This is a genomic window from Thiohalophilus sp. (assembly GCF_046483665.1).
In the GTDB taxonomy this organism is placed as follows: domain Bacteria; phylum Pseudomonadota; class Gammaproteobacteria; order UBA6429; family Thiohalophilaceae; genus Thiohalophilus.
Genome location: NZ_JAWOCR010000005.1, coordinates 1 through 55,135, shown reverse-complemented (window position 1 = coordinate 55,135; position 55,135 = coordinate 1). Strand labels below are relative to the sequence as shown.

Below are 55,135 nucleotides of genomic sequence, written 5' to 3'. Positions count from 1 at the left end.
GGCGTAATACCCCGTGGCTCGTTTGATACAGTCGCCTATATGATTCTGTTTGTGATCAGCGCCTTGCTGGCCGTGGGCATGACCTGGTCGCATATCCGCCGGCGCCTGAGCGGCCAGTTCGATATCGATGATGTCGAAGACTGAACCATTGCGCCAGAACAGGGGCCGATAAGATGGCGAAAAAACCGGAAATTTATGTCAGCGTGGATATCGAGGCCGATGGCCCGATTCCCGGCCCCCATTCGATGCTCAGTATCGGCGCGGTCGCCTATGACGAGACCGGCGAAGAGATAGCGCACTACAGTGCCAATCTCGATACCCTGGAAGGCGCCACCGCCCACCCGCGTATGGAAGCCTGGTGGCAACACTTCCCCGAGGCCTGGGCCGCCTGCCGGGAAAACACTCGTCCGCCGCAGGAGGTCATGCACGAATTCGCTGACTGGCTCGAGGAGCTGCCGGGCAACCCCATCTTCACCGCCTGGCCCGCCACCTGGGACTTCATGTGGATCTACTGGTACCTGTTGCGCTTTACCGACCGCCGTGCCTTCGGCGAACACGGGATCGACATGCGCTCCTATGCCATGGGCATGCGCAAGCGGCCGTTTCGCGAATGCGGTAAACCCTATCTGCCCAATCGCTGGTTCTCCGAGCAGGAACACAATCATATCGCCCTGGACGACGCCCGCGAGCAGGGGGAACTGTTTATTAATATGATGCGGGAAAACCTCAACGGCAAACCCTCCGCTGATGGCAACGACAAACAATAATCCAATGACACATACGATTCATATCGGTATCAGCAGCTGCCTGCTGGGCCAGGAAGTACGGTACGACGGCGGGCACAAGCGCAATGTGTTTGTATTAAACAACCTGAGCGAATATTTTGAATTTGTCCCCTACTGTCCCGAGGTGGCGATCGGCATGGGCACCCCGCGCCCGCCGATTCGCCTGGTGCGCCGCGACGACGGCGTGCACGCGGTGGGCATCCAGGACCCCTCCATGGACAAGACGGACGCCCTGCGCGACTACGCCTTCGAAGTCTCAGGTCAGCTTTCGGAAATATCCGGCTATATATTAAAGAAAGACTCGCCCAGCTGCGGCATGGAGCGGGTGCGGGTCTTCGATCACAACAACGTCCCGGCTAAAACCGGCAGCGGCATCTATGCCGCCACCCTGATGGAGTGTCTGCCCAACCTGCCATTCGAGGAAGAAGGGCGATTGATGGACCCCGTGTTGCGCGAGAACTTCATCGAACGGGTGTTTGTCTATTACCGCTGGCAGCAGATGATCAAAGACGGCCTGAGCCCTTCCGCACTGGTGGACTTCCATTCCCGACATAAATTCAACGTGTTGGCCCACGATGAGCCGGCCTACCGGCGCCTGGGCCGCCTGGTCGCTGACGCCGGCAAGGAACACCTGCATGCGCTGGCCAGCAGCTACATCGACATCCTGATGCAGGCGCTGAAAATCCCCGCCACGCGCAAACGCCACACCAACGTACTGATGCATGTCATGGGCTACCTGAAAGACTCCCTCGACGGCGACGACAAACAGGAACTGCTCGAAGTTTTGGACAAATATCGCCTCGGCCAGGTCCCCCTGATCGTGCCCATCACCCTGCTCAAACACCACCTGCGCAAATACCCCCAGCCCTACATCGACCAGCAGTACTACATGAATCCCTATCCCGAAGAGCTCATGTTGCGCAACAGCCTTTAAGCGATTAACCACGAAGGCACGAAGGCACGAAGGCACGAAGGCACGAAGACACGAAGACACGAAGGCACGAAGACACGAAGACACGAAGACACGAAGACACGAAGACACGAAGACACGAAGGCACCAGGAGAAATAAACTTACAAGTCTTTACTTTACGGTACTGTATGCAACACTCTCTGAATAAATCCTTTTCGTCACCCCGGCGCAGGCCGGGGTCCAGTATGCCTGCCAGGTACAGCAATGCGTGTCCGGCAATGTCCTGAAACAGACGTATGGCGACAAATAACCGGTTTTGACAGAATAAATATTAACTTGGTGTCTTGGTGGTGAGATTTTGCTGTACGGCAAGGAGAAAAAGCACTGATGTACTACTTCGCCTACGGCTCCAACATGTCATCCCGGCGTATCCAGGCACGCGCCCCCACGGCTGCAAAGATGAACACGGCGGTACTGGCGGGCCACCGGCTGGCATTTCACAAGATCAGCGACAACGACGGCACGGCAAAATGCGATGCCTGCCAAACCGGCGACGCAACCGATTGCGTCCACGGCGTCGTATTTACCCTCGCGGAACAGGACAAACCCGCCCTGGATCGGGCCGAGGGACTGGGCCGGGGCTATGCCGAGAAAGTCGTGCAGGTGAGATTAACAGACGGAGAATTCGTCGAGGCCATCACCTACTACGCTATCCGTACCGACCCGACATTGAAGCCCCTGGACTGGTACAAATCACACGTGCTTCGCGGGGCCCGGGAACACGGACTGCCGGCGACGTATATCCATGCGATCGAGAGCGTCGAGCATATCGAGGATGCCGATAATGAGCGGCGGGAGTGGGAGTTGGCGATTTACAGCTGATCTGTACCAGGGTGGCGAAATATGCTTGAAGAACTAAAATATTAGAAATTGTGTGGTGGTTAAGAAGTGGCTGCTTTCGATTGAACCCACAACCCGAAACGGACACCCGAAAAATGGAGCGGGATAAATACCAATGCGAATGTTGTCGTTTGTCACCGCCCCCATTTGCTTTGCACGCATATTGTCTGTGGTCACATCTGGCGATAACAGCGATTATATGGAGAAAACCGGTGGCAGTATCTGAGGTGGGCTACCCCCGATACCATAGACAAGACGTAACCTCATTTTGAGGCATTTTCTAAGAAAATCTGGATCAGAGCATAGTTGTTTCTAATATTAGAGAATATCTGTGCTCTGCCCCCGGTTTGAAAGGCCGATCCAGCATAGACGACGACTATTTCGGCAGGCGATGGTTAAGGGGGTACATGTATCCGGGTAAGGGGTTTCCCTTATAAAGTAGTGACTTCAGGCATGATTGTCGGTAATGATAACTATAAATACTTAAAATATCAGCTAAATTTAAAATCTGAAAAAAACTGCCGATATGAATCCTGAGACTTAAAACGTATAAAAATAACTATATGCAAATGATCGCAAGATTTTAGTTACCAGAGGCCGTCGTTGTTTTAGAGGCAGTATTACCTTCTGTTATATGACGGTCTAATTTATAAAAAATAATCGTCAGAAAATATAAAGGCTATGTGTCGGTGAATTTGCTTCAGCCCCCTGTGTCAGGATATCGAAAAGAGGCGCGATAATGAATGTCGACGACATGATCAATGCGGGGGTGTGCAAGGCTGCTGATATCCCGCGGCGAGACAGTCAGTACCTGGAAGGCGAATTTCAAGGTTTATCAATTCACAGTGCCTATCAGCCAATTTACAGTTTTGCTCATCAGCTGCCTGTAGGCTATGAAGCGCTAATGCGAGCTACGGATCGAGATGGTTCGTCGATATCTCCTCTTGAGATATTTTCAAATATCAAAGAACAAGAAGCACTGATGCATCTTGAGGAGCTAACGCGTACATTGCATGCAATCAATTACTTTAGAAATGATACAACTGGTGCCTGGCTGTTCCTCAATGTTAATCCTGCTATGGTGAATAATTGTGGCGATTGCATGTATAACTTCTTCAGCACTCTTGATGAAAATGGTATACCACCCTCGCGTATAGTCATTGAGTTTGTCGAAGCATCTGTTAAGGAGTTTGGTAACCTGGTCAAAGTTACAAGGAAATTGAAGCAAAATGGTTGTCGAGTAGCAATTGATGATTTTGGTGCAGGCTTCTCCAACTTCAACAGAATCTGGGACCTGGAGCCAGATATTGTTAAGCTTGACAAATCCATGCTGGACAGGCTCAGAACCGATCCTGGTAAATTTCGCCCCTTTATAAGTCTGGTTGAATTGTTGCATGAAAGTGGATCATTGGTCGTCATGGAAGGAATTGAAAGTGAGGCTGATGCCGGGTTTGCGCATGATCTGGATATTGATTTACATCAAGGCTATTATTTTGGCCGACCTGAAAGAGAGTTGCAGGCCGTCTGGTCAAGGCTTAATCCATACTTGCAAATCAAACACGGGGCGCATGACGATAAATCCACTTTATTAATAACTGAGGATCTTCCCTCGGGTGTCGAGATGCTATTTCGTGAATCCACAAGTGGTGCACATCCGGATATGCAGATCGAAAGGACATGTGAGCCCTTGCTGAATCATCCCAGAGTCATGAGTTGTTATCTTCTGGATAATGATGGATACCAGCTAGGTAGCAATATATATGGAGAACATGCGAAAAGAAATGTAAGTACACCTTTCGAACAGCTGGGTGACGATGAGGCTGCAAATTGGGGGCGGCGCAAGTACTTTCGTCGTGCCATGGAAAACCCAAGGGAAATGCAGATCACAAAACCATATCGTTCGCTTACTGGGCTGGGTATGTGCAAGACGATATCCGTTGCATTGAATGATGGGGAAAAGTCATTCGTGCTGTGTTGTGATATTGGCATATAATTGATATTACGATATTTAGCGATATTTAGGATATTTAGGGTCAGAGTAAAAACTTAATGTCAGTCAGTCGCTATTTTTACTCCGATATTTAGGGTCAGAGTAAAAACTTAATGTCAGTCAGTCGCTATTTTTACTCTGACCCTAAATATCCAGAAGTGGCTGGGTGAACTGGTGCTTGAACTCAGAGAGGGAGTCTATCAACCGGCTCCGATACGACGGGTGTTTATTCCCAAACCCAATGGCAAGTCCAGACCCCTGGGCATCTCAACCCTGCGAGATCGAGTCTGCATGAAAGCAGCGATGCTGGTTTTGGAGCCGATCTTTGAAGCCGATCTTCCACCGGAGCTTTATGCATATCGCCCAAGGCGCAATGCACAACAGGCCGTTGTCGAGGTGGAAGAACTACTGTTTCACGGTCATCCGGACGTTGTCGATGCCGACCTGTCGGACTACTTCGGCAGCATTCCCCATAAAGAACTGCTTCAGTCGCTGGCGCGTCGTATCGTTGATCGACGTATGCTGCATCTACTGAAGCAATGGCTGGAATGTGCCGTCGAGGAAAGCGACAAGACAGGCCGGAAACGACGCACCACGGAGGCCAAGAACAACAGGTGCGGCATTCCACAGGGCTCGCCCATCTCACCACTGCTGGCTAACCTCTATATGCGCCGGTTTGTGTTGGCATGGAAGAGGCTCAACCTGGATCAACGCCTTGGGAGTCAGATCGTGACCTACGCGGATGATCTGGTTATTTTGTGCAAGCGCGGCAAAGCGGATGAAGCGAGCCAGCACATGCGCAGGATAATGAATCAGCTGAAGCTCACGGTCAACGAGGAAAAGACACATATCTGCCGTATACCGGAAGATAAATTCGACTTTCTGGGTTACACGTTTGGACGCATGTATTCAACGAGATCGGGTAAAGCGTACCTCGGCATGCGTCCTTCAAAGAAGAGCATCAAGCGCATGGTTGATAAAATTCATACCATGACGGCTCATTCTTATACGTGGGTAGATACCACAGAGATGGTGGAGCGGTTGAATCGTTCGTTGCGGGGTTGGGCCAACTACTTTCAAGTTGGCACCTACAACCGCGCTTATCGTGCGTTAGACAGCTACGCCGCGATGCGGTTGCGCCGGTGGTTACGTAACAAGTATAAAGTCAGGCGTCGCAGGGGCGGGGCTTTTCCCCCCTCGCACATCTACGGACACTTTGGTCTCGTTCGCTTGACGCAACTTGGACGTGGCGAGCCGTGGGTGAAGGCGTGACGTCTTGTCCGAGAGCCGGATGCGGGAAATCTGCATGTCCGGTTCGATGAGGAGGATGTGGAAACGGAGTGATGGTTTAGCTATTGAGGCACCGTCAGACGAAAGGGACGGAAAACAGATAGGCTGAACCTTAGGCCACCGCGCCACATCTTTACTCTACCGTAAGCAGCCACTAATATGTCGATTATATGACAGTATCTTCCCTCTCCGTGAAGCAGAGAAACTATAACCACCATAATCTTTTTCTTGTAAACTCTCGCGCCTCTTACCCTCACACTGGCGCTCACCGTCAACTATCCGCACGTCGGGTTGATCAGCGGTTTTTTCGCTCTAATTGCGTACAAAACCGACTCTGAAGAGTAAACTGTTGTCTCCATTCAAGGGAGACCAGGTATGATCCAATCCGTAAAAGGCAATGGCCACGGGCCGGCGGGCCCGCCCGACCTGTTTGAGATAATGAAAAAATTCAGCGGCGGCGGCTCGCCGCGCGGGCGGATCGGCGGCGTCATCGGCGTCGTGGTGCTTATCCTGCTGGTCTGGGGGGCACTGACCTCTTTCTACACTGTTCAGCCCGAGGAACGGGCCGTGGTGAAACGCTTCGGTTCCGTCACGGGAATTACCGACCCCGGCCTGCACTTCAAGCTTCCCTTTGGCATTGACCAGGTTCAGCTGGTAGCCACCGAGCGGGTGCTCAAGCAGGAATTCGGCTTCCGCACCCAGGGCACCCGCCAGGGGGGGCGCTCGACCTACAGCGCCGCTCAATTCGAAGACGAGTCGTTGATGCTCACCGGCGATCTCAACATGATCGACGTGGAGTGGGTGGTCCAGTACCGCATCGAGGATCCCATCAAGTTTCTGTACCGGATGCGTGAGCCCACCCGGACCCTGCGCGACATTGCCGAGTCGGTCATGCGCCGTATCGTCGGCAACATGCTGGGCTCCGAGGTGCTGACCATCGGCCGGGTGGAGATTCAGAAAAAGGCCGGCGAAGAAATTCAGGAAATACTCACCCAGTACGATGCCGGCATTCGCATCAGCACTGTGGAGATGCAGGACGTGGTCCCGCCCCCGGCCGTGCAACCGGCGTTCAACGAAGTCAACGAAGCGCGTCAGGAGCGGGAACGGATGATCAACGAAGCGCAAAAACGCGTTAACCAGGAGATTCCCAACGCCGAGGGTGCCGCCCTGCGTACCGTCGCCGAAGCCGAAGGTTACGCCACGGAACGGGTGAACCGGGCCGACGGCGAGAGCATACGCTTCAGTGCCGTTCTGCGCGAATACCAGCAGGCCCCCGGGGTCACGCGCTCACGCCTGTATCTGGAAACCCTGAACGAAATCCTGCCCAATATCGGACAGATACTGGTTGTACAGGACGGGCAGGTGGGGCCGCTGCCGTTGCTCGATGTCAACCGTCAAGCCGCGCGTGTCGCCGGAGGTGAACGATGAAAACCACACTGCTTGCCATCGTGGCTGCGATTGCCGTCGTCATCGGCTACGTTACCCTCTATACCGTGGATGAAGCCGAACAGGCCATCGTGGTCCAGTTCGGTGAACCGATTGGCGATGTCATTGACGAGCCCGGCCTGAAGTTCAAGCTGCCCTGGCAGAATGTGCGCTATTTCGACAAACGCCTGCTGGTCTGGGATGGGGACGTGACCCAGATTCCCACGCTGGGTCGTGAGTTCATTCTGGTGGACACCACGGCGCGCTGGCGCATCACCGATCCATTGCTGTTTTTGACCAGCGTCCGGGATGAAGCCGGCGCCCGTACCCGACTCGACGACATCATCGACTCGGTGGTGCGCGATATGGTCTCGTCCACCGAGCTGGAAGAAATCGTTCGCTCCAAGGATTGGGAAGTGAATGTCGAGGAACTGGATGATCCCGCGCTGGCCGAACGCAGTGACGTCAACCTGGAGAAACAGCCCAAACTGGGGCGTGAACTGCTGGAAGCCGGCATTCTGGAACGGGCGCGGGATTCCATGCCCGCGCTGGGAATCGAGCTGGACGATGTGCGCATCAAGCGGGTCAACTACATTCAATCCGTGCGCAAACAGGTGGAAAGCCGCATGATCGCCGAACGCCAGTCCATCGCCGAGCGCTTCCGCTCCGAAGGCCGGGGCCGCAGCCAGGAAATCCTCGGGAACATGGAACGCGATCTTCGGCGCATCCGTTCCGAGGCCGCGCGTGACGCCGAGAAGATCCGGGGCGAGGCCGATGCCGAAGCGACCCGAATCTACGGCAAGGCCTTCGGTGCCGACGCGGAGTTCTATTCCTTCTTCCGCACGCTGGAAAGTTACCGGGCCCTGGGCGAGAACAGCACGCTCATGCTCGGCGCTGACTCCGACTTCTTCCGCTACCTGGAAGAGGCTCAAGTCCAGTAACCCCCTGTCTGCCAGGGTGCCGCGCCCCATCGGGTGCGGTACTCTGACGACGGGCCTGGAGCCGGCGCCCGTTAATTCAAGAGATTCCATTAACAGAATTCAAGGGACAGTATACTCATTAACTATTTAATCCTGGGTTCCAGTGAAAGGTATCCGTGAACAGACGCAAATAAACGCCAAGTCTTTATTTGCCTGCATTTGCGAAATATTGACCGGGATTACATATAACTTTTGTATTCCTCACCCGGATTCGGTAGCCCTGCAAGCCGCCAGGCTTCGCGGTATTGGTTGTTGAACAGGTTTTCCAGACAGTATTTGTCGAGCTGTTGTAGCAGACAGACATGCCGTTCCTGTGGGGCATAGCCATGAGTGAAGTAGAAATTCCGCAGGCTCTCGATTAACTTCCAGTGGGTGTCGGTCAGTTCACTGATGCCGTCGATCCGGGCGAGATATTCGGCGACACCCGGCGACCACATGGCCGGGTTGATGAGAAAGCCGTCTTCGTCCAGTTCAAGGTGACCGGTGGGTATTGTGTTCTGGATCGGAGCCACGGCCTGATCCTCCTTATCCCAAGGGGATATTTTCCAGTCAAGAAAATTGATCTTTCATTCCGTATATAGGCGTATCAATGCACTCTTGCAAGATCTGACACTGGCAGTGAGATATCCCGGTAACGGTGCAGGAGAGAACCCGATTATTGGTCTATCGAGTAACTGGCTGTTAAATAAACGGTTTCACGATTTCCCGGTAATCCGTTGTTTATACGCTGCCAGGGCGGCTTCCCGGCTCGCCTTTAATTCCAGGATCGGTTCAGGATAATTTTTGCCGATAATACATCCTGCCTCTTTTTGAACTTCTTCCGGCGCTTTCCAGGGCTCGTGGATGTGTTTGTTCGGCAGGCTGGCCAGTTCCGGGACCCACTGGCGAATATATAACCCCTGCTTGTCGAAGCGCTGGCTCTGAGTGACCGGGTTGAAGATGCGAAACCAGGGTGCGGCGTCGACCCCGCAGCCGGCGACCCATTGCCAGTTCATGCTGTTGGCGGCGAGATCGGCGTCCACCAGGGTGTCCCAGAACCATTCGGCGCCCTGTTTCCAGTGTTGCATTCCGTTCTTGGTCAAAAACGAGGCGACGATCATGCGTACCCGGTTGTGCATGTAACCGGTGTGCCACAGTTCGCGCATGCCGGCGTCGATGATGGGATAGCCGGTGCGGCCCTGTTGCCAGGCCTGTAACAGCTTTTTCGATTGTTTCCATTTGAAGTTATTGAAGCGTTCATCAAACGGTTTGTCGGTGGTGTGCGGAAAGTGGAACAGCACGGAATGGGCGAAGTCGCGCCAGATCAGCTCGCGAATGAAACCTTCGCCCTGGCGACGCAGACCCTGGCGATCCAGCTCGGCCAGGATCGCCCGTACGCTGATCTCGCCGAAGTGCAGATGCGGCGACAGGCGAGACGTGCCTTGTAGGGAAGGAATATCCCGTGCCTGGTGATAATCGGCCAGATCGTTGCGCAGAAAACGACGCAGTTGCTTCCAGGCCCCGGCCTCGCCGGGTTGCCAGTGGTTGTAAAGTCCGCTGTCCCATTCAATGGTGGGCAGCAGCGCCAGATCCGCAATTTTTTCGGATTTGATCCGGGTGGTGACGCCGGGCAGTTGTCTGGGACTGTTGTATGTCAGGTTGTCCCACCCTTCGCGCAGGTAGCATTTATAAAACGGGGTGAAGACCCTGTAGGGTTGTCCGGATTGATTACGAACCGTATCCGGTTCGCGTAACAGGTTGCCCTGGTAAATGCTGAAAGTGATGTCGTGATCTTTTAACTGCCGGTGCAGTTGTTTATCCCGCTTCAGCTGGGCCGGTTCATAGATTCGGTTGCAATACACGGCATTGGCACCGGTCTCATCAATGATCTGTTGCAGTACCTGTGTGCTGTCGCCAGAACGAATAATCAAACGGCTACCGAGCTGTTTGAGTTTCTCCGCCAGCGCAGTGAGGCTGTGATGCAGCCACCAGCGGCTGGCGGCACCGGGTGCCCAGGCGGGACTGTCATCGTGTATATATATAGGAATGATCCGGTCGGCATCGGCCAGGGCCGCCTGCAGGGCGGGATTGTCATGCAGGCGCAGATCCTGTCGAAACCAGAGGATCAGGGTAAGGGACATACGAGCAGGCTGGGCTCAGCGCTTGTGCGCCAGTGTCAGGCCGTCGCCAATGGGCAGCAGGCTGATATCGACCCGGGAATCACTGTGCAGGGCGTCATTCAGATCCCGGATCGCCTGTGTGTCCGCGTCGTTAACAGCTGGGTCGGCGACATCGCCATTCCAGAGCGTATTGTCGATGGCAATCAAACCGCCGCGGCGAATCAGTTTGAGGCACTGTTCGTAATAGGTCAGATAATGGCTCTTGTCGGCATCGATGAAGGCAAAATCGAAACTGTTGGCATTGCCGGTGTCGATCAGCTTTTGCAGGGTTTTGTCCGCCGGTGCCAGCAGCAATTCGATTTGTTTGTGTACCCCGGCCTCATGCCAGTAGCGTCGCGCCATATCGGTCCATTCCTGGTTGATATCGCAGGCAACCAGGCGCCCGTCGGCGGGCAGGGCTTCTGCCATGCACAGGGCGCTGTAGCCGGTAAAGACGCCGATCTCGATGACCTGTCTGGCACCGAGCAATTTAACCAGCAAATTAAGCAGCTGACCCTGTTCCGGGGAGATCTGCATGCGGGCCATCTCCAGGGTGGCGGTCTCTTCGCGCAACTGTTTCAGCAGCGGACTCTCGCGCAGGGAATGGGCCAGCAGATACTCGTAAACAGTGTCATTCAGATTCAGGGTACGGTTTGACATGCGCTGCCTCGTGATTAGCCGGGAAGTCGCCGGCGCAAGCCGGCGGAATGTCTCGTTATGGTAAACTAGCCGCCGGCAAATGCAATTCATCCGGTAAAGGCGGCATACCGCAGTTATGGCCATTCTCTGGGAAAAGACCTGGCAAGGCGCGCATTATCAGGTGCGTACTGCGGGCCGGACCCGCCGCTTGTATACCGATGGGGTGTTTCACAGCCAGTATCATCCGCAACGTACCCTGGCGGGCGGCATCTGGGACCTGTTGTGGCTGCCGGCATTCTTTCGCCAGCCGCCCCGGTTTCGACGGGTATTGATGCTGGGCGTCGGGGGCGGCACGGTGTTTCATCAGTTACAGCGTTATGCCGATGTCGCCGAGATGGTGGGGGTGGAACTCAATCCGATCCATGTGCAGGTGGCACAGGATTATTTTGAGATAGGGCGCTGCGGCGCCGAGCTGCACCAGGCGGAGGCGGGACAATGGTTGCAGGATTACCAGGGACCGAAATTCGACCTGATTATCGAGGATCTGTTTACCGAAGAGCGGGGTGAACCGGTCAGGGCGATTAAAGCGGATCAAAAATGGTTCGAGCTGCTCAATCGTAACCTCTCCCGTGACGGCATACTGGTGATGAATTTTGTCTCGCGCAAAAGCCTGCGCGATTGTGCCTGGTATCAGCAGTCGAAACTGCGCAAGGCTTTACCGCAGGGGTACCAGTTTACCCTCCCGGCTTTTGAAAATTATATTGCCTGTTTTTTACGTCAGCCGTCATCCAGCCAGCTGTTGCGCGAACAACTGAACGGGATACCGGCATTGGCACAGGAGATCAGCCGGGGAAATTTCAATTTCACTGTACGGCGTTTACTGGCTGGCCGATAATGCGGCGGGCGAACAATTTCTGAGAAATCTCCGGGCTATGGCAGCGAAAAAGAAAGTCAGCAAAAAGAAGACTACGGCGAAAAAGAAGACCAAAAAGAAAGCCGTACGCAAGAAAAAAACCGGCAAGCTGGCGCCGCGCAAGGAACAGCGCGGCCTGAAGGCCGAGCAGGTCGTCCTGCCGCTGGATGACAAGGCTGTGGCACCGCTGATCGCCGAGATTCAGGCCGTCGGCGGGGCTGCCATCGGTGCCTATCGAGAACCGCTGTCCGGACGGCAGGTGGTTATGGCGGTGTTGCCTTTCAAGGCGGTACAGCCGACGCCGTTTCAGCGCGATCTTTCCCCGACGCACGTCAAGCGCCTGGCCGAGAAGATCGAGGAGAGTGGCTCGTTTCTGGATCCGCTGATCGTGGTACGCGGGGACGACGGCAGCCTGTGGACGCCCAATGGTCGCCATCGCCTGGCGGCGGCCAAAATGCTTGGCCTGCGCCAGATCACCGCGCTGGTCTCGCCCGACGAGGAGCTGGCTTTTCGGATACTGGCCCTGAATACCGAGAAGGCCCATAACCTCAAGGATCGCAGTCTGGAAGTGATCCGTATGGCGCGTGCGCTGGCCGAGAGCAAGCCGCGCGCCAAGGAAGTGGATTACAGCGCCGAGTTCGAGGCACCGGAGTTGCTGACCCTGGGGATGATCTACTCGCAGAACAAACGCTTTGCCGGCGGCGCCTACAGCCCGATGCTGAAAAAACTGGACCGTTTCAGCGAACGCACCCTGCGCGTCAGTCTGCGCGAACGGGAAGCGCAGGCGGCCCGCTTGCAGGAGATCGATGTGCAGGTAAAAAAGATCATCGAGAAGTTAAAAGCGCGCGGCTTCAAGTCGCCCTATCTACGCAATTACGTGGTCGCCCGGATCAACCCGGTACGCTTTCATCGCGTCAAAAAAGGCGATACCTCGCCACCAATGAGTGTCCCGGCGGCCCTGACGCGCATGGCGTCGGCAGCGAAGAAGTTCAATCTTGATTCGGTCAAGCCGGGCGAACTGGCCCTGGTGGCCGCCATGTCGGGTGGAGAAGGGTAGTGACAAATATCGCTCAGCTGCAACAAACCGACCGTATGGCGTGCCGCGCCGGTTGTGGCGCCTGTTGTATTGCGCCGTCTATCTCCTCACCGATTCCCGGCATGCCACAGGGCAAACCGGCCGGCGTGCGTTGCATCCAGCTGGATGAGAATCATCTGTGTCGCCTGTTCGGGCAACCTGAACGGCCCGCGGTTTGCGAGCAGTTCAGCGCGACGGCCTCGATCTGCGGCGAGACGTATGAGGATGCCGTGTATCAGCTGCAATGGCTTGAGCAACAGACCGGGTGAGGCATTAAATGGCAAGCTGGTTGTTATATTGCCGGGCCGGGTTTGAGAACGAATGTGCCGCCGAAATCCAGGGCGAGGCTTTGCAGCGGGGCATCAGCGGGTACTGCAAGGCCCGGGCAGACAGCGGCTATGTCACTTTCACCAGCCATGATCCCGGTGCCGATCTGTTTGATGTGCTGGCATTGGAGGATCTGATCTTTACCCGCCAATGGTTTGCTATCTATGAACTGCTCAATGATCTACCGCTGGCTGATCGGCTGACGCCTATTCTGAGGTTATTGCAGCAAGAGCCTCAGCGTTATGCCGGATTTTTTATCGAAACCCCGGATACCAATACCGGCAAGGAGCTGCAGAAACTCTGCCGGGCCCTGGCCCGCCCGCTGGAGTCACAACTGGACGCAGGCGGGCTTTACCAGGGAAAGGCCGATTACCGGTTGCATCTGTGTTTTCTCTCCACCCATGCCGCCTATGTCGGTTATGCGCCATTGAATAACAGTTCGATCTGGCTGATGGGGATTCCCCGTCTGCGCGCGCCGCGCCAGGCACCGAGCCGTTCGGCCCTGAAGCTAGAAGAAGGCATGTTGCGACTGCTGTTCGATGACGAACGCGAGCGCTTTCTTCGGTCAGGCATGAAAGCGGTGGATCTGGGCGCGGCCCCTGGGGGCTGGAGCTGGCAACTGATACAGCGGCATCTGTTTGTCATGGCGGTGGACAATGGTCCCATGCAGGAGGATTTGCTGGAATCGGGACAACTTGAACATATCCGCGAAGACGGTTTTCGTTATCAACCATCAAAGCAGGTTGACTGGATGGTGTGTGACATCGTCGACAAGCCGAAGAAAGTCACCGCCCTGATGGCACGCTGGCTGGTCAATGGCTGGTGCCGATATACGATCTTCAACCTCAAACTCCCGATGAAAAAACGCTATCAGGAAGTGCAGCAGTGCCTGACGTTCCTGCACGACGAACTGCTTCACGCAGGCATGGAGGCCACCATCCGCTGCAAGCAGCTCTATCACGACCGGGAGGAAGTCACCGTCTGTGTTCTTACCGCAGACGCTTCTGGAAAATAACGCAGAGGGCGTAAAGTCGCAAAGGGTGCAAAGATTTATTAAATACAGTAGATATTATGATGTATTAATCCTGGCCCTGGACTCATTGCTTGACTATGTGGTTTAAAACCAATTTTTCTTTGCGCTCTCCACGTCTTTGCGTTCATTCCACAGATATAGCCATAGGGGATAGTTATTCAGATCCATCGCTATCGTCGGAGGGGATCGGCAGGGGTTTCTGGCCGGGGTAGGCGAAGTATTGACGTGGCGCCGTGTCGGATTTCTGACCGGTGTTGATCTTGAACTTTTTGCGTTTGGGTTTCATCAGGATGATGTCACTTTTGCGGGTGATGTCGATATCGTGATCGAGCAATACCCGGCGATGGCGCTCGCACACTTCCTCGGATTCGCGTCTCAGCAGCACCTGAACATCACGCCCCCGCAGCCAGTTATAGGCGGTGCGCCGATAGGGGTAGGGGATTTCCATAATCCGGTTAATCAGCGCCTCGACTTCGGTCGGCATATCGTTTGGTTTTTTACTGCTACAGAACTGGATGATGTATTGATACTGGCCACGCTCGTCCAGGGTTTCAATATGCGAGGCGGCAAGCTCGGCGGTATCAAACCGCCGGGCATCCAGAGCGGGTACCAGCTGATCGTTCTCGCCAAGAAAAATATCCCGTTTGGACCGCCGGATATGTTCCGTGCTGAGCTGGCGTTCTACCCGGACGACAAAGTACTCATCCAGTCGGTTATTGCCCGGTATTTGATTCATGCCCCCAGAATAGCATGGAACGGCTGGAATCTGTCCGTGGACGGGCTTGCCGAAACCCTCACTATCACATACAGTTAGCGGTGATAATCACAGCCTGTGGCAATACCGTTGTTGAACCAGAAACCTCGATACATGTTGCCCGAACGGCTGGTCTGGCCAGGTTCCCTCAAGTATGCATTTGCCAGCCTGCTATTCGGGGTGGTCTATTTCCTGCTGGGACAAGCCGGTTTGTCGATCAATACCGGCTATTCCGGGATCACCCCCTTCTGGCCGGCCTCTGGTCTGGCGGTGGTTGTTTTTGTCCTGTACGGACCACGTATGTGGCCCGGCATCTTTATCGGTATTTCCCTGCTCGCCTACTTTAATGCACTCCCGTTAACCGCTGCTTTTCTGGCAGCCTGCGGTCATACTCTGGAGGCATCGGCGGCCTGGTATTTCCTGAATCGCTGTCGTTTAAAGTTGAACTTTCGCCGTGTTCGGGAAGTACTGCAGTTTGCCGCGATTGCCTTTGCTGCACCGATTGTTTCCAGTCTGGTTGGAGGTCTTGCAATGGCGGTCTCTAACGTTGTCAGCTGGTCTGATTTTACTTTTGTTGCGGGTATGTGGTGGCTCGGAGATGCTATAGGAATTCTTCTGGTTGCACCATTTATTCTGATCTGGCGAAACCTTTTTTTCTACTGCACGGATGGAGCGCAAAGCAGCCGGCTTGACACCGATGTCAGTGAAGATTGCCAATATCTGCTCAGAACGAATCGTCTGGGGCAACTTTCCCTGTACGTGCTGTTAATGATTTTCGTGGCGGTATACAGCTTTTCCGGACTGAACGAACAGTCGACAGCCAGTCTTGGTCTGTTCTACCTTATACTTCCTTTGACGGTATTTGTTGCCATCAGCTTCGAGCAGTTTGGCGCCACAATGGCCTCGATGCTGATTGGTATTGTGCTACTGTTTTCTTACCATCCGGAGTGGGGACCTTACGATGCATCGGATACGCTACTGAATCTGATGATGATCGTATTGTTTATCTGTATAACCACAATCACGGCGATGGTAGTGGCGGCGCTGTTCACAGAACGACGTGAGTCAGAAAAGGAATTGCGCGCCTCCCACCGGCGCCTGCAGGAAAGTGAGTTACGATTACGTCAGTTATCGGAGAATATCAACGAGGTCTTCTGGCTTGTTGATGTTAACGAGGAACGTATGGTTTATGTGAGTCCTTCCTGTCTTGATGTCTGGGGGCGTGAACCGGATGTTTTTTATGCCGAGCCGCATTTATGGCATGAATCGATCTACACTGAAGACCAATCGAAGGTGTTCAGTGAGTACGAGAACTTTAAGCGGGGTGGGAAATTTGAAATCCAGTACCGTATTGTCAGGCCAGACAATACATTTCGCTGGATTCAGGACAAAGGGTTTCCGGTTTATGACGAGTTTGGAAAAATATATCGGCTTGCCGGTATTGCCGAAGATATTACCGAGAAGAAGCAGGCAGATGAAGATAAGAATCAGCAGGAGGAGGAACGGGCTCGCCTGTCCCGGTATATTTCGGTAGGGGAGCTGGGCAACAGTCTGGCGCACGAGATCAATCAGCCATTGACGTCCATTATGTGTTATGCGAAGGGCGGACTGAACCGGGCAAGAGAAGGTCGGTTGACTGATAAGGATGTACAGGAGGTATTTGGCCGGCTGAGTGATGAAGCGGAGCGCGCTGGAAAAATTATCAACAAGTTGCGTGATTTCGTTAATCGCAAGGATATCAAGTTCTCTTCAGTGGATATTAATGAACTGGCGCAGGATTCGCTGCGTCTTGTGGAAAACAAGATTAAAAGCAGCCAGATACAGGTAGTATATGTGCTGGGGAAATCCCTGCCCCTTATCCTGGTTGACTCGATATTGACCCAGCAGGTAATTCTGAACCTGGTGATTAATGCTATCGAGTCAATGGAAGAGCTCGAATCAGAGCGAGTACTGACGATAATGACAGAACAAGAGGGGGAGTTTGTCAAAGTTTCATTCCGTGACACCGGGCCCGGTGTGCCAGAAGAAATGCGGGAAAACATCTTTACTCCGCTTGTGAGCACCAAACAGCAGGGCATCGGGCTGGGCTTGCCGATCGCCAACAGTATTATCGAAAGTATGGGCGGCGAATTGCGCGCCTATCCGGGCAACGGGCCCGGTTATGTCTTCGAGTTCAGTTTGCCAATAAAACAGCGTCACGACAGGAGTAACCATGCGGTATCGTATTGGAACTGATCCGGAGCAGGCCCGACAAGAAGTCGATGGTATGATTGTCGGATCAGCCGTGTTCGGTTTATTCACCGGAATTGTTTTCGTAGTTGCCGGACTGCGCGTCCGTGAATTCAGGCTGGCTTTCTGGGGGTACGGGCTGATTCTGGCCAGCAGCGCCTATCTGCTGTATACGTTTTTCAAGTAAAATCCATGCCACGCGATGTTGTTGTTTTGATCCACGGCATCTGGATGACCAGTCTGGAGCTGCGGTTGCTGGGTCGGCGTTTGCAAAAGTGTGGCTTCGATAGTCGTTATTTTCGATACCCCAGTTTACGTCGCACACCACAGCAAAATGCCGCCAGGTTACGGGACTATCTGCAATCAATCGAGGCCGGGCAGGTGCATCTGGTGGCACACAGCCTGGGCGGTATCGTACTGACACATTTATATACGCAGGGCGCACCACCGCATCCCGGTCGGGTCGTCATGTTGGGCACACCCTTGCAGGGTAGCGTGGTCGCTCGCCATCTTGCCGGACAGCGTTTTACTCGCTGGATTCTGGGACGCTCGACACAGTACGGGCTGTTGGGTGATGCACCGTCCTGGCAGGGCACCCAGGAGTCAGGCATGATTGCCGGCAGCCGTCCGAGGGGGATTGGTATGTTACTCGCTCCGGGAAAGCTGATCCGGCCACACGATGGCACGGTGGCTGTGAATGAGACCCGATCGGACGGACTGGCTCAGCATCTGAACCTCCCGCATACGCATCTGAGCATGCTGTTCGCCCGCGATGTTGCGACACAGGTCTGTGCTTTTTTACAACAGGGTCGCTTTTCCAACTGAAAAATCATTTCGAATGCCAGTCCTGTGATATTGCTTCGTTATGTTGTTTCTCGCAATCACATCACAATTTTCGGTCATGGCGAGCGAAGCGAAGCAATCTTTTGAACAAAGTAACCGGATATTGGAAACGCTTATTCAGGTACCCAGGGTGTTCGTGCCCGCCCGACGCTTGATATACTGTTTGTCGTTATGCCGTTGCGCACAATTTCTGCGATGTTTGGCGGAATGAATGTCACAAAATTAATCAGGACTCACGGATTATGTCATTACCGAAACTTAAATTAATAAGCTTTGCTCTGTGCCCCTATGTCCAGCGCTCTGTCATTACATTGCTGGAGAAAGAGGTTCCCTATGAGATCGAATATATCGATCTGGATAATCCGCCTGCCTGGTTTTATGACGTCTCGCCACTGGAAAAAGTACCGGTGTTGATGGTCGATGACGAATCGCTGTTTGAGTCGATGCCGATCTGTGAATATCTGGACGAAATCACGCCTGGCACTCTGTATCCCGAGGATCCGTTTGCACGGGCCAAAAACCGCGCCTGGGTCGAGTTCGGTAATGAGCTGCTGGGCGCGGCCTATACCTACTCGACGACCGGTGAAGAGATCGGTTACAAGCAGAACCTGATGACGGTCAAGGACCGGCTGGAAACCCTGGATGAATTTTTCGAAGGTGGCCCCTATTTCAATGGTGAGGCGTTTTCGCTGGTCGATGCTGTCTATGCACCGATCTTCCGCATGCTGGGTTGCCTGGAAGGAATGCAGGGGCAGGACATCTATGAAGACGCGCCACAGATTGCGCGCTGGTCAGAGACCCTGTTGCAGAGGTCTTCTGTCATCAAAGCCGTGCAGGCGAGTTTTAATGATGATTTCTGTGACTACATCAAACGCAGCGGCTCGATCTTTGCGCAAAAAGCCGGTGTTTAGTCCCGGTTTATGTCAGCATCGCGAATAGCACCGCTGGAAATCGCTCTGAACTGGGAGAGCCCGCATGCCCGCCATCGCGATCGCGGTTACTTTGAGCAGGTCGATCTGGCGCGGGATAGTTTTCTGCCCGGGCTCGGCGCGCGGCTGCAGGAACTCCCTGCTGGCGGGAACGTGCAGGGTGAGTTGCTGTTCGATGACTGGCAGCACAAATATCAGCCCGATCTGATCAAAACCCTGCCCCGGGAACAGTTCCGGCGCCGCAGCAAGCATCCACTGCCGCCGGTACTCCCCCGCACCGGACGGTTCTATCCACGGCGCTTTGTCAGCGAGGCGATCGAGATGGATCGCGATGCAAACTGGCCAGTGCGTTGCCTGCAGGCGGGCGAGCAGGAACTGCTTATCGATCTCAATCATCCGCTGGCCGGTCGACATCTACAATTAAAGGCCAGTTTGTTGGCTGAACCCCGGCCCGGCAGTGATCAGAACGAGCCGCCCCGGGATATTCTGGAGGCCTGTACGGCGAACGGCCCGGGGATGCAGGCAAGCTTGCCGGATGTCGATACCGATTTTTTCAGCGAAGATGCTTTTCGCCGCATCGATGAGGCCGGGGACGATGAATTCTATGCCAGCCCCCGTCTGGTACAGCATCTGGATGCCACCTGTCGCCGGCATATCCGCGATATCTATGCCCGTTTTCTGCAACCGGGTATGCGGGTGCTGGATCTGATGTCGAGCTGGGTCTCCCACTTGCCGGCCCGGACCGAGGATCAGATGGTCCACGGGCTGGGCATGAACGCCGGGGAAATGCAGGCCAATCCATACCTCCGGGACTATACCGTGCAAGACCTGAACCGGGACCCTCGCCTGCCATTTGAGGAGGCAATGTTCGATGCAGTGATCTGTACCGCCTCTATCGAATACCTGACTTCTCCCCTGACTGTGATTGGCGAGGTCGCGCGGGTATTAAAACCCGGTGCCCGACTGGTAATAACCTTTTCCGATCGCTGGTTCCCGACCAAGGCGATTCAATTATGGACCGAACTGCATGACTTCGAACGCATGCAACTGATTAGTGATTACCTGCGCCTCAGCGGCCAGTTCAAAGAACTGGAGACCGAATCCCTGCGCGGCTATCCCCGGCCGGCCGAGGATCCCTATATCGGCCAACTGGCTTATTCAGATCCTGTATTTGCTGTCTGGGGACAAAAAAAGTCCTGAGTGCTGAGTGCAGAAGGGAAAGTTGGCAGTCATCAGATAGCAGTTGACAGCAAAAAAACCGGTTTAGAATTTCTGCCAACTGCCAACTGCCAACTGCCAACTGCCAACTGCCAACTGCCAACTGCCAACTGCCAACTGCCAACTGCCAACTGCCAACTGCCAACTGCCAACTGCCAACTGCCAACTGCCAACTGTCTTTATTCTGTCATCGGGGTTTCGCTGTTTTGTCATACTGATTGTCTAGGCTTGGTAAAAACCAGCAGAGGCCAGGATGATGAATCCAGTTCACCCGCTCCGTCCACCCCGGTACCGCAGTGTCTGGTTGTCCGATATCCATCTGGGTTATCGTGGCTGCAAGGCCGAGTACCTGATCGATTTTCTCGACACCGTCCAGTGCGAGTATCTGTTTCTGGTTGGTGACATTTTCGACCTGTGGTACATGCGTCGCAAAGGACTCTATTGGCCGCAAAGCCATAATGATGTCATTCGCAAAATACTGGGTAAGGCCAAGCACGGTACCAGGGTAGTCTATATCCCCGGCAATCACGATGAGGATTTTCGGGAGCTGGATGGAATGGTGTTTGGCAATATTTCCATTCATAACCGTTATATCCATAAAACCGCTGACAATAAACGCCTTCTGATGTTGCACGGTGATGAATTCGACAATGCCATCCGCTGCAGCAAGCTGGTCGCATACCTGGGCGAACGGGCCTATGATGTCCTGCTGTATACCAATCGCTGGCTGAATGCGCTTCGCCGTCGGCTGGGCTTCCCTTACTGGTCCATTTCCACATTTCTTAAAAGCAAGGTCAAAAATGCCGTGAACGTGATTCATGACTTCGAGCAGGCCGTCGCCCACGAGGCCCGGCGCGCCGGTGTGGACGGCCTGGTCTGCGGTCACATTCATCATGCCGAGATTCGCCAGATTGGGGACGTGTTGTACTGCAATGACGGCGACTGGGTGGAGAACTGTACGGCAATGGTCGAGCATCGGGACGGCATGTTGGAGATATTGCACTGGTCCGACGTAGTCAAACCCCTCAAACAACATCCTGTCACGGATGCTGATAAGAAGATCGCATGAGAATAGCCATCGCGACTGATGCCTGGGCGCCACAAACCAACGGTGTGGTAAGAACACTCAATACGACCCGAAGTATACTGGAACAATCGGGTCATGACGTGTATATGGTTACCCCTGAACCTTTCAGGACCGTTCCTTTACCGACCTACCCGGATATACGACTGGCGCTGTTTCCCTATTGTCGGATCGCCGCTGATCTGGATGCATTTTCCCCCGAAGCGATTCATATTGCGACCGAAGGGCCGGTCGGTATGGCGGTGCGGCGTTATTGCCGTCGACATAAGCTCAAATTCACCACTTCTTATCATACGCAGTTTCCCGAGTATTTGCGTCTTCGGATGCCGATTCCCTTGCGGCTCAGTTATGCCTTTTTCAAGTGGTTTCATGGTCCGGCCGAGCGCACTCTGGTGCCGACTCCCTCCATGCAAGAGCGCTTGCTGGAGCGCGGCTTCGGAAATGTTGAGGTGTGGGGACGTGGGGTGGACGTTAACCTGTTTCGACCCTATGGCAAGGATTACCTGTCCGGTACGCGGCCGATTTTTGTTTATGTCGGCCGGGTGGCGGTGGAAAAGAATATTGAGGCGTTTCTCTCACTGGATCTGCCGGGCACGCAATACGTCGTAGGCGATGGGCCCGACCGTGCCATGCTGGAGAAAAAACATCCGCAGGTCATTTTCACCGGCTTTCGTTATGGCGAGGACCTGGCGCAAACCATTGCCGCAAGTGATGTGTTTGTGTTCCCCAGTCTGACCGACACGTTTGGTCTGGTAATGCTCGAAGCGATGGCTTGCGGCGTACCGGTGGCGGCCTACCCCGTGACCGGACCCAGGGATGTGGTGATAGACGGGGTTACCGGATGTCTGGATGAGGATCTGGGTCGGGCCGCCCGCCGGGCCCTGGACATCAATCCGCAAAACCCCCGCGATTACAGTTTGTCCCATTCCTGGCATCAGGCAACGGAACAGTTTTATGCCAACCTGGTGCCTAATACCAACATGGAGCCAGCGGCGGAAAAGGTGACTTCCGGCCTGGAGTGAACATTGAATACCTTTCAGACTCAGGAGGTTGAACGTTCGACAGGCGAATAATCTGCCGCTGATGTGGCAAAGGTGTCTGTCGTATGCTGGTATAGATCTGCCAGGAAAAGAGCCAGGGTACTATGGGACCACTCGTGCACGTAGTCCTGACCTTCGCGACTCAGGCGTCGTTGCAGCTCGGGCAACTCCAGTACCTGTTGAACTGTGCTGGCAAATTGATCCACATCTTCGTCGACGACCAGAGCACCGCGCTGCGGCAGGAGAATATCCCGGGTGCCCAGTTCGGCAGTCGATACCACAGGCACGCCACAGGCCATCGCCTCGAGCAATACCAGTCCCTGGGTTTCGGTGCGCGAGGAGAATACAAATACATTGCCGGCTCGATAACAGTCAAGCAGGGTGGTATTGCGATCCAGATAGCCGACAAAGCGAATGTTGTCCCGGGTACCCAGTTTGTCGCTCAATTGCTTCAGATGTTCAAGCGAGGGTCCTTCACCGGCAATCACAAACAGGGTCTGTGGTAACTGTTGCAATATCTGGTGATGTACCTGCAGTAGAAAATCGATGTTTTTCTCGTGGCCGATGCGCCCGATATGCACCATTACTGGCCGCTCCGGTTCGATATGATGCCGCTTGCGAAAGGCAGCTCCATCGCCCCGAGAGAAACGTTCGGGATCGATCCCCGTGGGCAGGATCCGGGTTGGCAGTTGTATGTGATAGTCACGAATGACCTTGAGCATGGCACTGGAGGGCACGATCAATCCCTGCAGATTACGGCACTGCCGGCGGGTGATCAAACGGATCAAGGGACGAAATACCCGGCGAGGAATAAACGGGACATAGTTATGCATGTATTCCTCGAAGTGGGTGTGATAGGTCTCGATACAGGGGATACACAGACGGCGGGCCATGCGTTTTCCGCTGCGATGGGCGGCAAACGGCGTCTGGATGTGGATCAAGTCAATCGGTTTTTCCTGGTGAAGCCGGGCAATTTCCCGATCCACGGCGGCGACGGACATCAGACGGTCTTCTGGATCAAATGGAACAGGGCGCGCCTTGATACGCGAAATTCCTTCTTGTTCCGGATCATCCACGTTATAACGTGGCGCAATCAGCAGGATATCGTGTCCCAGTGCCTGCAGGCTGTCACGAAAAGTCTGTATTGATGTTGAGACGCCATTGATGCGGGGAAAATACACATCGGAAACCATTACTATCCGCATACAAGCGCCCGATTAGCCACTGATGGTGAATGATAGCAGGGCAATACCCCCGCCGAGCAGGGCGCCGCACAACACATCGGTCGGATAGTGCAGGGCAAGTACCACCCGGGACAGGGCGACCAGCGCGGTAAACGGCAGCAGAATGACAGCCAGCTCGGGGTAATAATGCAGCGCCACCAGAGTAAAGGAGACTGCATGCATGGTATGTCCGGACGGGAAACTGTATTGATCCAGGGGTGCAGTGCCCAGCAACAGATCCTGTTTCACCACGCAGGGCCGGGGCCGTTCGGTGACGGACTTGATAGCCTTGTACAGGCCCAGCGCCAGTGCGCCGACGATGGCCATGTGCAGCGAAGCCCCCAGTGCCTCGCTGCCATAGATTAACGGCAATAGCGCTATCAGCGTGTACCAGAAAATCCCGTCACCGAGTCGGCTGATAAAGGCAAACAGTGATTTAATGAAGCGGATATGGCTGGCGCGGTTGAACAGGCCACACAGGGCGAGTTCAAATGCCACCATGCGTTTGATAAACAGACTCTGGCGTATGGCATTCATGGTCAGGACACTCTTTATATGATCCTGCCAGCAAGGATGGGCCCCGTAGATGACAAATCCCTGACAGTCTGATGAACGTTTTATGACCATTGTTAGCCGACAGAAACCTGTGTGAGTAGAGGGATTGGCCGAATCGGATGTTTGTTAGTTCTGAAAGGGAAGTTGGCAGTCGTAGTTTGCAGTCGTAAGCCAGCTGCCAACTGTGGGAGCCGGCTTCGACCGCGACGGTGCTAGATTCGGCAGTCGCGCCCGTGGGGCACTCCCACAGGCTCGCTATTGAGGGACGAAGATATTTGACTCTCGCAGAGACGCAGAATCCGCTGAGGATTAAACAGATGATATTTCTCGCTGTCCTGTTGCCTCTGCGAGAGATAACAGATACGCCGCCACCGGCATGTGGAATGCCAGGTAGCGCTGCGCACAACCTGGCCTACACTATTGCTGCCAACTGCCAACTGCCAACTGCCAACTGCCAACTGCCATTTGCTAACCGTGGGAGCGGGCTTCGACCGCGACGATGCCGGATTCGGCAGTCCCGCCCGTGGGGCGCGCCCACAGGCTCACTATTTAGCGATTCCTGCCAACAGTCACATACAGTGTTAGAATAATCCGATATATAAGAATCTGATCAATGAATCCGATTACCAAAGGCGGAGAGTACAATATGCGTATCGATCTTGATCCCGACAGCGATGTGGTACAGGAACAGTTTGCCGTGGTCTATTGTCCGAGACGCAAGCGGGATCGTTTCCCGGAAGGGAGTGTTGAGGTGGTAGCAAGTGCCGAGGCGGCGCTGGCCGGGGCCAATCCGGATAAAAACCTGTATTCGGCCATGGTGGTCGGGCCGTCCCGTTCTTCGGAAGGGGCTCGGCTGTACTATCTGGTTCAATGGCTGGAGACGGATAAGTCATGAGTCAGAGTGAGGATCGTAACTTCGATCCCCTGCATCAGCGATTCAAAAAAAATATCTATGCCTCGCTGAAGGGGCGCCTGCGGCTGGAGGTGCTGTGGCGGGATGTCCAGCAACATATCCCGCAACTTGGCGAGGATCGCAGCTGGCGGATTCTGGATGCCGGTTGTGGTATGGGCCATTTCAGCCAGCGACTGGCCAGGCAAGGACATGAATTATTGCTGTGCGACATTTCGCAACAGCAACTGGCCGCTGCCGAAGTAACGCTCAACCAGGCCGGGGCCATGGCGCGCTACATTTTCCGGCATATGCCGTTTCAGCAGCTGGCCGAAGGCGAGACGGAACCTTTTGATATGGTGCTGTGTCACGCCGTGCTGGAATGGTTGGCCGATCCCCGCCAGGGAGTGACGGCGTTGCAAAAACTGGTGCGCCCCGGTGGCTGGCTCTCGCTATTGTTTTTCAATCGCCATGCGTTGGAGTACCGGCACTTGCTGAACGGCAATTTCAAAAAATTACGCATCGGCGATCTGGCCGGGGAGGGGAAATACCTGACGCCGGATAATCCCCTGCAGCCTTCAGAAGTCATGAGTTGGCTGGAGTCGGCGGGTATGCAAGTTGTCGCCAGCAGCGGGGTGCGGACCTTCGTCGATTTCATGCACCGCCCCACGCGGGATAAAATGGCCTTTGAAGAACTGCTGGAGATGGAACTGTGTTACTCCACGCGGGAGCCGTACCGTTCCCTGGCTCGCTACATTCACATCATCGCCCGGCGCGAACCGACAGATTGAACTTCCTATGCAGACAATTCACATTCGCGGATTACGCCACTCCGCCTTTTACAGTCCCCTGCTGGCCACCATGACTGCCGGCTTTTTAAAAGCCGAAGGCCTCGAAGCCGAGTACAGCGTGGTCGACGCCGAACACCCGCTGGAAGGTGGTCTGCGTGACGGGACGGTGCATGTCGCCCAGGCTGCCCCGGCGGCCAGTTTTGCCTATCTGGAAAGAGGCGAATCACCACCTTATATTCATTTCGCCCGGATTAACGATCGCGATGGTTTCTTTCTGGCCGCCCGACAGCCTGAACCCGATTTTAACTGGTCACAGCTGTCGGGCAAGCGCGTGCTGGTGGATCATCTGTTCCAGCCCATTGCCATGTTCCGTTATGTGCTGCGCCGGGAAGGTATCGATCCGGCCAGTGTCGATATTGTCGATGCCGGCGATGTCACGGCTATGGACCAGGCATTTCGTAACGGCGAAGGGGATTATATTCACCAGCAGGGTCCGGCCCCGCAACAACTGGAACACGAGGGCATTGGCCATGTGGTTGCCTCGGTGGGCGAGCGAATCGGGCCGGTGGCCTTCAGCAGTCTGTGCGCGACGCCTGACTGGTTGCAAACGGATATGGCCCGCGCGTTCATGCGCGCCTATCGCCGCGCCCAGCAATATGTGATCGAGACGCCGGCCGAACAACTGGCCCGCGAAGAACAATCCTTTTTCCCCGCTATCGATCCCGAAGTACTGTCCCGCACCATCGCTGCTTATCAGGCCCTGGGTTGCTGGCAGAGTTCGCCCGACATTCCCCGTGCCAGCTACGAGACCCTGCTGGATGTGTTCGAAGCCGACGGGCAGATCAGCCGGCGTTATCCCTACGAGGATGTCATCACCGCACCGCCTGCGTAATGCCGGATTTAAAAAAGCTTCACCACGAAGACACGAAGGCTCGAAGATAAAATTCATGAGTTCTTAGTTCTTAGTTCTTAGTTCTTAGTTCTTAGTTCTTAGTTCTTAGTTCTTAGTTCTTAGTTCTTAGTTCTTAGTTCTTAGTCCTGAGTGGCGTAGCTCACGCTGGCGACAGCCTGCGTGACACCCGGTCGATAGGGGGTGAGTTTTATAAAATTTCACTACGAAGACACGAAGAGAAAATGAATACACTTCGAGACTTCGTGTCTTCGTGGTAAGAAAACTGCCAACTCAAAACTCAAAACTCAGAACTCAAAACTCAAAACTCAAAACTCAAAACTCAGAACTCAGAACTCAGAACTCAGAACTCAGAACTCAGAACTCAAGACTCAGCACTCAGCACTCAGCACTCAGCACTGATCTCCTTCCAGGCAGGATGCCGTTTGATTTCCTGCAGGGCCTTGTTGAGCAGGCTGATGCCCGGCTCGGTGCGGTGCCAGGTAGAAGCGCCGGAGGGGTGGGGCAGGGGGATGATATCCCGTACTTTGCCTTCCACTTCAATCCGGTGACGCTGGCCGATCACGTCGTTCAATTTGTTGACCGGCATGAATTGAGCGATCGCCAGTTTGCCGACCGGGAGCAACAGTTGTGGTTGCAACAGCTCGATTTCCTGCTGCCACCAGCTGCGGCAATTGGCGATTTCTTCTCTGGTCGGGACTCGATCACCGCCCTTATCGAGTTTGCCGGGAAAGCAACGACAGACCGCAGCCATGTAAACCTGTTGTCGAAAGTGATCTTCTTCCAGCCCGATGCGGGCAAACCAGCCAAACAATGTTTTGCCGGCAGTCCAGGCAAAAGGGCGATGCAGCTCGATCTCGCGATTGCCGGGAGCCTGGCCAATTAACATCACCGGCGAGACAACCGACTGGCCGGTAACCGGGGGGCCCTGCATGTCGGGGCAGCGCTGGCAGCGACGCAGGCGGCATTGATGTTGCTCTATTGTCTTGATATCGGTCATGAAGTTCACATCAGAGTGTCACAGGCCGGACATATTGCCGGATTACATTTTGCCTGTGATTGAAAAACACCGGCAAGGAGAAGGCTATGTCCAGGTATAAACTGGTTTCGATCGAAAAAAGCGCCCCACCGCAAGGGCAAAGTGGCGACAACTGGTACTGTTATGTGATTGCCAGTGCGACCAGCAACATCGTCAGTTACCGTCGCGGTACGCTGGCCGAGACGCGGGCCGTGGCGCGTGAATGCGTCATGCATCTCAACAGTCAGCTCGTTGGCGTACCTTCCCGTGAGTTTGTGCGCCGCGCCTATCCGGTAGCGGACGTGGATCCGTTGCCGGCGGCCTGAACAGGGCTGCTCAGACTCCGGGCTGCAATACAATTTTGCCGCGGGTGTGGCCCGCTTCGATAAGCTGATGGGCCTGCACCGCCTCGGCCAGCGGCAGGGTCTGGCTGACATGCAGTTTTAACTGCCCGCTATGCAGGTAACCCGCACAACGATCCAGAATATCACCCTGATGAGCGCGTGCCTGAGGGAGATTCTCCAGCATCGGGGTGAGCATTAATTCAAAGCTGATGCCGAGGTTACGCTGACGGGCAATCCCCCGGTCGACTCCCTCGCCCGGATCGAGCAGGGTCACCAGCTGGCCATAATGGGCAACCGCCGACAGGCTCTGGTTAAAGACGGCCGGGCCAACCGTATCCAAAGCCACGTCGACACCCCGGCCTTCGGTCAGATCCATAACGGCCTCGACGGGATCCGTTTCCCGGTAGTTAATCACCTCGTCGGCCCCCAGTTGACGCACAAAGGCGGCTTTGTCCTCGTCGCTGATAGTGGTGAGTACCCGTGCGCCAGCCAGCCTGGCCAGCTGAATGGCGACATGACCCACGCCGCCAGCACCGGCATGCACCAGGACACTCTGGCCGTTTCGCAAACGGGCGCGATCATACAGCGCTTCCCAGGCAGTTATAAGGACCAGTGGTCCGGCCGCTGCGGCCGTAAAATCAATTTCGTCCGGTAACGGCCGGGCGATGGTTTCAGGGACCACGTTATATTCAGCATAGTTACCCGGCTCACGGCCCAGGCCGCCATGACAGAACCAGACACGATCACCAACCTGATGGCGCCGTACCTGGTCGCCGGTTTCAACCACCACACCGGCTCCATCACAGCCAGGAATCGCCGGCAAGGCATCCTCGAAAAACACGCCACGCTGACGCAGTTTGGTGTCGATGGGATTAACGCCCGCCCCGTGCAATCGGACCTTGATATCGGTGGGCTGTTGCAGTTGGGGTTCGTCCTGCTCCACGACCTGTAATACGGAGGGATCGCCCGCTCCGGTCATAATGACAGCTTGCATGGTTGTGACTTCCTGTTCGTCGATATTGATGGTGATTTTCGGGATAAATTGGATAGTACTCTGGTCGGGCAAATAGTCGCAGTTGCCGTTGTGATGATCAAGTGAAGACGGCCATAATACCCCCTGCCACAGATTAGCATTGTCAAAGCTCACAATTAAGGGTAGCTGACAGCCGTCCAGGGGAAGTAGCCCCGACGATCGAACCCCGTGCCGGTCGCGACGAGCCAGAATCCCGGCACAAAGCTTGGCCCGGGCTGACATAGTGCTAGAATCCGGATAACCGGTAAGATAACCGGTCCGCCAATAAGAACAGGAGTCCTGTAATGAACCTCGAAAAGGTGATCTTTGCATTTTTTATTGTTCTTGCCCTGACAATTAATTTCGGCTTTTTCATCGGCGATATCGACAACCCTGTACACCACAATGTTTACGAGCTGTACGCGGCACTGGTAATCAGTCTGATTGCCACTGTATTGAAATTTGGCGACCGGACTCATATTGGCGCAGTCTTGCTGGCAACCAGTCTGGTCGCGGATGTTCAACTGATCATTGCCGCGGTGATCTGGGGAGTAGTCGAACATGTCACTCACACCGGTATGACCCCGCATGTAATGGCGGCCATCGTCTCCCTCTCCGGTGGCGCTTTGCTGGCGAATATTACTTCGGTCGTCCTGTTCGTGATTGAAACGGCGATGATGCGCCGCTGACGGTCCGGTCTGATGCAGAACATCCTGTTTGTTTTCCTGCGGCGTCTGCATGTTCCGCTGATCGTTCTGATCAGCGTTTATGCGGTTTCGATCCTGGGGTTCGTGTTAATCCCGGGAGTAGACAATGAAGGTAATCCCTGGCGCATGGATTTTTTCCATGCCTTTTACTTTGTCAGCTACATGGGGACCACCATTGGTTTTGGTGAAATCCCCTATGAATTCACCGGTGCACAACGCCTGTGGACGACTTTCAGTATCTATGCCACGGTCATCAGCTGGTTGTATGCCATCGGTTATCTGCTGACCATTATTCAGGATCCGGCCTTTCGCAGTTTGCTGACAGAAAGCGCTTTCCGTCGCAACGTGCGTCGGATCAGCGAACCGTTTTATCTGATCTGCGGTTACGGTGATACCGGTAACTTTCTGGTCCGTGCTTTGAGCGAGGCAGGTATTCGTGCCGTGGTGGTGGAGATCGATCAAAACCGCGTTAATCAACTGGAACTGGCCGGCTATCGGACCTTCGTTCCCGGTTTGTGCGTTGACGCATCGATTCCCGAGAGCCTGGTCAAGGCCGGTCTGCAGCATCCGAACTGTGCCGGTGTGGTGGCCCTGACCAATGAGGACGCAGTAAACCTTAAAATTGCAATTACCAGTAAACTGCTTAACCCGGCATTACGAACCATCGCCCGGGCGGAAACCCACGATGTCGAGAAAAACATTGCCTCGTTTGGCACGGATCATATTATCAACCCGTTTGACACCTTTGCCGGCCGACTGGCCCTGGCCCTGCATTCACCGGGCATGTATCTTTTATATGAATGGATGACCAGCGTGCCTCACGAATCCCTGCGTGAGCCGGTTTTCCCCCCGGACGGGCGCTGGATTCTTTGTGGTTATGGCCGTTTCGGCAAGGCTGTGCATGAACGGCTCAAGTCCGAAGGGGTCGCCACCACGGTAATCGAGGCGATGCCGGACAAAACCGGCACGCCAAGTGACGGGGTGGTGGTGGGCCGTGGAACTGAGGCCGAGACCTTGCACGAAGCCGATATACAACATGCTGTCGGACTGGTTGCGGGTACCGATGATGATGCCAATAACCTGTCGATTGTGATGACGGCCAGAAGTCTGAATCCTGATCTGTTCACGGTGCTTCGTCAGAACAGCCGGGCCAATGATATGATCTTCAGTGCTGTGCAAAGCGATCTGATCATGCAACGCGGTAGCATCATCGCACACAAGATATTTGCTGTTATCACCACTCCCTTGCTGGCGGATTTTCTGCGTCTGGCCCGCCGCCATGATGATGACTGGGCGAATGAGCTGATCAGTCGGATCGGGGGTATCACCGGGGATGAGGCGCCACATGTCTGGATGCTGAGCCTGGATAAGGAGATGGCCCCGGCGGTTCATTCCATGCTCGAAGCGGGGGGATCGCTCCATGTTCAGAACCTGACGACTGATCCCCATGATTGTAGCAAGCAGCTGCCGCTGATCGTCATGTTGATTAAACGTGACGGTGATGAAGCCGAGCAGGATATCCTGTTGCCCTCCGCCCAGGAACCGCTGCAGGCTGGTGATCGACTCCTGTTGTGTGGTCGCTACGGGACCCAGGCCCACGTCGAGTGGCTTGTGGCCAATCTGAATGCGCTGGAATACGTGTTGACCGGGGAGGACCGGCCTGCCGGGCTTATCTGGCGGTACTGGAGCCGCCGGCAGCGTGAACAGGCGGATGAAGCCTGATTCCGGCCACCGAATGGGCTTTTCCATCGGCCTAAAGTATTTCCGCCGCGATCCGACAAATTCACAGGGATTGTAGAATTTCACCGGAATCAGGCAACAGAGGAGAGCCATGGATAGCGGTGCGCCATATGAGCAGCTAGCGGACGAACAGGGGACGGGAATGAAACTGGTAGATCGCATGCGTCGTTTGCGCGATTTGCCTCCCTTGCCGGAGACAATCATCAGAATTCTGACTCTGCGCCAGCATGAAGAGGTCAATGCCAGGGAACTGATCGAGATTGTCGAACAAGATCCGATGCTGGCCGCCCAGCTGGTCAGTTACGCCAACTCGGCTTTTTTTACCCACCATTCTGCTGTGATCTCTATTGAGGATGCGATTCTTCGGGTTGTCGGGGTATGTCCGGCGTTGGATCTGGCGCTGGGGCTGTCGGTTGGTCGCGTGTTATCGATTCCTGCCGAAGGCATACTGGGTGCGCGGCGCCTGTGGCGGCATGCCACCTACAGCGCCGCGCTGATGCAACAACTGGCTATCCGGATGCCGGAGAAAGGACGTCCGGACCCCGGCACCGCCTATTTGTGCGGACTGTTGCACGATATCGGCCTGTTTGTACTCGGGTTTCTGTTTCCGCAGGAACATCACACCCTGAGCCAGCTTGTCCAGCAGCATCCGGAGGTGGCGCTCAATCGTTTTGAGTATAACCTGATGGGCGTTGGTCACGGCGAGCTTGGCCAGATGGCCATGCGCTACTGGGACATGCCGGAGGTACTGGCCACTGTCGCTCGCCATCATCACAATACGGACTACCATGGCGAGCATGAAACTCTGATCGGGTTGCTGAATCTGGCGGAATCATTGTTGTCATCCCAGGGCCTGACCGATACTCCTGTACTGGAACTGGATGAATCCCTGCTGGAGAGACTCGGGCTCGAAGAAGAGAATGTGATACTTGTCGCCGATGAGGTAATTCAGGCTGGTGACAGTCTGGATCAGATGGCCAGACAGCTATGTGCGTAACCTGCCTGGCCGGGGAGCCGGAACGCAATTTCAGTAACGTTTGAGCGAGTCGATAAACAGCCGGTTTTGTGGTAGCCGGTGCTCGATAAAAGTCTCTGTCAGGCTCCGGTACTTCTCCGCGGGGCCGTTCATATACACATCATATTCTTCCAGAGAGGGATAGTCGGTCACGATCCGTGTTCCCAGTTGTCGAAGTGCCTGTTCGAGATCGTCCGCCGACTCATTGACTTCATCCATGAAGATCGGGGTATAGAGGAAGCCATCCAGGGCGTCCTGCAGCGAGCGAATATAATTGGACAAGTAGTGCTCGCTTCGGCTTTCCAGCAGCCAGTAAAGATGCATGGGCTGATTGCTTTCCAGGGCAATGCAGTGCTCGATAAGACTTTTAATGGGGGCGATGCCGGTGTCATTGGCGACAAAAACCAGGGGCCGATTCGAACTTTCATCCAGAGTGAACTCTCCGTGCGGGCCGCTGATTCTCATACTCGAACGGGTTGACAGCCCTTCGAATACATAGCGGGAAAACGGATCATTTTCGGCATAACGAATATGAAACTGCAGATACATACCATTGCAGGGACAGCTGGCGACAGATTTGTTGCGCGGCGCCAGACCATCAATATGCAAGGTGACATACTGACCAGCCAGAAAGCGCATTGTCTGGCTGCGTGGTGTTCGTAGTTGTAACACCCGTACGTTATCCGCCACGTTATCGATTTTATAGACCTTCGCCTCGATTTCCTGGTGGGGGACATCGGCGGCACTACCGATAGTGCGGCTTTCAATCGCCATATCCGCGCCGGGGGTAGCCGAACACATCAAAAACAGTCCCTGATCCTTTTCATGCTGGCGAAAGCTGTAATCGTGGGGCAGATAACTGCCAATCTCACCCTGGATCAGACGAGCCGCGCACTGCCCGCAGCTGCCGTTGTTACAGTTATAGGGAACATTCAATCCGGCCCGCAGCGCGGCCTCCAGGACGGTTTCGCCACTGGCCGCTTCAAATTCCCGGCCGGATGGTTCGATGCGGATTCTGGCCATGATAGAACCTACTCTGCCACAGGAAAACGACTGACAGGATACTATTTTCAGCTTCTCGACTAAATGGTTAATCGAAAAGGCTTTTGAGCTGATAACCCTGAGGTTTACAGGCTTGCGTTGTCTGTCTACCGGTAGCAGAATTGATGCATCCAGGGGAGAAGACCATGTTTAGCGCGATGAAAAAAACCGCCATGCCCGGCCCCGACGAGGCTTTGCCGGGACGCCAGGAAGCTATGCCGGTCCCTGAGGCGCACTATGTCAACGGCCATCCATTAGTACCGCCTTATCCTGAAGGCATGCAGCTGGCGATGTTCGGCATGGGTTGCTTCTGGGGGGCGGAACGCGGTTTCTGGCAATTACCCGGGGTCTATTCAACGGCGGTCGGGTATGCCGGGGGCTATACGCCCAACCCGACCTACCGGGAAGTCTGCAGCGGCATGACCGGCCACAATGAAGTGGTCCGTGTCGTATTTGATCCGCAGCAAATCAGTTACGCACAATTACTGCAACATTTTTGGGAAAGTCACGATCCAACCGGGGGGATGCGTCAGGGCAATGATATCGGCACCCAGTATCGCTCCGGCATCTATACTTACGGCCCGGAACAACGCGAGCTGGCCGGGCAGAGTGGAGAGCTTTATCAGCAAGTTCTGCAGGGGGCCGGCTACGGACTAATCACTACCGAAATTCGAGAAGCGCCGGAATTTTACTTTGCCGAGGATGACCATCAGCAATATCTGGCAAAAAATCCCGGCGGTTATTGTGGGCTGGGAGGCACCGGTGTGCGCTGCCCCGAACTGTCACTCGCCTGAACCACCTGTGGGTGCCGTGCGGATTAAAAACCGGTGGCGCGCCTCATATGACGGCAGTTTTCAATATGTTCGGACAGAGCCAGTTCGGCCATATGACGTGTGCTGTAAGGACCCCGATCTATTCCTTCCCGGCAGGTGAAATACCATTGACTGCCGATATTGAAAAAGCGACCACTACGAAAAGGGACCGGACCGGCTTCCCCGTCACGTGGAATGCGGGTTTCGCTCATACCTGTCCTCCAGTCGGTGCTTACCTTCTATACCTATAGACAAGCGCGGGTGAAAAATCAATCTGGCCGGACAGACGGTAGCGGTGTAACGATAGAACAATAAAAGCCACGCTTTTGTTATCAGTTAACTGCCTGTGAGGGAGAGATTAACCCTGCACGGTCACGGTCACCTGACGTTGATGGGCGGCCGTGCGATGCTCCCACAGATAGATCCCCTGCCAGGTGCCCAGAGTACAACGTCCCTGGCTGACCGGGAGGGTAAGATCGGTCTGGGTCAGAATCGTGCGCACGTGGGCCGGCATGTCGTCGGGTCCCTCGTCATCATGCTCGAACATCGGATCACCGTCCGGGACCACCTGTGCCATAAAGGTTTCCAGATCCCGGCGCACTGCCGGGTCTGCGTTTTCGCACAGAATCAGCGAGGCGCTGGTGTGATGCACAAACAGATGGCACAGGCCGGTGTCGATGGCGGCCCGCTCGATCACCTCGCGCACGTTCTGGCTGATGTCATAGGTTCCCCGTCCGCGGGTGGAGACTGAGATCTGTTCCTGTACCAGCATTGTGTCGGCCTGTCATGCATAATGGATCGTTATTATAAGTGAGTGGAGAAGCTGATTGAACCGCTCATCAAATACCGGCCTGGTTACATTGTGCAAGATCATGGCCGTTTTTCGTCACCTCTGTCTTGTCGTTCGGACTCCGGTCGTCCATACCTTGACGTAACCTGTTTATTCATGGTTGAGGGAGTGAGGTGTGCAATCCAGATTCGTTCTCAATGACAGACTCGATACCCGGCGTTTGGATCAGGGGCGCAGGCCACTGAGGTCGCTGGCGCGTGTCTGCAATGTGAAGCTGAAGGCCGGCAATGAGCATGACATGGGGGGTTGAATTTGAAGCACGGCATAATATGCCTGTGAACGTCATGGATGTGCTGCATTATCAGGATCGGCATACGGGCATTGCCGCCTGTTGAATTTTCCCACATTCCTTGTCACGTAACGCGCCGCACGGCACGTTTTTATAGACGTCAGGGACAGACAGTTTTACTCAACCGGATTTCGTGCTAAAAAATAACACAGGTTCAATGCATTCAATTCCCCTCAGAGCAGTCATTTGCCTATGTCCAGGAACGTTATTGTCTATCATGGTGAACAACTGGCCCGTTACCACTTCGGCGCCGGGCACCCGTTCGGACCGAAGCGTCATGACGCTTTCGTGGGACGTCTGCGGCAATCCGGCCTGGACCGAAGAGTTGCTCGCGGCGCGCCGGTCACGGCCAGTCGGGAGGCGATCGAACGTTTTCATACCCGCGAGTACGTGGATGAGGTCGAGTCGGCTTCGAAAACCGGGCGCGGCATGCTCGACCCGGATACCCCTGCCGTGCCCGGCATTTATGCGGCGGCGGCCACTGTGGTCGGCACCGGTCTGGCGGCGCTCGAGCAATTGATGGAAGAGAATTATCAACGTGCCTTCGTTCCTATCGCGGGCCTGCATCATGCCTACCGGGATCGCGCGGCCGGCTTTTGTGTTTTCAACGACTGCGGCGTGATTATCGAAACCCTGCGTGAGGTATACGGCATTAGCCGGGTCGCCTACGTTGATATCGACGCGCATCATGGCGATGGCGTATTCTACAGTTTCGAATACGATCCGCAGCTGTTTATCGTCGACGTACACGAGGACGGCCGTTATCTTTATCCCGGCAGTGGTGCATCGCAGGAGACCGGTAAGGGTGAGGCGATGGGCACCAAGCTGAATATCCCTCTGCCTGTGCAAGCCGACGATGAACAGTTTATCGATATCTGGCCCGAGGCGGAAAACTTCCTGGCACAGAAAAAACCGGAAGTGATCCTGCTGCAATGTGGCGCTGACAGCCTCAGGGGCGATCCCATCACCCATTTGCACTACAGCGAGGCCACCCACGCCCACGTGACACGGCGCCTGTGCACTCTGGCTGACCGTCACAGCCAGGGTCGCCTGCTGGCCCTGGGGGGAGGCGGGTATAATCTGGATAACCTGGCCACAGCCTGGTCGGCGGTGGTCGAAGCGATGGTCAATTCTTCAGAGGTGTAACGTGCCACAGTTGCAACACTGGAACGAAGCTGAAGACGGCCCCCTTGATGAGGCGGCTTTGATCAATAAACTCGAAGTACAGGGTTATAGTGTCAATCGCTATGTCTACCCACCCGGCACCATGTTCCCGCCTCACACGCATGAGGTGGACAAGATCGATGCCGTGTTGAGCGGCCATTTCCTGCTGGAAATGGAAGGCGAGGGCGTCATCCTCGAACCCGGCGACAGCCTGGCTGTCCCTCGCGGCGTCATACACAGCGCCGAAGTTGTCGGTGACGAACCGGTCGTCAGTCTCGATGCCGTGCGAGAATAAAACCCAACGCAGAGGCGCAGAGGACGCAAAGAAATTATTTTTTACAAGCAGTAGATTAGATCGATAAAAATATTTCATTATTCAGTGCATGGAAGCGGGAAGAACCAATGTTTTTACCAGTTACTAGCCCCTGGTATCTAGCACCTTGTACTTATAACCTGCGTCCGGAGGGTGCGCATGGTATAATTCAAAACCCGGCATTCACAATTCAACATTGCACTAATAGTTATGGCTGATCTGTTTAGTATTACCGCACCGCTGATAATTGCCACGCCTGAAGGCGAGCAAAAGGTCATTGCTCATCATTTTCCACATCCCAAAGGATTACTTTATTTCGATCTCTACTGGCACGAGGGACAGCCCTGGAAACAGACTCATCTCGTTGAAGGTGAGATCAAAGGCGAAGGCCCATGGAAAATCGGTGAGCATGTCATCAATCTGCTGGGTTGCCAGGGCGCCAATCCCGAGCTGGCCATGCAATTCGAGCAGTGGCAGGCTTATAAACAACGTGCCGATGTGGACTACCCTCCCGAACCCCTGGTCGCTGCGATAGCCAGAAAAATGGGCGCCAGCATCGAATAGTTTCCTGTTGTCAGGCCGGTGCGCACCGGCATCCAGACATTACCGATGCAGTATAACGCCAGAATTGTGAAAGATAGAACCAGCTCATAGCAAAAGACAGATTCAGACAGTCTATCGGACCGCCGATAAATTCCCCGGCCAGGTTAGTCAGAGCTTGCTTAAAAGGTTTCTCCATCCCCGGGTCTCGTTTTCGGGGGTGAACAACGGTTGTTTGGCGATGCAGGTCTGCTCGAGTTCTTTATAGAAGAGCTGGTCGGTCTCCGCCTTTAGCATACAATCTGCCAGCGCCAGCTCGTTTTCTACCGGGTAATAGCCAGGATAGTCTTCTCCCAGTAGTCCGATAGTTCCTTCGATGTCCGAGGCAATTACCGGAACGCCGGCCACAACGGCCTCGGAAATAACATTGGCGCCACCTTCCATGCGCGAGGGTAATACCAGCAGGTTGGTTCGCCGGTACACCTGTCTGATTTGATGGTGGGGAATCTCGTCGTGCCAGGTGTAGCGGGGATTGGTTTGCATTTGCGTGAGTGCCTGCCTGGCCCAGTCGTCACTGTGCGCTTTGCCGTATTGATGTATCTTGATGCGGCTGCTGGCGGGCAGGTGTTGAGTCGCGAGTGCCGGCCTCAGCGGGTCTTTTTCCTCACGCAAATGTCCCATTACCGAAATGTGGAAATAACGCTTGTACGGCTGGCGTTTTGCAATGGGCGTTGCAGACTGGTAAATGACGTGCATCTTATCCCGCGCATCCGGCGGCAGTATATTGCCGATGAGATCGTGCAGCCCGACCATATGGCTGGCCAACCGGATTGATTGCAGGGTGGTATCGGGGTGGGTGTGTATAAAACGGTAGGCATCGGTGCCGGTGATGGCAACAATAAGGGGACGCCGGGGGAATGCCTCGGCGAATTGCTGAATGGGTGTGGCGCTGCGCCAGGCATGTAGCGCGATCATGATATCAGCGTTCTGTCCGTTGAAGTCGGTGGTAATCTCCACCCGATGGCCGAGCGAGGTCAGGATCGCGGCCCAGCGGGCGGCTGTCGCCCGGTTGCCGGCCCGTGATTTCGGTGGTGCAGGTGTGACCAGAATGATGCGCATGAACGATTAACTTAATCCGGTAAAATTATTTTTTCAGATTCTTATGTTGTCTCTTAAAGCGGCGTTGCGGGCCCGGCTTCACGACTTTATACTGATTTACTGTATAAAAGTCTTGTTTTTCACAGATTTTCTTGCCGGGAAGAATACGATAATCCGAGTAACTCAAGCATGTATAAACTTAATCCTGAACTAATCGCAAAGCAAATCGATGATGCTCACCAGCGTAGTATGGCGCTTGTTGACGATCTGTCCCCGGAACAATTAATAGGCCCCAGACTGGCCACCGTTAACCCGTTACGCTGGGAGATCGGCCATGCGGCATATTTTTACGAGTACTGGGTGTTACGGCAGCATTTGAAAAGATCCCCGAACCGTGAAGATGCCGATCAGCTATACGACTCGATTTCTATCGCACATGACGAACGCTGGGATCTCCCGTTACCTGCTTTGCAGGAGACACTGGAGTATATCCAGACAATTAAAGAACAGGTAAAAGCCTGTCTGGCAAATGGCGAGGATACCCAAAGGGATTACCTCGCGCAATACGCGGTCTTTCATCACGACATGCACAATGAGGCCTACACCTATACCCGCCAGACACTGGACTATCCCACCCCCGACATTGGCAAGCCGGGATACAGCATACCGAACACCGGTGTCCTTGAAGGTGATGTAAAGATTCCCGGCGGCGAGTTTATGCTGGGGGCAAGGCCAACGGATGGTTTTGTCTTTGATAATGAAAAATGGGCGCATCCTGTCAAAATCGAACCGTTTGAAATTGCCAGAGCGGCTGTGAGTAACGGTGATTTTCTGCGTTTTGTCGAAGCCGACGGCTACAACAAGCGTGAGTACTGGGATGAGACCGGCTGGGAATGGCGTAACAAGACCCGGCTCGAACATCCCGTATACTGGCGTCTTGATGCTGATGGCTGGAAGATAAAGCGATTCGATCAGTGGCAGCCGATGCCTGTGAATGCCGCGTTGGTCCACGTATGCTGGCATGAGGCGCAGGCTTATTGCCGCTGGGCCGGAAGACGCCTGCCGACGGAAGCCGAGTGGGAAGCTGCAGCTGCTGCCGAGCCTTCTGCAGATGGCTGTACCTTATCATCGGTCAAGCGCCGTTTTCCCTGGGGTGATACTCCGCCGCGCCCGGATCAGGCCAATCTGGATGGGTACGCGCTGGGCACGGTCGATGTCGGGGCGTATGCTGCGGGTGACAGTGCATTTGGTTGCCGACAAATGATCGGCAACGTCTGGGAGTGGACCCGGGATACATTTTTGCCCTTCCCGGGTTTTGAGCCTGATATGTACCGGGATTACTCCCAGCCATTGTTCGGAATAACCCGGGTCCTACGCGGCGGTGCCTGGCCAACCCGCGGGAGAATGATTCGCAATACCTGGCGGACCTACTATGGTCCTGATCGTAACGATGTTTTCGCCGGTTTTCGTACCTGCGCCGAACGTTGACAGACCTGTTGAGTTGTTATGCATAAGATGGACGCCCCTGTTGTCAAAGATCTGGTTCTCCTCGGCGGAGGACATTCCCATGTTTCGGTTTTAAGGCGGCTTGGTATGCGGCCGGTTCCGGGGTTGCGGGTTACCCTGGTGACCCGGGATGTTCATACTCCTTATTCCGGTATGCTGCCCGGTTTCATCGCCGGTCATTATGACTACGACGAGTGTCATATCGACCTTGGTCCGCTGGCCCGGTTTGCGGAGGCCCGCCTTTATCACGCTGAAGTCGAGTCCGTGGATCTGGATAATAGAATAGTGCACGCCGCCGATCGCCCACCAATCGCGTATGATGTTTTGTCTATCAACACAGGCTCACGTCCTTCCAGCATCGACATACCGGGTGTGGATGAATTTGCATTGCCTGTTAAACCCATTGATGTTTTTCTGGATAAATGGCAACAGTTAATCGAGCAGGTTCGTGTCAGCAAGGGGCCGTTTCGAATTGTGGTTGTCGGTGGCGGGGCCGGTGGCGTGGAGCTGGCGTTATCCACGCAATTGCGGTTGCAAACCTTATTGAAAGAGACAGGCAAGGAACCTGAAAACGTAATCTACACAATTATCAGCGCCAGTGATGAAATTATGCACATGCATAACCCCGGCGTGCAGAAACGTTTCAGGCGAATTCTGACGCAACGTAATATCGCGATCAAAATTGCAACGCAGGTTACTGAAGTCAAAGCAGGCAAGGTGCTTACCGCAGATGGTAAAGCTTATGATGCGGATGCCATACTCTGGGTGACCACGGCATCTGCGCCAGCCTGGCCGGCCGAAGCTGGCCTGGCAGTGGATGAAGCGGGGTTTATCAAGGTAGATGAGCACCTACAATCCCTGTCTCACAAGCAGGTGTTTGCAGCAGGGGATGTTGCCTCCTTAACGGATTCCCGTCCCAAATCCGGTGTATTTGCTGTTCGTCAGGGACCGGTACTTGCACATAACCTGCCGGCCGCCGCCACAGGCCGGCGTTTACGTCGTTATCGACCGCAAAAGAATTTCCTCGGGCTAATTAGCACCGGCGATAAGTATGCGGTGGCATCGCGCGGAAGCTGGTCTTATGAGTCAGCCTGGTTGTGGATGGTCAAGGACTGGATCGATCATCGCTTCATGAACAGGTATAACGAGCTACCTGAAATGGATGAGGAAGACAGTCCCGATCTGGCCGACGGTATTGCTGATGCAGCGGCGATAAAGGAATTGTCCACTATTGCCATGCGTTGTGGCGGTTGTGGTGCCAAGGTGGGTGCCACAGTGCTCTCCCGGGTTATGCAACGCCTGCCCAATACTCAACGTGACGATGTGTTGATTGGCCGCGACTCTCCTGATGACTGCGCCATGCTGACCATGCCGAAAGACAAGGTCATGGTGCAGAGTGTTGATTATTTTCGTGCCTTTATTGACGATAGCTATATATTTGGCGCCATTGCCGCGAACCACGCCCTGGGAGATGTTTTTGCCATGGGGGCTGAACCGCAATCGGCTCTGGCGATTGCCACTGTCCCTTATGGTCGCGAACGCATTGTGGAAGAGACCCTGTATGATGTTTTGGCCGGTGCTCTACACATTCTTGAACCTTCCGGCGCCGTGCTGGCAGGCGGACACTCCAGTGAAGGCGCAGAACTGGCCTTTGGGCTAACTGTCAACGGTCTGATTGATCCGGATAAAGCCATGCGCAAGCAGGGTTTACAACCGGGTGATGCTCTTGTGTTGACCAAGCCTATTGGTACAGGAACGCTGTTGGCCGCAGAGATGCGTGCCAGGGCCAGAGGGCGCTGGATTGATGCCGCCATTCAGTCCATGCTGGTCTCCAGCCAACAGGCGGCAGACTCTTTACAGCGATACGGGGCAACTTCATGCACCGACCTTACCGGTTTCGGTCTTGTCGGCCATTTGATTGAGATGACCAGAGCTTCGGAAGTTGATGCAACCCTGTACATAGATGCGTTACCTGTCCTGGAGGGTGCCTTGCAAACTGTTGAAGCAGGCATACTATCTTCACTTCAGCCGCAAAACCTGCGGTTGCGACGTGCCATTGAGGATGTAGAACAGGTTTCACGGCATCCGGCATATCCTCTGTTATACGATCCGCAAACTGCCGGAGGCCTGCTCGCCGGAGTCCCTCAGGAGCAGGTGCGTGAATGTATTGCGGAGTTACATCAGCTCGGCTATTCATCTGCAGTGATTATCGGTAAAGTTGAAGCCCGTTCGGACAGAGAGGCTTCCATTCGTATCCAGTAACATATGGATCCTACAAATTCAAAGAAAAATGAGGCTTGAGGATTAAATTTTGAGAGCTGCAGTGGTAAACGGAAAACGTGAGAACCCGTTTAATATCAGTCCCTGCGTTACCTTCGGCCGGAATTATTGATGAAGTTCGTATGTTACACGGACTGGTCTCAGCTACCCGAAAGTGCCAAGGAACTCTTCGCTCAGGGTGAGAAACACAGCGTTTTTCTTTCGCGGGTCTGGTTCGAGAATCTGACAGCTTTCGGGCTAGATGAAAAACCGTCTCTGTCGCTGGCCTGCGTGGAGACAGAGGACAAGATGCTGGCAATTTTGCCTCTTGTAAAGAGTCCTGCAAATACCTGTCACGCCTTGAAACACCGCTATACACCTTTTTATAGTTTGCTACTTGCGAATGATGAACAATCCGAGATTCTCGATTGTCTGGTTGAGGGCCTGAGCCAGATGCCGGTTCATGCCCTGCTACTGGAGCCTGTCTCAAACAAAGACAGAAGAGTGGAAAGGTTGCAGCGGAGAATGCAAGCGGCTGGTTTTCGTTGTGATCACAATTTCCGGCTGTATAACTGGATTTATCGCATCCAGGGGCAATCCTATGCGGAGTACATGTTTTCCCGCCCGAGCAGGCTGCGCAATACACTAGACCGCAAGAAGCGCAAACTCGACCGAGAACACGGTTACGAAATTCGTCTTTTCACCGGGCAGGAGGTGCCAGAGGCTATGTCTGATTATTATGCGCCCTACAATGCCAGCTGGAAGGCGAACGAGCAATATGTCGACTTTCTGAATGGCATTGTGGCTGGGTTTTCCCAATTTGGCTGGACAAGGCTCGCGGTGCTTTATGTGCAGGGACAACCCGTTGCCGCACAGCTGTGGTTTGTCGCACACGGCAAGGCGAATATTTTCAGGCTCGCATATGATGAGGTCTGGAAACCCTATTCCCCCGGGTCGATACTGACCAGTTTCCTGATGGAATATGTGATCGATGTCGACGGGGTGGAAGAGATCGATTTTCTGACAGGAAACGATGCCTACAAGCAAGACTGGATGTCCGAACGTCGGGAGCGTTTCGCATTGAGTTGTGTCAGGAATTTAAAGAATCGAGGCCGGCGAGAACAGTTTTTAATATCACTAAAAAGTCTGTTCAAAGGAGCCCTGGGTCAGTGACAAACGAGAACAATTTACATTATCATCATTCATCGTCCTTTTCTTTGAGTAATTATTCTTCCATGACCATGAAACTTGTACAAAAGCACTTCCTTAAAGGAACCAGAGAATTTGAAATAGTTAATGATGTTATTCATGTGCGGATGAAGACACCATTCAGGGAAGAAAAAATTACGCTGGGATTGGCTGTGCTGGATCCTGAACCCGTTATCAATAAACTTTGCGTTGATTTTTATAGTCGTGCGGACCCCGAGCCATTGCTATCAATTTTCCTGGACAAACCCGACGCAGACCAATTTAATGCTTTTATCGTGTCTCTACAGCAGCGAATACTGGCGGCGTCTGGTGGTTTTTCTGCTTCTGATGCGGATCCTTACCCTGCGGGAATCGCCGCGAATGTTTTTGACGAGCCGCCGGAATTCGATGAGTCCGACAAGAAACGAATCGAAAACATCGCTCAATCGATTAACCCCGCCAAGCTTGAAAATGCAATCCAGATGCTGGGGCAGTACGTCGATGACGAGGATATTGAACCGTTGCTTTCTGCCCTGAAAGCCCTGAGAGACGAGCCGAAGAACGAGATATATATGGAGCAAGTTGTCCATGCGTTTAATGAACTGGGGATTGTGCAGGGGGCGGTATTAACGTACGCGCCCTATATCAGTATATTGCTGATGGATGACCCCTATGGCGACCATTAAAAGATTTTGATCTGAAAAATACAGGTCGGGCAGAAGTCTCCTGCTGACACGAACCCCGCCGTGCCTGATAAGCATGCTGCCCGATATCACTTCTCTCTATCGACCTGCGCGAGTTGCTTTTACTCCTCATCGCTGACCCGAAGTGCCGCCAGGTACCGGGTACGCTGATTGATAAATATCAACAGCTACATTATTTTTATCGCCATTGTTTGGGCTCCAGGGTTGTAACCAGGCGTTCTCATCCTCACAGCATCTTCTATAGTCAAACTGACAAGCTGCTGGCATATAACCATATCAACTGTAAGGTCATGATTGTTTGGCTGTAGTATTAAAAGTGGTACTACAACGTTCAACGTATCCACTGGTTAGCGAGATAAAACTTGAAAAGGAGAGGCTCATGTTTCTGGAAAAAATAAAATCCCCTGGCCTGGCTCATTTGTCTTACATCATCGGCGCCAATGGTCTGGCTGCGGTAATTGACCCACGCAGGGATGTTGAGATCTATGAAGAGATAGCGGCAGCGAATAATGTCCGTATTAACTGTGTGTTCGAAACCCATCGCAACGAGGATCTCGTCTCCGGTGCCAGTCTGCTGGCTGACCGCACCGGGGCGAATGTTTATCACGGTCCAAACGCCGCCGGCGAAGTGCGCTATGCTGAAACTGTGCGCGATGGTCAGGAGATGCAACTGGGAGATTTGCGCCTGAAGGTCATGGAGACGCCCGGCCATACCGACGACAGTATTTCCATTGCAGTGTATGACGATGCCAGTGGCAAGGATGCGGTCGCTGTCTTCACCGGTGATGCCTTATTCATCGGCGATGTCGGGCGGACCGACTTTTACCCGGAGCGGGCCGAAGAGGTAGCCGGTTTGCTGTACGACAGCCTGCAGTACATGCTTGGACTGGGTGATCAAACGATCCTGCTGCCAGCCCACGGCGCCGGCTCGGTGTGCGGCAGTGGCATGGCGGACCGCGAATTCTCCACACTGGGTCACGAGCGACAGAACAACCCCCGTCTGCAGATCGCTGATCGTGACGGATTCATCAAAGCCAAGGTGGCGGAACATCACTATCAGCCACCGTACTTCCGGCTCATGGAACAACTGAACCTGAGCGGCACTGAACCCATGCATCCGGAACCGGTTGCGCTGAATGTCGAGGATATCAAGAGTCTGGGCGATCAGATAGCCCGGGTCGACGTACGCAGCGCCGAAGCTTATGCCGCGGCACACCTGCCGGACTCCCTGTGTGTGCCGGAAGATATGATTCCGGCGTTTGCGGGCTGGCTGATCGAGCCGGAACAGCGACTGGTTCTTATTGCCGAGAATGCCGATCAGGCCTGGCAGGCCGCCCGTCATCTCGGCCGTATCGGTTTTGACAATATCGAAGGCTACCTGGTGGGGATTATGGACTGGGTGACCGCCGGAGAGCCGTTTGGCTCCGTCGACTTTTTAGATACAGCAAGTGTCGAACAGCGGCTGAAACAGCAGTCCATAGACTGGCAGTTACTGGATGTACGCGGTCTTGAGGAAGTCGAGGCGCAGCCCATGCAGCACGCGCTACATATCTATGTCGGCGAACTGCCTGCCAAGCTCAAAGAGCTGGACATCGACAAGGCTTACACCGTCATGTGCGGCAGTGGCCAGCGTGCCGCCATTGCTGCCAGTATATTGGAGCGCAGCGGATACAAAAACGTGAATGTTTACCTGGGCTCTATGGCAGCCTGGGAGCAGCAGAAAAGCGTGGCATGAACTCCTGTTGCGCTGACCATTGATTACGCTGTGTTTATCTTGTGGGTGTCAGCCTGAAGAGGGAATATGCAAAAAATTCACGCGGAGATGATTTTATTTTGTCAGAAGTTAATTTTATAAATTAAGATTTATTATTGACAAGTATGTTTAATAGTGATGAAACTAAGTATCCCATACATATAAAAGGCGATTAAATGACAAAGAAAATTTATGCTTTTATTATTGGTGCCATTGTTGGGGCGATAGCACTTGCTATTGCCGCTTATCAGTTGCTGCCCGGCATGATGATTATAGAAGACAAAAGTCAGTACGGTTTTGAGAAGACTGTAGAAGAGATTCAGCGCAGCGCTAAAGAAAATAACTGGAAAATACCAACTGTCCATCATCTGCATGAAGCTGTTGCCGGTGCGGGTTACAATGTTTTGCCCGCGGCTGTACTCGAGCTTTGTCAACCCGGGCATGCCGGGAAGATTCTGTCGAACCCGGACAATCGCGTCGTGACTTCATTAATGCCCTGCCGTATTGCTGTATATGAAATGCCAAACGGGGATGTAATCATTTCCAGGATGAACAGTGGATTAGTGGCGAGTGTCTTTGGGGGCGAGATTGCGGAAGTCATGAAAATAGCCAGTCAGGAAACCGAAGACTTGCTGGCTGACAGCTTGCTATAACCTCCCTGTCGGGCAAGCCTCAGTGACTGATTTTCACTGTGGCGAAGCTCCGGGGGGTATCCTCGATAAGCTTCGTTATGCAGGCTCTATGTCCCTGGAAAGACAACACTATGCCATAGGTTGAAGGCACGACGGTGATGCGATAGGTATGAGCCGGTAAAATCTTTCGAGGTGAAGTTGTTACTGCAACGTTGTGACGGGTCAGGCTGGCCGGTCGTCGCAAAACTATGTTCGAAAGCTCGTCAGACTTTGATTGGGAGTAGCTATATCGGACTGCAAGATATTGGAGAGGCATTACTTGTTTCTGCTCGTTTTTGATGCCATCTCCTGAATCATCCGATCTGCATCCAGAAACTGAAACAGCTCGTGCTTTTTGTTCATGGTATCCTGATAACCGAGGTCGATCAGTCTGCGGGTATAGGCGCGTTCGAACAGAAGGTAGCTGACCAGATCCGAACCGTCCGAGCGATAGGCGCCGATCCCGCGCAGCAGCAGGCGCATGCTGCGCGGAAGTTGATCGATATATTCCTCGGCCAGATCGCCGATATCCTGGCTGGGAGAGATTACCAGGGTGTCGATATGGCGCAGAGGAAAACCGTGCTTGACGCGTTGTTTTTGCGGGATCAAGTCCACCGTGTCGTTAATTCGTTCCAGCCGTTCGATATCGGCATCCAGTGAATCCAGAAAGATACTGTCCAGGACATGACCGGCGATCTGGCCGATAGTAGGTGCGCGGCTCTCACGGGTACGTTGCGGTTCCTGATTCTCCATATGGTTGCCGATAATCATAACTTTGTCAGCCCCCAGGTGCAGGGCCGGACTGATCGGCGCCATCTGGCGCATGGAACCATCACCGAAGTATTCCCGGTTGATTTTCTGTGGCGGGAACACAAACGGGATAGCCGAGGAGGCCATCAGGTGGTCTACGTTAATCTCGGTGCGTACGCCGATACGGCGGAAGCGGTTCCAGAATTCGAGTTCGGGTTGACCATGGAAGAAGGAGACCGACTGGTGTGAGGTATAGCCGGACGCGGTGACACTCAGTGCGTGCAGGTATCCTTTGTCGATAGAGTGCTGAATATCTTCCGTGCGTATGTATTGTTTCAGAAGGTGTTGCAGGGGCGTACGATCCAGCAGGGAGAGAGCACGACTATGGTGACTCATTCCCAGCGACATTATCGCCATGAACCAGTTGAAACCGGTGCGCAAGATGCCCAGAGTGTCGGTGCGAAAGACTTGCTCGGCATGAAAGTTGGACCAGATGATGGCAATACGCTGCACCGACTTGCGAAAGTTGTAGGCATGGGTAGCCAGTGCGCAGGCATTGATGGCGCCGGCCGAGGTGCCGCAAAGAATCTGGAACGGACTGCTGGCGTGGCGGGGCAGAATATCGGCGACAGCCTTCAGTACCCCGACCTGGTAGGCGGCACGGGCGCCGCCGCCGGTCATAATCAAACCGATTTTCGGTTTATCGGACTGCATGATGGCTGCCTGTCGAGTTATTGCTGTTAGACAATCGGGTTCTCCTGCTCACGCTTGATAGAATAGTCAGAGATTCGCATGCAGCCAACCGTCTCGTTTGTTATTTTCTCAACTATTATTCCGGGAGCGGTCTTCACACTGGCGGGTTATGAATAGTATGTTGTATCGTCAAAGCCTGATGCTGGGCAGTTTGTTTATTATTCTGTCTGAAATCATGTTCGCCTCAATGGGAGCGGCAGTCAAGGCGGTCTCGACCGATATGCCTAACGAGATGATCGTCTTCATGCGCAACCTGGTCGGTGCGCTGGTGCTGCTTCCGTTACTGTGGCGTTACGGCTGGCGTCATTTACAAACTCGCATCTGGTATTTGCATGTCATGCGAGCGGGATTTGGCGTGGCCGCCATGTATTGTTTTTACTATGCCCTGGCCAATATGCCTCTGGCCAGCGGTATGCTGCTGAAAATGACCTCGCCGTTGTTTATCCCGCTGGTGGCGCTTGTCTGGCTGGGCGAGGGAATTACCCGCCGCGCCTTGCTGGCTGTGATGATTGGCTTTATCGGTGTCATTCTGGTCCTGAAACCGCAGAGCGGGTTCCAGGCGGTGGCATTGGTCGGCCTACTGGGCGGCGCTCTGGCGTCAGTGGCCAAGGTGACCGTGCGGCGTCTGGGGCGCAGTGAACCCACCACCCGTATCGTCTTTTACTTTGCTCTGGTTGCCACCCTGGTTTCGGGCGTGCCGTTGAGCTGGAGCTGGCAAACGCCGGACACCGACAGCTGGTTATTACTGCTGTTGATTGGCATAGTGGGCACATTGGGGCAGCTGCTGCTGACCCGGGGTTACAGTGTCGCCCGGCCGTCACAAGTGGGCGCTTTTACCTATACCTCAGTGGTGTTCGCGGCGCTGTTCGGCTACCTGTTCTGGGATGAAATGGTCGATTACCTGTTTGTGATCGGGGCGTTGATCATCGCCGGGGCCGGCATGCTGGTCTTGCAGGAGCGCCAGAATGTGAGCCTCAACAGAGCTCGTTTTGATAACGAGCCCCTGTAGGTCGGGCTGTCGGATAATTCGCAGGAGAAACGTTATGACAGATAGACAACTCTGGTTGTTGCGCCATGCCAGGGCCGAGGCAGGTGATAGTATGATGGAGGATGCTGATCGTCCCCTGAGTCACGCGGGTCGGAATCAGGCGGATCGGCTGGGCGAATGGATGTACGAACAGGGTCTTCGGCCCGGCCTGATCGTCAGTTCCCCGGCCGTACGGGCGAGACAGACGACCGAGCTGGCTTGTGAGCGGCTGGAGTTCGATTTTAATCACATTCATTATGATCCGGGGCTGTATCTGGCGTCCCGGGATGAACTGCTGCGCATTATTGGAAATATGAGAGTGCCCCACGGGCCACTCATGCTGGTCGGGCACAATCCTGGGCTGGAGCAACTGCTGATCTGGTTATGCGGTGAACCGCTGCCCCGCACGGACAAAGACAAACTGATGACTACGGCCAACCTGGCCCGGATTGAGATTGAAGGTGGCGGCGCCCTCAGTGAGGATGGCGGCAAATTGATCGATCTGACCCGGGCCGATGAATTGAGGTGAGATGGCTCAGTCAGAATCGGTCTGCGAGTTGTGTGGGCGGCGGGAGACTGCGTTGACCAAACATCATCTGATCCCCCGTACTCGCCATCGCAATAAACGGGTGAAAAAGTTGTTTAGCCGCGATGAAATGCACGGACGGGTGTTATGGTTGTGTCGGCCCTGCCACCATCATATTCACCGGGTGCTGGATGAAAAACAGCTGGCCCTGGAATACAACAGCCGCGACAGGTTGCTCACCCATCCCGAAATCAAACAGTTCGTCGACTGGCTGGCCGATAAACCGGCCGGCTTCAAACCCCGCTCATCCCGTTAGCTCCAGTTACGCAGCAGAAGATATCATTGCCATGAACACTGCGATGGCCAGCAGTACCACTGAACATACTGAATTTGGCCGAAGCCACTCAAATTGAGCCTTTCTCCTGTCTTTTCGGTGTTGTTCGCTGTTTTCAGTGTTTCGATTGTTACCATCTACCCGGCATCACCTTACAAATGGTTTAAAAGTCGTGTTTGAGCTGGGGATATGGTGCTGGCATTTTGGCCCTCACCTGCTAAAACTAAATCAGGATATGTCGTTACAGCCAGGTAAGAGGCAATCGCGCCGGGATACCCGCAGGATATGCGGGGAAGAAATGATAAGCGGTCGAGCGTGGCGGTCCACGAAGGGGATGAGTGATGAATTCAACCGAGTTGATGTGCGGGCCTTGCCTGGAACCGGCCGAGCCGTTGTACACCCGGGTGCCGATCCGGGATGAAAACGGCCAATATCTCAGTGACTTTATGATGATCATCCCAGGTTTGCGAAAACGCGCGATCAATATACGTCAGGAGATCATCAGCCGTATCGATCATGTGTTGCAGCTCTATCGACGTACGGTTGTATTTGCCGATTTGAACATGAAAACCAACGTGCTGTGGGTGTCGGTTAAACCGGTGCCAGGGATTTGCATGGAATTGCCTGCTGTGATCAAGTTCCATGTTCCTGAAGCCCTGTTAGTCAGCCATCGTGTACCCGGCTGACAGGTTAAAAATCTGTTGAATGAGTAACCCTCCATTTGTCACAGTGGGGCGGTTGCATTCATAATAGCTGCCAAACTGTTAAACAATGGAGAAGGTAATGGCAGAAGCCCTGAATGCTGAAGCGCTTGACACGCTGTTTCGCAAGGCCCGTAGCCACAATGGCTGGCAGGATCGGCCGGTCAGTGATCAGCTGTTACAGCAGTTATACGATCTGATGAAATGGGGACCGACCGGCGCCAATTCCTGTCCCGGCCGGTTTGTGTTCGTCAAATCCGACGATGCGAAAGCCCGGATGAAACCCGCGCTGGCCGAAGGTAATGTAGAAAAATCGATGACCGCACCGGTAGTGGCTATTATCGGTATGGATCTGGAGTTTTACGAGAAACTGCCCAAGCTATTTCCGCATACCGATGCCAAATCCTGGTTCGAAGGCAAACCTGAAAAGATACAGGACAGTGCGCATCGTGATGCCTCGCTACAGGGTGCTTATCTGATGTTGGCCGCCCGTAGCCTGGGACTCGATTGCGGGCCGATGTCCGGTTTCGATAATGCCCGGATGGACGAGGCGTTCTTTCCCGATGGCAAGGTCAAATCGGTCTTTATCTGTGCCATCGGCTATGGCGACGAATCGAAACTCTACCCTCGCGGCCCGCGGCTTGATTTTGAAGAGGCCTGTCGTATCGAATAAGGCACGGTTTAATTCGGCATAATTAAAAATGGCCACTACGAGGGTGGCCGTTTTCTTGGTTGTTAAAAAGATTCAAGGCGACGGCCGGGACTCCAGTTTGCAGTGGACGATGTCGCTGCGACGCGGATAGCGTTTCAGTGCCTGTTCTGCTTCACGGAAGGTCTCGTACGGCTAAAAGATGATGCATTCGTGTGCCTGAAAGGATTATTGCGGGCTGTTGAAATAAAAGCGTCGGCAGCGCGCTGAATCAGCCCGTCTTTCTCAATGCGACGCGGACCATTGTAATCCGGTTGTGGCTTTGTAATGTGGCTATCAGCTTCACCAGGTTGCATCTTCGTTATCCTGATACTGCGGTATGAGGTTTTCCGCCACCAGCGGATTAGCCAGCCGCCAGTGCATCTCCACTTTGACCCATAATATGACAATAGCGATCAATGATGATTCGATCAGGCTGGCCGGACCGCGGTGTGCCCTCCCCGGAGTCCTGATAAATCCCATTTGTCCTCCTCTTTTCTGTTCCACAGTCGCGATTGCGGACAGGCAGAGCGAGCTCCGCTATTTGTCAGATCAGACTGTAATTCATTCAAATCTGAGAGGGAAAATAACTACAGGGAAAGCCTGACAAATTGTCGGGGATGACTGTGGGAGTGGGCATGACTGTCCGCGGCGGGAGCGGCTGCGTCCCGTTGACTATTTGCCCTGGATATAGCGTGCGTCGTCGAAAGTCTCAATCCATTCCGGGCGCATGGCCACCAGAATGCTGGTGAACATGCCGGTGATAAAGGCCTCGGGAAACATCATCAATGGCAGATAGGGGAAGTAATCATAGGCCAGCCGATCGGGGCTGTAGGCGCCGGCGATCAGTAGCAGTGCGGCGGCCAGGCTGGCGGCGCCGGCCATGGCCAGAGCCGCTCCGAAAAAGCCGTTGATGAAAATATAGATGAAGACATGGTGGGGCAGCCTGGATTCGGCCAGACGTAAAATAGCGGTGCTGATCAAAATCGGGGTCAGGCCCATCACCAGTACATTGAGCGGATAGGTTTGCCAGTCGCTGCTGCCATTATAAATGAGCCCCAACAATACCAGGCTGATCACGATCAGGGCCCGTTGCCAGCCGAACATCAGGGTCATCAGGCTAGCGCCAAGAAAATGATACTCCAGGCCTGGCAGTCGGGTGGTGGTAATCTGCCACATCAGGATGAGGGCCACGCTGCTGCCAAGAAAAACATGGGCTTTGTGTGGCTGCTCCAGATATTCCCGCCAGCGGACCTGGCGAATGGCGACCAGCAGGATCAGGGCATAGAGGATCCCGGCGGGCCATAACCAGCTTTGCGCTACCATGTCGGCGGGGTAATTCACCAGTCAAACTCCACGATCTGACCGTTGTCAAAATGCAGCTGGAGCATTGTCCGATCATCCAGCTTGTCCAGCAAGGCACTGAGAGCGCGAAGGGTCTCCTCATGCACCACCAGCAGAATGATTTTTTCGGGTTGTTCTCGCAGCCAGTCAAGAAACCGGCCGATGCGTTGTTTGTGATCGACAAGCGACTCCCCGCCGGGTGGCCGGGTATTCAACGGATCGCTGCTGATGGCGGCAAAATAGTCGACTACCGGATGGCCGTCAAAGCCCGAGCGAATATCGTTGAGATCGGGGTGGGCGCTGATCGGGATCTGATGTAGACGGTTGATGATTTCAGCGCTCTGACGGGTGCGGGGCAGCTCCGAGGTAATGATATGCTGCAGAGGCATGTCACGCAGTTTCTCGGCGGCAGCCTCGATCTGGGCGACTCCGGTATCGGTCAGATGCACATCGCGGCCCGGGTCATCATTACACAGACCGAGATCATTGAAATTAGTGCGACCATGGCGCATGGCGTACAGAGGCATGGGATTTACCGTGGCAACGATATTAGCGCATATAATAATATAGCCGTTCCGGCTCGCGGCAGCGAGCGGAAACCGGGAAGTCAACGAGGAGGTCTCTTGAGTAAACCCCATACCCTGATTATTCGACCTGACGGACCCTTGCAGTTTGAAGGTCAGATGACGCTCGAGGACGACAAAGGAAATCTTCTACAGTGTGACGATAAGGTCTGGCTGTGCCGTTGCGGCCAGTCGCAGGATCAGCCTTTTTGCGACGGTGCGCACAAGCGTTGTGGGTTTACTGACGCCGCGCGGTTTGACGATGAACGCCATGAAGCGCTGGCGGCTGACCACGTCCCATTGCAGTTGACCTTCAGAAGCGGCGCAATGCTGATAGTGCGGGGGCCGTTGGCTATTCGCAGCCTGGATGGGACATCCCGTACGACCCGCATGCGGGCTGCACTGTGCCGTTGTGGCCAGTCACAGAATAAACCATTCTGCGACGCCAGCCACAAACAGTCCGGCTTTTGCGACTGAAGGAAGCGCAGGGTAGAATGTGAAAATCTTGACAGAACATTCTGGCAAAACCGGAATCCGATAGTTTGCTGTGGAACGCGTCTTTTGCAGGGGGTACGCCGGAATATTTTGCTCAACGCTAACTCAAGCTTTAAGCCAACTCAAAAAAATCTTCATAGTGACTTCGACAATACTGGTGATGTCGAGTGAATCGGGTTCAATGAGGTAACCGGACACTCGCCGATGAGAGATGAGTTTCCGATATCTGTTCGGCCAGCGGAAATTACGCTTTGGTGGCGGTTATCCGGGTGGGGGTAAGATAACAAACTCCTGTCACAGCAGGTAATGCTCAGGATAGTACAGATTACGCCGATTCAGCATGTCGAAATTATATTTGCCTTCCCGGCCTTTTCCCGGCGCGATCTCGAAGCCCTATTCGCTATCGTCTCCCGAGTCCGGCCAGGGACGGGCATGCATTCCCCGAATAGCCGGCAGAACGTCGGGCAGATGCTGGAAGGCATGATCCCCCCTCTCAAACAGCCGGATGTCGGCACAGTTGTCATAGCGTTGGGCGGCCAGCCGATAATCGAGCAGTTCATCGCCCTTGTCCAGCAGCAACAAAGTGGGCGGTGAGGCGATGCAGGGGTGGGGTATATCCAGCGCCCGCAGTGCGTCCAGATGGCCGGTGGTCAGCATATAACGTTTGCCCGTATAGTAATTGACGTTTTCTCCCAGATAATTATCCAGCGTTTCCAGGGGCATCAATGCCGGATTGATTAACACCCGCTTTAGGGCGTAACGTTGTCCGAGGTACTGGGTATAATACCCACCCAGAGAAGCGCCGGCCAGCAACAGATTCCTGTCCAGCCGCAAGGATTCCTCGATCAGATGTTGCAACATGACGATAGCTCGCGCAGGATCATAATGATAAGTTGGTGTCAGTACCGGTATATCATCCAGTTTCTCACGCAGATATTGCCCTTTGGCCGAGGCCCCGCTGCTGTTGAAACCATGCAGATAAATAATCATGAGTTAGCGTGATTTTGATATATTCGAATGTTGAGTCAAGTTTCGCCTGAATATTACGATACATTAAAT

At 54.2% G+C, this 55,135-nt stretch carries 59 protein-coding genes (1 of these 59 cut by a window edge); 42 read left to right on the top strand and 17 right to left on the bottom strand.

What is annotated here, in order from left to right; genetic code table 11:
* From R6U90_RS01085 to hflC, 8 genes are all read left to right on the top strand, one after another.
* Positions 1 to 144, top strand: the 3' end of a protein-coding gene (locus R6U90_RS01085; RefSeq protein ID WP_410350809.1) for a DUF6524 family protein. Its footprint begins 276 nt before the window's first position; only the last 144 of its 420 coding nucleotides appear in the window; the start codon falls outside the window, past its left edge; it ends in the stop codon at positions 142 to 144.
* Between the two features lie 29 nt (positions 145 to 173).
* Positions 174 to 767 (top strand): exonuclease, encoded by a 594-nt coding sequence (locus tag R6U90_RS01080; RefSeq protein WP_410350808.1) that lies wholly within the window; start codon positions 174 to 176, stop codon positions 765 to 767.
* A 4-nt stretch (positions 768 to 771) separates the two neighbouring features.
* Complete coding sequence (locus R6U90_RS01075; protein WP_410350807.1) at positions 772 to 1,719, top strand: YbgA family protein; 948 nt, start codon at positions 772 to 774, stop codon at positions 1,717 to 1,719.
* A gap of 364 nt (positions 1,720 to 2,083) precedes the next feature.
* Positions 2,084 to 2,578: a gamma-glutamylcyclotransferase family protein gene (locus R6U90_RS01070; protein WP_410350806.1), complete on the top strand. Its 495-nt coding sequence runs from the start codon at positions 2,084 to 2,086 to the stop codon at positions 2,576 to 2,578.
* Between the two features lie 757 nt (positions 2,579 to 3,335).
* The gene (locus R6U90_RS01065; protein ID WP_410350805.1) at positions 3,336 to 4,589 is read left to right on the top strand and encodes an EAL domain-containing protein; all 1,254 of its coding nucleotides are present in this window, start codon (positions 3,336 to 3,338) and stop codon (positions 4,587 to 4,589) included.
* A 126-nt stretch (positions 4,590 to 4,715) separates the two neighbouring features.
* A complete protein-coding gene (gene ltrA / locus R6U90_RS01060) occupies positions 4,716 to 5,858 on the top strand; it encodes a group II intron reverse transcriptase/maturase (RefSeq protein WP_410350923.1) in 1,143 nt (380 codons plus the stop codon).
* A gap of 393 nt (positions 5,859 to 6,251) precedes the next feature.
* Positions 6,252 to 7,304, top strand: a complete 1,053-nt coding sequence (gene hflK / locus R6U90_RS01055) for an FtsH protease activity modulator HflK (protein ID WP_410350804.1) — start codon at positions 6,252 to 6,254, stop codon at positions 7,302 to 7,304.
* Positions 7,301 to 8,242, top strand: a complete 942-nt coding sequence (gene hflC, locus R6U90_RS01050) for a protease modulator HflC (protein ID WP_410350803.1) — start codon at positions 7,301 to 7,303, stop codon at positions 8,240 to 8,242. Before hflK ends, hflC begins: the two co-directional genes overlap by 4 nt.
* 218 nt (positions 8,243 to 8,460) lie before the next feature.
* Here hflC and R6U90_RS01045 read toward each other — a convergent pair whose 3' ends face one another.
* The 3 genes from R6U90_RS01045 to R6U90_RS01035 all read right to left on the bottom strand — a co-directional run bounded on the left by R6U90_RS01045 (position 8,461) and on the right by R6U90_RS01035 (position 11,079).
* Positions 8,461 to 8,793, bottom strand: coding sequence for a TusE/DsrC/DsvC family sulfur relay protein (locus tag R6U90_RS01045; RefSeq protein WP_410350802.1), 333 nt, complete (start codon positions 8,791 to 8,793; stop codon positions 8,461 to 8,463).
* A 183-nt stretch (positions 8,794 to 8,976) separates the two neighbouring features.
* The gene (locus R6U90_RS01040; protein ID WP_410350801.1) at positions 8,977 to 10,401 is read right to left on the bottom strand and encodes a cryptochrome/photolyase family protein; all 1,425 of its coding nucleotides are present in this window, start codon (positions 10,399 to 10,401) and stop codon (positions 8,977 to 8,979) included.
* A 15-nt stretch (positions 10,402 to 10,416) separates the two neighbouring features.
* Positions 10,417 to 11,079 (bottom strand): class I SAM-dependent methyltransferase, encoded by a 663-nt coding sequence (locus R6U90_RS01035; protein ID WP_410350800.1) that lies wholly within the window; start codon positions 11,077 to 11,079, stop codon positions 10,417 to 10,419.
* Positions 11,080 to 11,194: 115 nt separating this feature from the next.
* Here R6U90_RS01035 and R6U90_RS01030 point away from each other — a divergent pair, with 115 nt between their 5' ends.
* From R6U90_RS01030 to rlmM, 4 genes are read left to right on the top strand one after another with little or no spacing between them, the layout of a single operon-like run.
* Positions 11,195 to 11,953, top strand: a complete 759-nt coding sequence (locus tag R6U90_RS01030) for a spermidine synthase (RefSeq protein ID WP_410350799.1) — start codon at positions 11,195 to 11,197, stop codon at positions 11,951 to 11,953.
* A 37-nt stretch (positions 11,954 to 11,990) separates the two neighbouring features.
* Positions 11,991 to 13,028, top strand: a complete 1,038-nt coding sequence (locus tag R6U90_RS01025; RefSeq protein ID WP_410350798.1) for a ParB N-terminal domain-containing protein — start codon at positions 11,991 to 11,993, stop codon at positions 13,026 to 13,028.
* A 35-nt stretch (positions 13,029 to 13,063) separates the two neighbouring features.
* A complete protein-coding gene (locus R6U90_RS01020) occupies positions 13,064 to 13,315 on the top strand; it encodes a YkgJ family cysteine cluster protein (protein ID WP_410350922.1) in 252 nt (83 codons plus the stop codon).
* A gap of 8 nt (positions 13,316 to 13,323) precedes the next feature.
* Positions 13,324 to 14,388 (top strand): 23S rRNA (cytidine(2498)-2'-O)-methyltransferase RlmM, encoded by a 1,065-nt coding sequence (rlmM, locus tag R6U90_RS01015; protein WP_410350797.1) that lies wholly within the window; start codon positions 13,324 to 13,326, stop codon positions 14,386 to 14,388.
* A 172-nt stretch (positions 14,389 to 14,560) separates the two neighbouring features.
* On the opposite strand, the gene R6U90_RS01010 is transcribed toward rlmM, so the two are convergent.
* Positions 14,561 to 15,142 (bottom strand): hypothetical protein, encoded by a 582-nt coding sequence (locus R6U90_RS01010; protein WP_410350796.1) that lies wholly within the window; start codon positions 15,140 to 15,142, stop codon positions 14,561 to 14,563.
* A gap of 132 nt (positions 15,143 to 15,274) precedes the next feature.
* Here R6U90_RS01010 and R6U90_RS01005 point away from each other — a divergent pair, with 132 nt between their 5' ends.
* From R6U90_RS01005 to R6U90_RS00975, 7 genes are all read left to right on the top strand, one after another.
* Entirely contained in the window at positions 15,275 to 17,395 is a 2,121-nt protein-coding gene (locus R6U90_RS01005; protein ID WP_410350795.1) for an MASE1 domain-containing protein, read from the top strand.
* A complete protein-coding gene (locus R6U90_RS01000) occupies positions 17,373 to 17,576 on the top strand; it encodes a hypothetical protein (protein WP_410350794.1) in 204 nt (67 codons plus the stop codon). Before R6U90_RS01005 ends, R6U90_RS01000 begins: the two co-directional genes overlap by 23 nt.
* A 5-nt stretch (positions 17,577 to 17,581) precedes the next feature.
* Positions 17,582 to 18,214 carry a lipase family alpha/beta hydrolase gene (locus R6U90_RS00995; RefSeq protein ID WP_410350793.1) on the top strand — a complete coding sequence of 211 codons (633 nt, stop codon included), beginning with the start codon at positions 17,582 to 17,584 and terminating at the stop codon, positions 18,212 to 18,214.
* A 260-nt stretch (positions 18,215 to 18,474) separates the two neighbouring features.
* Positions 18,475 to 19,143, top strand: coding sequence for a glutathione S-transferase family protein (locus R6U90_RS00990; RefSeq protein WP_410350792.1), 669 nt, complete (start codon positions 18,475 to 18,477; stop codon positions 19,141 to 19,143).
* A gap of 9 nt (positions 19,144 to 19,152) precedes the next feature.
* Complete coding sequence (locus tag R6U90_RS00985) at positions 19,153 to 20,361, top strand: methyltransferase domain-containing protein (protein WP_410350791.1); 1,209 nt, start codon at positions 19,153 to 19,155, stop codon at positions 20,359 to 20,361.
* Positions 20,362 to 20,683: 322 nt separating this feature from the next.
* Positions 20,684 to 21,448, top strand: coding sequence for a UDP-2,3-diacylglucosamine diphosphatase (locus tag R6U90_RS00980; RefSeq protein ID WP_410350790.1), 765 nt, complete (start codon positions 20,684 to 20,686; stop codon positions 21,446 to 21,448).
* Positions 21,445 to 22,485, top strand: a complete 1,041-nt coding sequence (locus tag R6U90_RS00975) for a glycosyltransferase family 4 protein (protein WP_410350789.1) — start codon at positions 21,445 to 21,447, stop codon at positions 22,483 to 22,485. The genes R6U90_RS00980 and R6U90_RS00975 overlap by 4 nt, the downstream gene beginning before the upstream one ends.
* 20 nt (positions 22,486 to 22,505) lie before the next feature.
* Here R6U90_RS00975 and R6U90_RS00970 read toward each other — a convergent pair whose 3' ends face one another.
* Both R6U90_RS00970 and R6U90_RS00965 read right to left on the bottom strand, forming a co-directional pair.
* Entirely contained in the window at positions 22,506 to 23,708 is a 1,203-nt protein-coding gene (locus R6U90_RS00970; RefSeq protein WP_410350788.1) for a glycosyltransferase, read from the bottom strand.
* Positions 23,709 to 23,720: 12 nt separating this feature from the next.
* The gene (locus R6U90_RS00965) at positions 23,721 to 24,263 is read right to left on the bottom strand and encodes a phosphatase PAP2 family protein (RefSeq protein ID WP_410350787.1); all 543 of its coding nucleotides are present in this window, start codon (positions 24,261 to 24,263) and stop codon (positions 23,721 to 23,723) included.
* Positions 24,264 to 24,894: 631 nt separating this feature from the next.
* Between R6U90_RS00965 and R6U90_RS00960 the strand changes: the two genes are divergently transcribed.
* The 3 genes from R6U90_RS00960 to R6U90_RS00950 are packed head-to-tail and all read left to right on the top strand — an operon-like array spanning position 24,895 to position 26,853.
* A complete protein-coding gene (locus tag R6U90_RS00960) occupies positions 24,895 to 25,176 on the top strand; it encodes a hypothetical protein (RefSeq protein ID WP_410350786.1) in 282 nt (93 codons plus the stop codon).
* Positions 25,173 to 25,961, top strand: coding sequence for a methyltransferase (locus R6U90_RS00955; RefSeq protein WP_410350785.1), 789 nt, complete (start codon positions 25,173 to 25,175; stop codon positions 25,959 to 25,961). Before R6U90_RS00960 ends, R6U90_RS00955 begins: the two co-directional genes overlap by 4 nt.
* 7 nt (positions 25,962 to 25,968) lie before the next feature.
* Complete coding sequence (locus R6U90_RS00950; RefSeq protein WP_410350784.1) at positions 25,969 to 26,853, top strand: ABC transporter substrate-binding protein; 885 nt, start codon at positions 25,969 to 25,971, stop codon at positions 26,851 to 26,853.
* Between the two features lie 403 nt (positions 26,854 to 27,256).
* On the opposite strand, the gene R6U90_RS00945 is transcribed toward R6U90_RS00950, so the two are convergent.
* Positions 27,257 to 27,871: a uracil-DNA glycosylase family protein gene (locus R6U90_RS00945; RefSeq protein WP_410350783.1), complete on the bottom strand. Its 615-nt coding sequence runs from the start codon at positions 27,869 to 27,871 to the stop codon at positions 27,257 to 27,259.
* An 86-nt stretch (positions 27,872 to 27,957) separates the two neighbouring features.
* Here R6U90_RS00945 and R6U90_RS00940 point away from each other — a divergent pair, with 86 nt between their 5' ends.
* Entirely contained in the window at positions 27,958 to 28,215 is a 258-nt protein-coding gene (locus tag R6U90_RS00940) for a hypothetical protein (RefSeq protein WP_410350782.1), read from the top strand.
* A gap of 10 nt (positions 28,216 to 28,225) precedes the next feature.
* Here R6U90_RS00940 and R6U90_RS00935 read toward each other — a convergent pair whose 3' ends face one another.
* Positions 28,226 to 29,227, bottom strand: a complete 1,002-nt coding sequence (locus tag R6U90_RS00935; protein ID WP_410350921.1) for a zinc-dependent alcohol dehydrogenase family protein — start codon at positions 29,225 to 29,227, stop codon at positions 28,226 to 28,228.
* A 323-nt stretch (positions 29,228 to 29,550) separates the two neighbouring features.
* On the opposite strand from R6U90_RS00935, the gene R6U90_RS00930 reads away from it, so the two are divergent.
* The 3 genes from R6U90_RS00930 to R6U90_RS00920 all read left to right on the top strand — a co-directional run bounded on the left by R6U90_RS00930 (position 29,551) and on the right by R6U90_RS00920 (position 32,689).
* Positions 29,551 to 29,934 carry a DUF6394 family protein gene (locus R6U90_RS00930; protein WP_310693212.1) on the top strand — a complete coding sequence of 128 codons (384 nt, stop codon included), beginning with the start codon at positions 29,551 to 29,553 and terminating at the stop codon, positions 29,932 to 29,934.
* A 12-nt stretch (positions 29,935 to 29,946) separates the two neighbouring features.
* Positions 29,947 to 31,674, top strand: a complete 1,728-nt coding sequence (locus R6U90_RS00925; RefSeq protein WP_410350781.1) for a potassium channel family protein — start codon at positions 29,947 to 29,949, stop codon at positions 31,672 to 31,674.
* A gap of 160 nt (positions 31,675 to 31,834) precedes the next feature.
* Positions 31,835 to 32,689, top strand: coding sequence for an HDOD domain-containing protein (locus R6U90_RS00920; RefSeq protein ID WP_410350780.1), 855 nt, complete (start codon positions 31,835 to 31,837; stop codon positions 32,687 to 32,689).
* A gap of 30 nt (positions 32,690 to 32,719) precedes the next feature.
* On the opposite strand, the gene R6U90_RS00915 is transcribed toward R6U90_RS00920, so the two are convergent.
* Positions 32,720 to 33,730: a 2Fe-2S iron-sulfur cluster-binding protein gene (locus tag R6U90_RS00915; protein ID WP_410350779.1), complete on the bottom strand. Its 1,011-nt coding sequence runs from the start codon at positions 33,728 to 33,730 to the stop codon at positions 32,720 to 32,722.
* 164 nt (positions 33,731 to 33,894) lie between these two features.
* Between R6U90_RS00915 and msrA the strand changes: the two genes are divergently transcribed.
* Positions 33,895 to 34,542 carry a peptide-methionine (S)-S-oxide reductase MsrA gene (msrA, locus tag R6U90_RS00910; protein ID WP_410350778.1) on the top strand — a complete coding sequence of 216 codons (648 nt, stop codon included), beginning with the start codon at positions 33,895 to 33,897 and terminating at the stop codon, positions 34,540 to 34,542.
* 23 nt (positions 34,543 to 34,565) lie between these two features.
* On the opposite strand, the gene R6U90_RS00905 is transcribed toward msrA, so the two are convergent.
* Both R6U90_RS00905 and R6U90_RS00900 read right to left on the bottom strand, forming a co-directional pair.
* Positions 34,566 to 34,772, bottom strand: coding sequence for a DUF6316 family protein (locus R6U90_RS00905; protein WP_410350777.1), 207 nt, complete (start codon positions 34,770 to 34,772; stop codon positions 34,566 to 34,568).
* A gap of 146 nt (positions 34,773 to 34,918) precedes the next feature.
* A complete protein-coding gene (locus R6U90_RS00900) occupies positions 34,919 to 35,332 on the bottom strand; it encodes a secondary thiamine-phosphate synthase enzyme YjbQ (protein WP_410350776.1) in 414 nt (137 codons plus the stop codon).
* A 559-nt stretch (positions 35,333 to 35,891) separates the two neighbouring features.
* Between R6U90_RS00900 and R6U90_RS00895 the strand changes: the two genes are divergently transcribed.
* The 3 genes from R6U90_RS00895 to R6U90_RS00885 all read left to right on the top strand — a co-directional run bounded on the left by R6U90_RS00895 (position 35,892) and on the right by R6U90_RS00885 (position 37,740).
* On the top strand, positions 35,892 to 36,845 hold the full coding sequence (locus tag R6U90_RS00895) for an acetoin utilization protein AcuC (protein ID WP_410350775.1): 954 nt from the start codon (positions 35,892 to 35,894) through the stop codon (positions 36,843 to 36,845).
* A gap of 1 nt (position 36,846) precedes the next feature.
* A complete protein-coding gene (locus R6U90_RS00890) occupies positions 36,847 to 37,158 on the top strand; it encodes a cupin domain-containing protein (RefSeq protein WP_410350774.1) in 312 nt (103 codons plus the stop codon).
* A 228-nt stretch (positions 37,159 to 37,386) separates the two neighbouring features.
* The gene (locus R6U90_RS00885) at positions 37,387 to 37,740 is read left to right on the top strand and encodes a hypothetical protein (RefSeq protein WP_410350773.1); all 354 of its coding nucleotides are present in this window, start codon (positions 37,387 to 37,389) and stop codon (positions 37,738 to 37,740) included.
* Between the two features lie 147 nt (positions 37,741 to 37,887).
* On the opposite strand, the gene senB is transcribed toward R6U90_RS00885, so the two are convergent.
* Complete coding sequence (senB, locus tag R6U90_RS00880) at positions 37,888 to 38,835, bottom strand: selenoneine biosynthesis selenosugar synthase SenB (RefSeq protein ID WP_410350772.1); 948 nt, start codon at positions 38,833 to 38,835, stop codon at positions 37,888 to 37,890.
* A 168-nt stretch (positions 38,836 to 39,003) separates the two neighbouring features.
* On the opposite strand from senB, the gene senA reads away from it, so the two are divergent.
* The 6 genes from senA (at position 39,004) to R6U90_RS00850 (ending at position 46,877) form a co-directional block, all read left to right on the top strand.
* Positions 39,004 to 40,302, top strand: a complete 1,299-nt coding sequence (gene senA / locus R6U90_RS00875; protein WP_410350771.1) for a selenoneine synthase SenA — start codon at positions 39,004 to 39,006, stop codon at positions 40,300 to 40,302.
* Between the two features lie 18 nt (positions 40,303 to 40,320).
* Positions 40,321 to 42,582 (top strand): selenide, water dikinase SelD, encoded by a 2,262-nt coding sequence (gene selD, locus R6U90_RS00870; RefSeq protein ID WP_410350770.1) that lies wholly within the window; start codon positions 40,321 to 40,323, stop codon positions 42,580 to 42,582.
* Positions 42,583 to 42,711: 129 nt separating this feature from the next.
* Entirely contained in the window at positions 42,712 to 43,752 is a 1,041-nt protein-coding gene (locus R6U90_RS00865) for a GNAT family N-acetyltransferase (protein ID WP_410350769.1), read from the top strand.
* 62 nt (positions 43,753 to 43,814) lie between these two features.
* Positions 43,815 to 44,453, top strand: coding sequence for a hypothetical protein (locus tag R6U90_RS00860; RefSeq protein WP_410350768.1), 639 nt, complete (start codon positions 43,815 to 43,817; stop codon positions 44,451 to 44,453).
* 397 nt (positions 44,454 to 44,850) lie between these two features.
* Positions 44,851 to 46,206 carry an MBL fold metallo-hydrolase gene (locus R6U90_RS00855; RefSeq protein ID WP_410350767.1) on the top strand — a complete coding sequence of 452 codons (1,356 nt, stop codon included), beginning with the start codon at positions 44,851 to 44,853 and terminating at the stop codon, positions 46,204 to 46,206.
* A 194-nt stretch (positions 46,207 to 46,400) separates the two neighbouring features.
* Positions 46,401 to 46,877, top strand: a complete 477-nt coding sequence (locus R6U90_RS00850) for a DUF302 domain-containing protein (RefSeq protein WP_410350766.1) — start codon at positions 46,401 to 46,403, stop codon at positions 46,875 to 46,877.
* A gap of 294 nt (positions 46,878 to 47,171) precedes the next feature.
* Here the strand turns inward: R6U90_RS00850 and R6U90_RS00845 are convergent, their stop codons facing one another.
* Positions 47,172 to 48,359: a patatin-like phospholipase family protein gene (locus tag R6U90_RS00845; protein WP_410350765.1), complete on the bottom strand. Its 1,188-nt coding sequence runs from the start codon at positions 48,357 to 48,359 to the stop codon at positions 47,172 to 47,174.
* Positions 48,360 to 48,507: 148 nt separating this feature from the next.
* Here R6U90_RS00845 and R6U90_RS00840 point away from each other — a divergent pair, with 148 nt between their 5' ends.
* The 5 genes from R6U90_RS00840 to R6U90_RS00820 all read left to right on the top strand — a co-directional run bounded on the left by R6U90_RS00840 (position 48,508) and on the right by R6U90_RS00820 (position 51,659).
* A complete protein-coding gene (locus tag R6U90_RS00840; RefSeq protein ID WP_410350764.1) occupies positions 48,508 to 49,407 on the top strand; it encodes a DMT family transporter in 900 nt (299 codons plus the stop codon).
* Positions 49,408 to 49,441: 34 nt separating this feature from the next.
* Entirely contained in the window at positions 49,442 to 49,954 is a 513-nt protein-coding gene (locus tag R6U90_RS00835) for a SixA phosphatase family protein (RefSeq protein WP_410350763.1), read from the top strand.
* A gap of 1 nt (position 49,955) precedes the next feature.
* On the top strand, positions 49,956 to 50,267 hold the full coding sequence (locus R6U90_RS00830; protein WP_410350762.1) for a hypothetical protein: 312 nt from the start codon (positions 49,956 to 49,958) through the stop codon (positions 50,265 to 50,267).
* A 359-nt stretch (positions 50,268 to 50,626) separates the two neighbouring features.
* Positions 50,627 to 50,971 carry a hypothetical protein gene (locus tag R6U90_RS00825; RefSeq protein ID WP_410350761.1) on the top strand — a complete coding sequence of 115 codons (345 nt, stop codon included), beginning with the start codon at positions 50,627 to 50,629 and terminating at the stop codon, positions 50,969 to 50,971.
* A gap of 97 nt (positions 50,972 to 51,068) precedes the next feature.
* Positions 51,069 to 51,659, top strand: a complete 591-nt coding sequence (locus tag R6U90_RS00820) for a malonic semialdehyde reductase (RefSeq protein ID WP_410350760.1) — start codon at positions 51,069 to 51,071, stop codon at positions 51,657 to 51,659.
* A 318-nt stretch (positions 51,660 to 51,977) separates the two neighbouring features.
* Here R6U90_RS00820 and R6U90_RS00815 read toward each other — a convergent pair whose 3' ends face one another.
* The 3 genes from R6U90_RS00815 to R6U90_RS00805 form a co-directional block, all read right to left on the bottom strand.
* The gene (locus R6U90_RS00815) at positions 51,978 to 52,157 is read right to left on the bottom strand and encodes a hypothetical protein (RefSeq protein WP_410350759.1); all 180 of its coding nucleotides are present in this window, start codon (positions 52,155 to 52,157) and stop codon (positions 51,978 to 51,980) included.
* A gap of 192 nt (positions 52,158 to 52,349) precedes the next feature.
* Positions 52,350 to 53,018, bottom strand: coding sequence for an energy-coupling factor ABC transporter permease (locus R6U90_RS00810; protein WP_410350758.1), 669 nt, complete (start codon positions 53,016 to 53,018; stop codon positions 52,350 to 52,352).
* Positions 53,015 to 53,545, bottom strand: a complete 531-nt coding sequence (locus R6U90_RS00805; protein ID WP_410350757.1) for a histidine phosphatase family protein — start codon at positions 53,543 to 53,545, stop codon at positions 53,015 to 53,017. Before R6U90_RS00805 ends, R6U90_RS00810 begins: the two co-directional genes overlap by 4 nt.
* 96 nt (positions 53,546 to 53,641) lie before the next feature.
* On the opposite strand from R6U90_RS00805, the gene R6U90_RS00800 reads away from it, so the two are divergent.
* Positions 53,642 to 54,058, top strand: coding sequence for a CDGSH iron-sulfur domain-containing protein (locus R6U90_RS00800; protein ID WP_410350756.1), 417 nt, complete (start codon positions 53,642 to 53,644; stop codon positions 54,056 to 54,058).
* A gap of 411 nt (positions 54,059 to 54,469) precedes the next feature.
* Here R6U90_RS00800 and R6U90_RS00795 read toward each other — a convergent pair whose 3' ends face one another.
* The gene (locus R6U90_RS00795; RefSeq protein WP_410350755.1) at positions 54,470 to 55,066 is read right to left on the bottom strand and encodes a YqiA/YcfP family alpha/beta fold hydrolase; all 597 of its coding nucleotides are present in this window, start codon (positions 55,064 to 55,066) and stop codon (positions 54,470 to 54,472) included.
* Positions 55,067 to 55,135: the final 69 nt, after the last annotated feature.

What these genes read in the sequence shown, in the direction of transcription:
- R6U90_RS01080 (WP_410350808.1), top strand. Translation starts at nt 174, where the DNA reads ATGGCGAAAAAACCGGAAATTTATGTCAGCGTGGATATCGAGGCCGAT.
- R6U90_RS01075 (WP_410350807.1), top strand. Translation starts at nt 772, where the DNA reads ATGACACATACGATTCATATCGGTATCAGCAGCTGCCTGCTGGGCCAG.
- R6U90_RS01070 (WP_410350806.1), top strand. Translation starts at nt 2,084, where the DNA reads ATGTACTACTTCGCCTACGGCTCCAACATGTCATCCCGGCGTATCCAG.
- R6U90_RS01065 (WP_410350805.1), top strand. Translation starts at nt 3,336, where the DNA reads ATGAATGTCGACGACATGATCAATGCGGGGGTGTGCAAGGCTGCTGAT.
- hflK (WP_410350804.1), top strand. Translation starts at nt 6,252, where the DNA reads ATGATCCAATCCGTAAAAGGCAATGGCCACGGGCCGGCGGGCCCGCCC.
- hflC (WP_410350803.1), top strand. Translation starts at nt 7,301, where the DNA reads ATGAAAACCACACTGCTTGCCATCGTGGCTGCGATTGCCGTCGTCATC.
- R6U90_RS01040 (WP_410350801.1), bottom strand. Translation starts at nt 10,401, where the DNA reads ATGTCCCTTACCCTGATCCTCTGGTTTCGACAGGATCTGCGCCTGCAT.
- R6U90_RS01035 (WP_410350800.1), bottom strand. Translation starts at nt 11,079, where the DNA reads ATGTCAAACCGTACCCTGAATCTGAATGACACTGTTTACGAGTATCTG.
- R6U90_RS01030 (WP_410350799.1), top strand. Translation starts at nt 11,195, where the DNA reads ATGGCCATTCTCTGGGAAAAGACCTGGCAAGGCGCGCATTATCAGGTG.
- R6U90_RS01025 (WP_410350798.1), top strand. Translation starts at nt 11,991, where the DNA reads ATGGCAGCGAAAAAGAAAGTCAGCAAAAAGAAGACTACGGCGAAAAAG.
- R6U90_RS01020 (WP_410350922.1), top strand. Translation starts at nt 13,064, where the DNA reads ATGGCGTGCCGCGCCGGTTGTGGCGCCTGTTGTATTGCGCCGTCTATC.
- rlmM (WP_410350797.1), top strand. Translation starts at nt 13,324, where the DNA reads ATGGCAAGCTGGTTGTTATATTGCCGGGCCGGGTTTGAGAACGAATGT.
- R6U90_RS01010 (WP_410350796.1), bottom strand. Translation starts at nt 15,142, where the DNA reads ATGAATCAAATACCGGGCAATAACCGACTGGATGAGTACTTTGTCGTC.
- R6U90_RS01005 (WP_410350795.1), top strand. Translation starts at nt 15,275, where the DNA reads ATGTTGCCCGAACGGCTGGTCTGGCCAGGTTCCCTCAAGTATGCATTT.
- R6U90_RS01000 (WP_410350794.1), top strand. Translation starts at nt 17,373, where the DNA reads ATGCGGTATCGTATTGGAACTGATCCGGAGCAGGCCCGACAAGAAGTC.
- R6U90_RS00995 (WP_410350793.1), top strand. Translation starts at nt 17,582, where the DNA reads ATGCCACGCGATGTTGTTGTTTTGATCCACGGCATCTGGATGACCAGT.
- R6U90_RS00990 (WP_410350792.1), top strand. Translation starts at nt 18,475, where the DNA reads ATGTCATTACCGAAACTTAAATTAATAAGCTTTGCTCTGTGCCCCTAT.
- R6U90_RS00985 (WP_410350791.1), top strand. Translation starts at nt 19,153, where the DNA reads ATGTCAGCATCGCGAATAGCACCGCTGGAAATCGCTCTGAACTGGGAG.
- R6U90_RS00975 (WP_410350789.1), top strand. Translation starts at nt 21,445, where the DNA reads ATGAGAATAGCCATCGCGACTGATGCCTGGGCGCCACAAACCAACGGT.
- R6U90_RS00970 (WP_410350788.1), bottom strand. Translation starts at nt 23,708, where the DNA reads ATGCGGATAGTAATGGTTTCCGATGTGTATTTTCCCCGCATCAATGGC.
- R6U90_RS00965 (WP_410350787.1), bottom strand. Translation starts at nt 24,263, where the DNA reads ATGAATGCCATACGCCAGAGTCTGTTTATCAAACGCATGGTGGCATTT.
- R6U90_RS00960 (WP_410350786.1), top strand. Translation starts at nt 24,895, where the DNA reads ATGAATCCGATTACCAAAGGCGGAGAGTACAATATGCGTATCGATCTT.
- R6U90_RS00955 (WP_410350785.1), top strand. Translation starts at nt 25,173, where the DNA reads ATGAGTCAGAGTGAGGATCGTAACTTCGATCCCCTGCATCAGCGATTC.
- R6U90_RS00950 (WP_410350784.1), top strand. Translation starts at nt 25,969, where the DNA reads ATGCAGACAATTCACATTCGCGGATTACGCCACTCCGCCTTTTACAGT.
- R6U90_RS00945 (WP_410350783.1), bottom strand. Translation starts at nt 27,871, where the DNA reads ATGACCGATATCAAGACAATAGAGCAACATCAATGCCGCCTGCGTCGC.
- R6U90_RS00940 (WP_410350782.1), top strand. Translation starts at nt 27,958, where the DNA reads ATGTCCAGGTATAAACTGGTTTCGATCGAAAAAAGCGCCCCACCGCAA.
- R6U90_RS00935 (WP_410350921.1), bottom strand. Translation starts at nt 29,227, where the DNA reads ATGCAAGCTGTCATTATGACCGGAGCGGGCGATCCCTCCGTATTACAG.
- R6U90_RS00930 (WP_310693212.1), top strand. Translation starts at nt 29,551, where the DNA reads ATGAACCTCGAAAAGGTGATCTTTGCATTTTTTATTGTTCTTGCCCTG.
- R6U90_RS00925 (WP_410350781.1), top strand. Translation starts at nt 29,947, where the DNA reads ATGCAGAACATCCTGTTTGTTTTCCTGCGGCGTCTGCATGTTCCGCTG.
- R6U90_RS00920 (WP_410350780.1), top strand. Translation starts at nt 31,835, where the DNA reads ATGAAACTGGTAGATCGCATGCGTCGTTTGCGCGATTTGCCTCCCTTG.
- R6U90_RS00915 (WP_410350779.1), bottom strand. Translation starts at nt 33,730, where the DNA reads ATGGCCAGAATCCGCATCGAACCATCCGGCCGGGAATTTGAAGCGGCC.
- msrA (WP_410350778.1), top strand. Translation starts at nt 33,895, where the DNA reads ATGTTTAGCGCGATGAAAAAAACCGCCATGCCCGGCCCCGACGAGGCT.
- R6U90_RS00905 (WP_410350777.1), bottom strand. Translation starts at nt 34,772, where the DNA reads ATGAGCGAAACCCGCATTCCACGTGACGGGGAAGCCGGTCCGGTCCCT.
- R6U90_RS00900 (WP_410350776.1), bottom strand. Translation starts at nt 35,332, where the DNA reads ATGCTGGTACAGGAACAGATCTCAGTCTCCACCCGCGGACGGGGAACC.
- R6U90_RS00895 (WP_410350775.1), top strand. Translation starts at nt 35,892, where the DNA reads ATGTCCAGGAACGTTATTGTCTATCATGGTGAACAACTGGCCCGTTAC.
- R6U90_RS00885 (WP_410350773.1), top strand. Translation starts at nt 37,387, where the DNA reads ATGGCTGATCTGTTTAGTATTACCGCACCGCTGATAATTGCCACGCCT.
- senB (WP_410350772.1), bottom strand. Translation starts at nt 38,835, where the DNA reads ATGCGCATCATTCTGGTCACACCTGCACCACCGAAATCACGGGCCGGC.
- senA (WP_410350771.1), top strand. Translation starts at nt 39,004, where the DNA reads ATGTATAAACTTAATCCTGAACTAATCGCAAAGCAAATCGATGATGCT.
- selD (WP_410350770.1), top strand. Translation starts at nt 40,321, where the DNA reads ATGCATAAGATGGACGCCCCTGTTGTCAAAGATCTGGTTCTCCTCGGC.
- R6U90_RS00865 (WP_410350769.1), top strand. Translation starts at nt 42,712, where the DNA reads ATGAAGTTCGTATGTTACACGGACTGGTCTCAGCTACCCGAAAGTGCC.
- R6U90_RS00860 (WP_410350768.1), top strand. Translation starts at nt 43,815, where the DNA reads ATGACCATGAAACTTGTACAAAAGCACTTCCTTAAAGGAACCAGAGAA.
- R6U90_RS00855 (WP_410350767.1), top strand. Translation starts at nt 44,851, where the DNA reads ATGTTTCTGGAAAAAATAAAATCCCCTGGCCTGGCTCATTTGTCTTAC.
- R6U90_RS00850 (WP_410350766.1), top strand. Translation starts at nt 46,401, where the DNA reads ATGACAAAGAAAATTTATGCTTTTATTATTGGTGCCATTGTTGGGGCG.
- R6U90_RS00845 (WP_410350765.1), bottom strand. Translation starts at nt 48,359, where the DNA reads ATGCAGTCCGATAAACCGAAAATCGGTTTGATTATGACCGGCGGCGGC.
- R6U90_RS00840 (WP_410350764.1), top strand. Translation starts at nt 48,508, where the DNA reads ATGAATAGTATGTTGTATCGTCAAAGCCTGATGCTGGGCAGTTTGTTT.
- R6U90_RS00835 (WP_410350763.1), top strand. Translation starts at nt 49,442, where the DNA reads ATGACAGATAGACAACTCTGGTTGTTGCGCCATGCCAGGGCCGAGGCA.
- R6U90_RS00830 (WP_410350762.1), top strand. Translation starts at nt 49,956, where the DNA reads ATGGCTCAGTCAGAATCGGTCTGCGAGTTGTGTGGGCGGCGGGAGACT.
- R6U90_RS00825 (WP_410350761.1), top strand. Translation starts at nt 50,627, where the DNA reads ATGAATTCAACCGAGTTGATGTGCGGGCCTTGCCTGGAACCGGCCGAG.
- R6U90_RS00820 (WP_410350760.1), top strand. Translation starts at nt 51,069, where the DNA reads ATGGCAGAAGCCCTGAATGCTGAAGCGCTTGACACGCTGTTTCGCAAG.
- R6U90_RS00815 (WP_410350759.1), bottom strand. Translation starts at nt 52,157, where the DNA reads ATGGGATTTATCAGGACTCCGGGGAGGGCACACCGCGGTCCGGCCAGC.
- R6U90_RS00805 (WP_410350757.1), bottom strand. Translation starts at nt 53,545, where the DNA reads ATGCCTCTGTACGCCATGCGCCATGGTCGCACTAATTTCAATGATCTC.
- R6U90_RS00795 (WP_410350755.1), bottom strand. Translation starts at nt 55,066, where the DNA reads ATGATTATTTATCTGCATGGTTTCAACAGCAGCGGGGCCTCGGCCAAA.